Here is a 55,958-nt window from a genome sequence, read left to right as displayed (position 1 = left end):
TGGCGGAGGCCTTCACGTCGTCGGCGAGCGCGACGATGGTCTTGTCGTTCTTGGCGAGCGACTTCGCCTCGTTCAAGAGGCCGTCGACGGTGGCGCCGGCGTCGGCCGAGGCGGTGCCGACCGCATCGGCATTGTCGGGCTTGCGATCGACCACCTTGACGCCGACCTGGGAGCGGATCTGCGCCGCCACGATCAGCGACAGCGGATCCTTGTTGGCGCGGCCATAGGCGGCGAGCTGTTCGGAGAGATGGAGCTGCTCGACCGGCAGCGGCGTCTTCGACGGCGCCGCGTCGCGGGCGACGTTCTCCTTCTGCGAGGGATCGGCGGGCTTGGCCTCCTCCGCCGTCGTCGGCGGAGCGGCGAGCGTGGTGGCGAGAAGCAGGGCGGAAAGGACTGCGAAGCGCTTCGTCATGGGGACCTCCGGAATGTTCGAAGCCGTGAGATGGGCACGGGTCGAGCGGTCGCGATCGCCGGCACGGAGGTTCGAAGGACGATCCGAACGGTGCGGCCGAGACGCTCGACGAGGCGATGGGGAGAGGAGAGATCGATCCGGCCGAGGAGACCGGAACGGCCGCTCGGGGATCAGTTGGTGGCGATCTTGTAGCGGACCGGCCGCGTCCCGAGATTTTCGATCTTGAGATCGTAACGCCCGGTCGTGGTCGGGTTCCAACCGCAGTAGCTGAAGGTCGACGGGCTCGGGTCCTTGCAGACCAGATTGCCCTTGTCGTCCCAGATCGAGATCTTGAGATGGCCTTCGCCGAAGAGTTCGACATAGGCCTCCGCGTAGCGCGTCCCCTCGAAGGCGACGCGCCGATACCAGTCGACGCCGGCGCCCTTGATGGTGGCGACGCTCGCCGCCACCCCGTCGGCGCGTCCCTTGGTGGCCGTGCCGGTGACGTCGCCGGCCAGCGCCACGATGGCCGGATCCTTGCCGGAGAGCGCCACCGCCTCCTCGAGCAGGGCCGCGACGCTCGGTTCGCCCGCCGCCGCCACGTCGCCGGCGGTCCCGGTCTGCTCCGGCGCCCGCGCGACCGGGATCATCGACACCTGCGCGCGGATCGAGGCGGCGACGATCAGAGCCAACGGATCCTTCGCCGTGCGACCGTGCGCCGCCACTTCGGACGAGAGCTTGAGCAACGAGGGCGCGCTGGTCGCCTCGCCCGCCCGCGCCTCGATCGAGAAACCGGCGAGACAGGAAGCGGACACGATCGCCACACCGGCGAGAATGCGAAGAGGAAGGCAGGTCATTGCCGTTGCTCCGGTTTCAGGCTCGCTTCGGACGATCTTCATCGGCCTCGCAGAAAAGATCATACCGGGCCGGGGTCCCACCGCAACCGGGGCGAGATGACGAAGACCGTCATTTTCGAGGCTTCCGCGAAGATGACGGCCTTCGTCATCCCCAAACCTTGCGGAGATCGTCATAAGACGTTTCGTCCTTCCCCCTGCCGAGGTCCGCCCGCGATGTGTCGCAACCGTTCCCGCCTCCTCGATCGTCTCGCCGCCCTCGGCCTCGCCGCCGGCCTCCTCGCGGCGACCGCGCCCGCCCCGGTGCGCGGCGACGCGCCCGCGCCGACGGTCGACTTCACCCGCGCGGCCCAGCGGATCGGCGTCTCGGTGGTCGATCTCGAGGTGACCGGCCGCGACGGCCGCCGTCGCTTCGCCTCCGGTTTCGCCTATCGCCCCGACGGCTGGATCGTCACCGCCGAACATGCCGTCGCCGACGCCCGCCGCATCGTCGCCCGCCTGCCCGACGGACGCCGGGTCGAGGCCCGCGACGTCGCCGCCGACGCCCTCGCCGACGTCGCCGTCGCCCGCCTGCCCGAGGCCGCGACCCTGGTGCCGGTCGCCTTCGCCGACGCCGCCCCGGTGCGCGGCCGGCCCGTGGCGGCGCTCGGCAATCCGCTCGGCTACGGCGGCAGCCTCACCGTCGGCGTGGTCTCGGCGATCGACCGCGACGGCGGCCCCGACACGCCCTACGACATGCTTCAGCACGACGCCTCCCTCAATCCCGGCTCGTCGGGCGGCCCCCTGATCGACGCGACCGGCGCCGTTCTCGGCATGAACGTCGCGATCCCCGACGGCGCCCGCCGCGACGTCGGCATCGGCCTCGCCGTTCCCGTCGACGTCGTCCGCCGCATCGCCGATCGCCTCGTCGCCGGCGGCGATCTCGCCCGCCCGCGTCTGGGCCTGCGCCTGCGCGACGCCTCGGCGCTGCGCGACGCCATCCCCGCGCTGGTCGGCGAGGGCGTGATCGTCGAAAACGTCGAACCCGGCTCCGCCGCCGGCCGCGCCGGCCTCCGCGCCGGTCGCCTCGTCGTCGCCGCCGAGGGACACCCCGTCCGCACCACCCGTGACCTCGCCCGCGCGCTCGAGCCCAAGGCCCCGGGCGATCACTTTCGCCTGGTGGTGCTCGACGGCGACACCGCCCAGACCCTCGAGTTCGCGCTCGACGGCCGTCCTGCCACGGTCGCCCATCCCGCAGCCGACGCCGCCGCCCCGCGCTGGGGCCTGACCTTCGCCGCCGACGAGACCACCATCACCGCCATCGCCGCCGATTCCTCCGCCGACGTCGCCGGCCTGCGCCCCGGCGATCGCCTGCGCGCCGTCGGCCTCACCCGCATCGGCGCCGACCATCCCGGCGGATCGACGCTGGACGCCGCCATTCGCGCCGCCGCCGACGGCTCCGGCGTCGCCCTGCTGGTCGAGCGCGACGGCGCCACCCGCTGGCTCGTCCTCGATTCGACCGGCCGACTGGACACGATGGCGCCCTTCGGCTCCAATTCCGAAGCCGCCGCCAGCGTTCTCTTGTGAACCGGCGTTCTTCTTCCGCGACCGAACCCCACGAGGCACTCATGCAGGTCTTGATCATCGAGGACGACGCCGTCATGGCGGCCCATGTCGCCGATCTCCTCGCCGGTCGCGGTGCCGTCTGTGAGACCGTCGCCGACGGCCGCGCCGGCCTCGCCCGCGCCGCCGCCCACCCCTTCGACCTGATCGTCACCGACCGCATGCTACCCGGTCTCGAGGGGCTCGACGTGGTCGAACGTCTGCGCGCGCTCGAGGTCGAGACCCCGGTCCTCGTCCTCTCCGCCCTCGGTCAGGCGACCGACCGGGTCGAAGGGCTCGAGCGCGGCGCCGACGACTATCTCGCCAAGCCCTTCGCCGACGACGAATTGCTCGCCCGCGTCGGTGCCCTGCTGCGCCGCGCCCGCAAGGAGCCGCATCCCGAGGTTTTGGTGATCGGCTCGATCGAGATCCGCGTGAAGGCGCGCACCGTCCATCGCGCCGGCCGCCACGTCGCGCTGTCGCCGAAGGAATTCGAGCTGCTGCGCTGCCTCGCCGAACATGCCGGCCAATTCGTGCCGCGTTCGCTCCTGCTCGAGCGGGTGTGGAACCTGCGCTTCGACCCCCAGACCAACGTCGTCGACGTCCATGTCTCGCGCCTGCGCGGCAAGATCGACGAGGGGTTCGAGGCGCCGGCGATCCTGACCGCGCGCGGCGAGGGCTATCAGCTCGTGGCGGATCCCACGTGAGGCCGCCCCGCCGGCTCGCCCACTCCGCCCTCGGCCGCTATGCCGCCCTGGTCGCGGCGATCTTCCTCGCCGCCTTCGCCGTGGTCTTCGCGCTGGTCGCGACCACGGTCTCCGCCTACACCGAGCGGCGCATCGTCGAGACCATCCGCACCGATCTCGCCGGCCTCGAGGAGGTCTGGCGGGTCGGCGCCCTGCCCGGCCTCGAGCGCGTCCTCGCCGATCGCCGCGCCGCGCCGTCCGCGTCGACGCCGCCGCGCATCCATCTGGTGATCGCCGCCGACGGCGAGCGCGTCGCCGGTGATTTCGTCGCCTGGCCCAACGACCTCGCCCCGCGCGGCGAGACCCTCGCCTTCACCGACGCCGGCGGCCGCGCCTGGACCGGGCTGCTGCGCGTCGTGCCCGACGGCCCGACCCTCCTCGTCGCCCACGACCGTTCCGAACACGAGGCGCTGATGGCCGGGCTCGCGCGCGAACTGGCCCTGCCCGCCCTCCTCGCCGCGCTGGCCGCGCTGATCGCCGGGATCGTCGTCGGCCGGTGGCTGCTCGCCCGGATCGAGCGGGTCAACGCCACCGCCCGCGCCGTCGAGGCCGGCGACCTCGCCGCCCGCGCGCCCGGCGCGACCCGCGACGACGAATTCGGCGAACTCGCCGCCAATTTCAACGCCGCCCTCGACCGTATCGCCGTGCTGATGCGCTCGGTCCATCACCTCTCCGAACAGATCGCCCACGAGACCCGCACGCCGCTCGCCCGGCTGCGCGCGCGCCTGGAACGGGCCCGCCGCGAGATCGCGACCGACCCGGCCGTCGCGCCGCGCGCCTTCGACGAGGCGATCGAGGAATCCGCGAAACTGATCGCGGTCTTCGCCGCCCTCCTCGACATCGCCCGCGCCGAAGCGGCGGCCGGCGACGCGCGCGGCCTCGCCCCGGTCGATCTCGCCGAGATCGTCGCCGATGTGATCGACCTCTACGAAGCGGTCGCCGAGGATCGCGGCCTCGTCCTCGCCGCCGAGACCCGCCCCGTCGTCGTGCTCGGCGAGCGGATGTTGCTGACGCGGCTCCTCGCCAATCTGGTCGACAACGCGCTGAAGTTCTCGCCGCGCGGCGGTCGCGTCGACGTGACGGTCGCGGTCGAGGGCGACGAGGCGATCCTCGCGGTGCGGGATCGCGGACCGGGCCTGCCCGACGGTTTCGAGGTGGTCGCCTTCGACCGCTTCACCCGCGCCGAGGCGACCGCCACGGTCCCCGGCCACGGCCTCGGCCTCGGCCTCGTCCGCGCGATCGCCCTGCGCCACGGCATGCGGCTCGGCCTCGATCGCGCCGATCCGGGCCTGCGCGTCACCCTGAGGGCGCGTCGCGCCGTCGAGTGACCTGCGACTCGCATGCATGTGACGGCGAGCCCCCCGCTCTCCCGTCGTCCCCGGCGCGCCGCCGGCGCGGGAAGAGGACCCCCGGGAGAGCCGAGGCCCGACGCCTCTCCCATGACGAGGCCGGCGGCCGCCTCAGCGGTTCTCGCCGACGACCACGAACGGCGCCCAGGCGCCGGGATGCGCCAGCGTCGGATCGCGCGGATCGGAGGCGAGCGCCATCATCGAGCGCCGCATCGCCTCCGCCTTGCCGATCGCAGGATCGCGGCCGAGTTCGGCGAAGGCCGCCGTGGTCAGCCGCGCCGCCGCGTCGTCGCGCACCGGCCAGTGCGACACCAGAAGCGTGCGCGCGCCGGCGTAGAAGAAGGCCCGCGCCAGACCCGAGAGACCGTCGGCCCCGGGCGTGCCGTCGCTCGAGGCGGTGTTGCAGGCCGAGAGCACCACCCAATCGGCCGAGAGCTTCAACCGCGCCGCGTCGGTGGCGGTGAAGAGCCCGTCGTCGTCGCGGGTGGCGTGTTCGGGCGGGGTCAGGACCAGCGCCGGCTCGGCGAGCCCTTGGAGTTCGCCGGCGAGAAGGCCGTGGGTGGCGAAGGCGACGACGCGCGCCTGCGAGAGATCGGCCGTCTTCACCGCCGTCTCGGTCGCCGCTGCGCCGGTCGTCACCGCGCCGCGCCCCGCGCCGAGCGCCGCCGCCAGGGTGCGCAACTCCTCCGCCGTCTGCGGCAGCGGCGCGAGTGAGGCGACTGCGCGCGGATCGGCGACCCCGTCGCGGAAATAGCCGGAGACCTGCCCCGGCGAGCGCGTGCCGTCGCCGCTGCCGGCGAGCTTCGGCGCGCCGAACCCTCGGAACGGCTGGGTGCCGTGACCGGGCTTCGCCAGCTCGCGCAAGGCGACGAGCGCCCCGACGCTCGGCAGCGTCGTCACCGCGTGCCGCTGGATCAGCCAGGCGGTGGCGCGCAGCGCATCCGGATCGCCGTCGTCGCCGAGCGGCCGCGCCGTCGGCAACACCGCGAAGGGCAGCGACGTCAGAGCCCCGTCCGGCACGATCAGCAATTGCGACTTGTCGGCGAGCATCCCCTCGAACGGCTCGAGCAGGCGCCGCTCCAGCTCCCACGCCGTGGTGCGGTCGAAGCGTGGCCCGCCGCGTTCCGTCGCCTCGCCGAAGGCCGATTCCGCCGCCCGCACCGACCCGCCGCGCGTCTCCGGATCCCCGGTCGGCGAGAGATCGCGCCGGAGCCGCCGCACCGTCGCCGCCAGAGCATCGGCGCCGAGATCGACCCGGTTCCACGCGTCGCCCTCGCGCGTCACCACGAAGACGAAGGTGCGGTTCGGTTCGACGAGAAAGGTCACCAGCGCCTCGTCGGGGCCGAGCAGCGCCTTGGCGCGGGCGATCGACAGGGGCTTCGGATTGGCGAGATCGGCGAAGGCGGGAAAGCGCTGTCGGAGGCTCGCGTCGGTGGTGGCGATCTTCGACGCGATCGCCTCGCGTTCCATACGCGCCGCGCCGCTCTTGTCCTCGGCCACGCGGCGATCCGCCGCCCGCCACGCCTCGACGAGATCCTGGCGCGCCCGCACGAGCCCGGCGAGCTCGTCGGTGCCGGCGGCGAACCGCGCCCCCAATTGGGCGAGCGCCGCCCCGGCCGAGGAGATCTGCGCCCATTGCGCCGCCTCGAAGGCCGCCGCCCGGAGCGCCCCTCCGGCGGGATCGGATGCGACCGTCGAGATCTCCACCGGCTCGCTCGGCAACGAGTCCGCGCGCCCGGGACCACCGACACAGACGCCCGCCAGCGCCGCGACCAGAAGCGCCGCGCAAGAAACACCCGTCCTCATCGCGCCGCCTCCTCGGGAGCCACCACCATCCAGCCGAAATCGACGATTCCCGCCGTGCCGATCGCCGCCGCCGGCGGCGCCCCGCGCGTCGCCCCGCCGAACGAGGCCGCCTCGAGCAGCCCGCCGAGCGGGCTCGCCCCGGCGCCGCGATTGGCGATGCCGGTCGGCGTCGCCTGGGCGAGATGGCGGAAGTCGGCCGGCAGCGCCTCGCGCCCCTCCACCTCGACCATCACCATCAGCAGATGTTCCCGACCGATCGGCAGCGGGATCTTGCGCTTGCGGCTCCAGGTGACGATGCGCAGCGGAAACGACCGCGTCACCCCGCCGGGATCGAGCCTGAGCCCCTCGGGCGGCCCCATGTAGGCGACGCCGCCGGCGCCGTCGACATAGAGCGGCGTCACGTCGACCGGCTTCGTGCCGCGATTGGTGAGATGGAACCACACCGTGTCGCAATGGCCGAGACGCGGCGAGGCCGTCGGCTCGAACGGAACCGCGCCCATCGGCGGCCGCGAGGGGTCGAGCGCGGGACAGTCGCGATCGTCGGCGGCGACCGCGCCCGGCCCGGCCGTGCCGCCGTCGCGCATCACCGAGGCCTCGATCGCGACCTCCGCCGGCAGTGTGCCGGGACCGATCACGCCGGCGACCCGGACGAGATTGCGCGCCTTGGCCATGGCGATCAGCGGCCGCTCGACCAGCGCTCGCACGGTCTTCGCGTCGGCGCCGGCCGGCAGCGCCACCGAGGGCGATTGACGGCGGCCGCTCTTCAGGAAATCCGCGTCGTCGGCGACGAGCCACACCCGGCCCTCCTCGACGAAGAGCCGAAGCTCCGCCGCCTCGGCCGGATCGACGATCGTCACCGTGCCCGAGGGCGTCGCCGCGATCGCGTCGAGCGCCGCCGCGACGGCGCGCTCCTCCTCGGTCCCGGGCCGACGCGGCGGTCGCGCCACGCGATAGACGAAGTCGGCGCTCTTCTCGACGAGCCGCGCCGTCAGGCTCTCCCCCGCCAGAGCGGCGTCGAAGGCGAGACCCTCCCGTTCGATGGGCTTCGCCATCGCCTTGGCCGCGCCCGCCGCCTCGATCCGCGCGAAGGCGCGCACCGTGTCGGGCGCTTCCAGGGTCGCCAGCGCCACCACCGCGCCGACCCCGAGCCCGTCGACGACACCGGCGCCGACGGAGAGACGATCGCCCTCGACCGTCACCGGCCAGCGCATCACCCCCTCGCTCGCCCCGCCCGGAACGAGCGCGCCGAGATCGCCCTCGAACATCGGCGTCGGCGCCTGACCGAACTGGTCGTAGCCCGCCATCACCCGATGGGCGAGATCGCGGAAGGTTGCCACCCGACCGCCGCGCAGCGCCTGGGCCAGATAGAAGGTGAGCACCCCGTGCGGCCGCCGCTCCTCGGTGCCGTAGCCGCGCGGCAGGTTCTTCTGGAGCGCCAGCTGATCGGGATAGGCCGCGAAGAAGGCGACGTAGCCGCCCGGCGCGCTCGCCTTCGCGACCGCCGCCCCGGATCGGGTCGTCGCGGCGCTCGCGACCGGCTCGTCGAACCAGCCGTGCGCGACCGGCCGCGCCGCCGCCCCGCCGCGCGTCGCCGGAGCGAGCCCTCGCGCCGCCGCCCGCGCCTTCTCGAGCGCCGCCTCGGGGATCTTCAGAACCTCGGGCGCCACCTGCTTGATCTGCCCCTCGCCCGCGGCGCGCGTCATCGTTCCGGAATGGCAGGCGTCGATCACCACCCAGACCTCGGCGCCGGTCGCGCGGATCGCCGCCACCGCCCGGCCCAACTCGTGATCGACCAGCGCGTTCGCCACCGCCCCGACCGAATCCTCCCACGGACCGATGTCGATCGGCAGGAAGATCTCCTCGAGCCCGTCGGGCTTGGGCACCGGCCGCTTGGCCGGATCGGGATCGGGCTGCTGCGAGCCGTGACCGGAGAAATAGAGGAGCACGAAGTCGCCCGGCCCCGACCGCCCGCCGAGATCGGCGAGCGCGGCGAGAATCGCGGCGCGCGTCGGCGGCCCGTCGGCGCGGCGCGTCGATCCGGTCTCCTCGAGAGCATCGGCGAGAACGATCGTGTCGCGGTCGGAAAAGCCCATCCGCGCCACCGTGTCGATCATCAGCGCGACGTCGTTCTTCGGCCCGGCCAATTGCAGGTCGCCGACCGTCTCCTTCGGATAGTTGGAGACGCCGACCAGCAGGGCCCGCCGCGCGCCCGCCGCCGAGGCTACGCTCGTCGCCGCCAGCAAAGTCACGAGGGTCCAGAGGAACGCGGCCCTGAGGCCGGCGAGAAGCGTGAGGACGGGCATCGTCGAGGGGCTCCGCATCTGTTTCGGGTCTCTTTCCGAGATGTCCGAGACTGGCAGAGCCGCCCGCGAACGACAATCGGCGGCGGCGCCGATCCCGCCACATGAACGCATTCTTCATCCGCGCCGGGCGATTTCCGCGGCGTGACCCGCCGCGCCCCCTCGACAAGCCCCCCGCCGATCGGACACGATCGCGATACGTTTCTCGCAGGAAGGCTCGGATGTCGCCGCTCTCCCCGCCGCTTCCCCGTCACGACTCGGCCCTCGGCCGGGCCGGCGCGGCCATGCTCGCCGTCCTCGCGCTCGTCTCCTGCGCCTCGCTCGACACCTCCCCGATCAACACCCCCAGCTCGGCGATCGACGCGGCCCCCGCCCCCGGCCTCTTCGCCGACGACGAGGATGGCGAGACCCTGGTCGGGCTGACCTTTTCCGGCGGCGGCACCCGCGCCGCCGCCTTCTCCTTCGGCGTCCTCCAGGCCTTCGCCGAGACGGAGGTGCCGACCGCCTCGGGTCCGACGCGCTCGCTGCTCGACCGGGTCGACTTCGTCTCGGGCGTCTCCGGCGGGTCCGTCACCGCCGCCTATTTCGGCCTCAAGGGCCGCGCCGCCCTCGACGATTTCCGCGAGCGCTTCCTCCTGAAGAACGCCGAGGAGGACCTCAACACCAATCCGCTCAACCCGGCGACGCTCGCCAAGGTGATGGGCGGCGGCGCCAACGATCGTTCCAACCTGCCGCGTTGGCTCGACCGTCATCTCTTCGACGGCGCCACCTTCCGCTCGATCCTGGCGCGCAGGCACCCGACCGTCTGGATCAACGCCTCCGACATCGCCAACCACACCCCCTTCGTCTTCGAGCCGGGTACGCTCCGGGCGCTCTGCTCCGATCTCGCCGACGTGCCGGTCGCCGACGCGGTCGCCGCTTCCGCCGCCGTGCCGGTGATCTTCGCCCCCGTGACCCTCGAGACCTACCCGGATCGCTGCACCTACGAGATGCCGCGCTGGGTGCGTTGGGCCTCCGAACAGGCCGGCGCGCCGGCGCTCCTGAAGGGCTACGCCCGCGCCCTCCTCGCCTATCGCGACACGAAACAGGTCCGCTACCTGAGGCTCCTCGACGGCGGCCTCACCGACAATTTCGGCCTCGCCGGCCTCACCATCGCCCGCGCCGCCGCCGACACGCCCTATGCGCCGCTCTCCCCGCGTCAGGCGGCGCGGCTGAAACGGGCGCTCTTCCTCGTGGTCAATTCCGGCCGCGCCTCCGACACCGAATGGACCCGCACCCAGACCGGGCCGACCGTGGCGCCGCTGTTGATGGCGGTGGTCGACACCGGCATCGACGCGTCGGTGCGCCAGGGGTTCGACGCCTTCCAGCTGACCCTCGCGCGCTGGCAACAGGACCTGATCGAGTGGCGCTGCCGGCTCTCCCCGGCCGAGGTCGCCCGCTGGGTCGGCTCCACCAAGGGGTGGAACTGTCGCGACGTGAAGTTCCTCTCCGGCGAGGTCGCCTTCGACCAGTTGCCGGAGAAGAAGGAGAAGCTCCAGGCGATCGCCACCCGCTTCGTCCTGCCCGCCGACGAGGTCGATCTGCTGATCCAGGCCGGCCGCGAGGCGACCCGGCGCAACCCCGTCGTCAACGGCTTCCTGCGCACCTCGACGCCCCCCGGCGCCGCCGCCCGCCCGGTCGCCCGGCTGCGCAAGGACGAGGAGCGGCCGAGCGGCGGTCTCGTCAAGTCGAACTGACGCCGCGCCCGCCCCGAGCCTCGCCGGGGTGCCTCGCGCCGCCGGGACGTGTTAGGAGACCGTTCCACGCGCGAACAGGTCCCACGCCGATGTCCGAACCGAGCCGATCCTCCCTCTGGCGAAACGAGATCTTCGCCACTCTGGTGCTCGGCTGGCCGTTGGTCCTGACCCAACTGGCGCAGATGGCGCTGAGCACCATCGACGTGCTGCTGCTCGGCCGCCTCGGGCCCGAGGCGGTCGCCGCCGGCGCGCTCGCGGTCAATCTCTACAATGCCTTCATGCTGTTCGGCGTCGGCGTGATGTCGGCGACCATGCCGATGATCGCCCGCGAGCGCGGCCGCATGGCTCATTCGGTGCGCGACGTGCGCCGCACCTTCCGTCAGACCCTCTGGGTGGCGCTGACCATCGCCATCCCCTCCTGGATGATCCTGTGGCAGGGCAAGGCGATCTTCGCCCTCCTCGGCCAGGACCCCGCGCTCGGCCACGAGGCCGCCCGCCTGTTGCGGGTGTTGATGTGGTCGCTCCTGCCCTTCTTCGCCTTCGTCGGCCTGCGCGGCTTCATGGCGGCGATGCAGCGCCCTTTGTGGACGCTGGTGATCGGCCTCCTCGCCGTTCCGGTCAACGCCGCCGTCGGCTGGGTGCTGATCTTCGGCCGGTTCGGCGCGCCGAAGCTCGGCATCGTCGGCGCCGGCTTCGCCACCCTGTCGGCGACCACCTTCATGTTCGTCGGCCTCGCGACGATCCTGATCCGCGACCGCCGCTTCCGCCGCTACCATCTGTTCGGCCGCTTCTGGCGAGTGGACGGCGCGCGCTGGCGCGACTTCCTGCGGCTCGGCCTGCCGATCGGCGCGATGATCGCCTTCGAGAGCACCGTCTTCAACGCCGCCGCCTTCCTCGCCGGCCTGTTCGGCACGGCGACGCTCGCCGCCCATGCGGTGACCCTGCAGATCGCCGCCACCGCCTTCATGGTCCCGCTCGGCCTCTCGCTCGCGGTGACGGTCCGGGTCGGCACCGCCTTCGGCCGCCGCGACCCGGGCGCGATCTTCCGCGCCGGCTGGGCCGGTTACGGGCTGGTGGTCGCCTGCATGATCACCACGGCGGCGATCATGATCCTCTTCCCGCACCGGCTGATCGGCGCCTTCCTCGACATCGACGCCCCCGACACCGCCGAGACCTTCGCCCTCGCGGCGAGCTTCCTGCAGGTCGCCGCCCTGTTCCAGATCGTCGACGGCATCCAGACCGTCGCCGCCGGCATGCTGCGCGGCCTTCACGACACCCGCGTGCCGATGATCCTGGCCGCCATCGGCTACTGGGGCGTCGGCCTGATCGGCTCGATCGTCTTCGCCTTCCCGCTCGGTTTCGCCGGACGCGGCATCTGGATCGGCCTCGCCCTCGGCCTCGGCGTCGTCTCCGTCATGCTGACCGCCCGGTGGTTGTTCCTCACCGGCTCACGTCGCGGAATAGCAATAATATCGAATTGAAGTTTCATCCGGTCACGGATTCTTCTTTCTTGACGACGCGCAAGAACGGGTCATGCGACCCGTTCTCACACGATACCGCCGTCTTTTGTTCTGATGTTTCACGCTTCGTTAAATGCGATCGTGGATGATTGCTGCGTTGGATACAACTTTTCGTCATCAAGACGTCGGACGGGTCGACGACCCGGCGAACCAAGACAACAAGAAAACCCCTGGACGGTACCCTATGGGATTCTTCGCCTCGAATCGTGACACGACCGCCATGTTGGCCGCCCTCGATCGTTCCCAGGCGGTGATCGAGTTCGCGCTCGACGGGACGATCCTCGGCGCCAACGCCAATTTCCTCGAGGCCCTCGGCTACACGCTCGAGGAGATCAAGGGCCACAATCATTCGATGTTGGTCGAACCGTCGCAGCGCGACGGTGCCGAGTACCGCAAGTTCTGGGACGACCTGCGCGCCGGCCGGTTCCAGCGCGCCGAATACAAGCGCATCGGCAAGGGCGGCCGCGAGATCTGGATCCAGGCCTCCTACAATCCGTTGCTCGGCCGCGACGGCAAACCGTTCAAGGTGGTGAAATACGCCACCGACATCACCGCCGCGAAGCTGAAGGCCGCCGAATATCGCAGCCAGATCGAGGCGATCGGCAAGGCTCAGGCGGTGATCTCCTTCGACCTCGACGGAAAGATCCTCGACGCCAACGCCAATTTCCTCGCCGCGCTCGGCTATACGCTCGACGAGATCAAGGGCCGACATCACTCGATGTTCGTCGAGCCGGCCCATCGCGAGAGCGCCGAATATCGCGCCTTCTGGGACGCGCTGCGTCAGGGCCGCTACCAGCAGGCCGAATACAAGCGCATCGGCAAGGGCGGTCGCGAGGTCTGGATCCAGGCCTCCTACAACCCGATCTTCGACATGAACGGGCGCCCCTTCAAAGTGGTGAAGTTCGCCACCGACGTCACCCCCCAGGTCCGCGAGCGCATGCGCCGCGCCGAGGCCCAGACCGCCATCGACATGGACCTCGGCGCGATCACCGACGCGGTCTCCCGCACCAACGAACAGGCCGCGGCGGCCGCCTCCGCCTCGACCCAGACCTCCGCCAACGTCCAGGCGGTCGCCTCCGGCGCCGAGGAACTCGCTCATTCCGTCGCCGAGATCAGCCGCCAGCTCTCCCACGCGCTGGAGATCACCGGCGAGGCGGTGTCGCAGGCCGACCGGACGAACGCCACCATAACCACCCTGGTCTCCGCCACCCAGAAGATCGGCGAGGTGGTCGATCTGATCAACTCGATCGCCGCCCAGACCAATCTCCTCGCCCTCAACGCCACCATCGAGGCGGCGCGCGCCGGCGAGGCCGGTCGCGGCTTCGCGGTGGTCGCCAGCGAGGTGAAGAACCTCGCCACCCAGACCTCCAAGGCGACCGAGGAGATCGGCGCTCAGATCGCCGAGGTGCAGAACAACACCCGCGACGCGGTCGGCGCCATCTCCGGCATCTCCACCACCATCGGCCGCATCAACGAGATCTCGACCGCCATCGCCACCGCCGTCGAGGAACAGGAAGCGGTCACCCGCGACATGTCCTCCAACATGCAGACCGCCGCCTATGGCGTCGAGACGATCACCCGCGGCATGAACGAGATCGCCATCTCGACCCGCGAGGTCGACGACGCCGCCCGCAAGGTCAAGGAAGCCTCGCGCGCCATCGCCTGAAGCGTCGCGCCCGGCGAGATCGCCATGGAGACCCGCCGCCGGCGGGTCTCGTCGTCTCTGGACGAACCGTCCGACCCGCGACACACTCCCGCGAAACGGATCGATCGCGGGAGCCCGACGTGCCGAAGCTCGAGTTCTGGTATGAATTCGCCTCGAACTATTCCTGGCTCTCGGCGATGCGGATCGAGGATCTCGCCGCCGCCGCCGGGATCGAGGTGGTGTGGCGTCCGTTCCTCCTCGGCCCGATCTTCCGCGACCAGGGCTGGAGCTCCTCCCCCTTCAATCTCTACCCGGCCAAGGGCCGCCACATGCGCCGCGACATGGACCGCATCGCCCGGGCACGCGGCCTGACGCTGACCTGGCCCGAGACCTTCCCCGCCGACGGGCTCGCCGCCGCCCGTCTCGCGCTGGTGGGCGAGGCGCGCGGCTGGGTCGCGCCCTTCACCCGCGCGGTCTACGAGGCGGAGTTCTCGCGCGGACGAGACATCGCCGATCGCGCCGTCCTCGCCGGGATCCTCGCCGATCTCGGCCTCGACGCCGACGCCCTCCTCGCCGAGATCGCCACCCCCGAGGTCAAGGCCGCCCTCGCCGCCCGGACCGACGCGGCGCGCGCCCGCGACCTCTTCGGCGCGCCGAGCTTCCTCACCCCCGACGGCGAACTCTTCTGGGGCGACGACCGCCTCGAACAGGCGATCACCTGGACCCTCGCCCCGCCGAACCCTTCACTCGGCGCCTGACCCCGCCCGCGACGGTTCGAGCGCCGCCCGCCATTCCGCCGCGACCGAAGCCTCGCCCTCCCCGGCGAGCCGCGCCGCCGCCTCGCCCGCCACCCGCTCCGGCGCCAACCGCGACAGCGCCCAGACCGCCGCTCCCCGCACCACCGTGCCCGCGTCGTCGAGCCGCCGCACGACCGCCCGGACGAGCCCGCGATCGCCGGAATTGCCGATCGCGATCAGAACGTTGCGCAGGAAGCGATCGCGCCCGATCCGCTTCACCGGCGAGCCCGCGAAGAGCCCGCGAAAGCCTGCGTCGTCGAGCTCGACGAGATCGGCGAGGCGCGGCCGCACCAGCTCCGGCCGCGCCACCAACTTCGCCTCGCGGGCGGCCGTGGCGAAGCGGTTCCACGGACACACCGCCAGACAGTCGTCACAGCCGTAGATCCGGTCGCCCATGGCGACCCGGAACTCCGCCGGGATCGGCCCGGCGTGCTCGATCGTGAGGTAGGAGAGGCAACGCCGCGCGTCGATCTCGTAAGCGGCCGGAAAGGCCGCCGTCGGACAGACGTCGAGGCAGCGCCGGCACGAGCCGCAATGCGAGGTCTCCGGCGCGTCGGCGGCGAGATCGAGCGTGGTGAAGATCGAGCCGAGGAAGAACCACCCCCCGATCGCCCGCGAGATCGCCAGCGTCGACTTCGCCACCCAGGCGATCCCGGCGGCCTCGGCCAGCGGCTTCTCCATCACCGGGGCGGTGTCGACGAAGACCTTGAGATCGCAGGCGACGCCCGCCCGCTTCGCCTCGGCCGCGAGCTTGGCGGCGATCTCCTTCAGCCGCCCCTTGATCACCTCGTGATAGTCGCGGTGGCGGGCATAGGCCGAGATCTCGCCGCGCGAGGGATCGCGCGTCGCCGCGAGCGGGTTCTGCTCCGGTCCGTAGTCGAAGGCGAACACGGCGATCGAGCGCACCTCGGGCCACAGCACGCGCGGATCGGCGCGCCGCGCGGCGGTCTCCGCCATCCAGGTCATCGACCCGTGATGCCCGGCCTCGAGGAAGCGCGCGAGATCCCGCCCGGCGGCCTCGATCCCGGCCGGGTCGGCGACACCGACGGCGGAAAAGCCGAGCCGCTCCGCCTCCGTGTCGATCAGGCGGCGCAGCGAGGCGCGAATCGCGGCGGCGCGATCCGCCTCGTTCATCAGTTGCGGTCTTCCGGAACGATCGGCAACGGCTGGAACTCGATGCCTTCCTCGGCCAGCGACGTCGCCTCCTCGGCGGTCGCCTCGCCGTAGATGCCCTGATGCTCGATCTCGCCGTAGTGCATCTTGCGGGCTTCCTCGGCGAAACGCTCGCCGACATAGGTGGCGTTCTCGGTCACCTTCTTGCGGATCTCGCGCAGCGCGTCGAGCATCATCTTCTGCGCCCGGTCGGGCATCATCACGGCCTGCCGCTTGGAGGCCTCCTCGCGCTCGTCGCGGGCGCGGCCCGACTGGACGTTCGGCGCCATCAGCCCCCGCGAGATCGCCACCGACCCGCACACCGGACAGGCGACCAGCCCTCCGGCCACCTGCGTGTCGAAATCCTCCGAGGAGCGGAACCACCCCTCGAACACGTGTTCCTGATCGCACACCAGCGTGTAGTGGATCATGACGGGACCTCGTCCGACGGCGAGAGAGTGAACGGCCGGTCGTGCGACAGCGCCGGCACCCGCCCGCGCATCACCAGCGCCAGCTCCGGATCGATGTCGGCGAAGATCACGCCCGGCTCGATCCCGGCTTCGGCCACGACGTGGCCCCAGGGATCGATGATCAGCGAATGACCATAGGTCTCGCGCCCGTTCTCGTGGCGGCCGGCCTGCGCCGCCGCCAGCACCCAGGCGCCGTTCTCGATCGCCCGCGCCCGGAGCAGCGTGTGCCAATGCGCCTCGCCGGTCGGCCGGGTGAAGGCGGCGGGAACCGTCAGCATCGTGGCACCGCCGTCGCGGGTCTGGACGCGGAAGAGATGGGGGAAGCGCAGATCGTAGCAGATCGCGATGCCCATCCGCCCCCACGGCAGATCGACCACCACCGCCCGGTCGCCGGCGACGTAGCGCGCGCTCTCGCGATAGACCTGCCCCTCGCCGAGCTGCACGTCGAAGAGATGGATCTTGTCGTAGGTCGCCGCGATCTCGCCGGTCGGCGCGATCAGGAAGGCGCGGTTGGCGGCCTTCGACCCGTCGCCGACCTTCACCGCCAACGAGCCGACGTGGAGATGGATGCCGAGCTCCTTCGCCAGCGCGCGGGCATGCGCCAGTGTCGGATCGGCGTCCTGGAAGGTCAGTGTGTCGAAGAGCCGCGCCGGATCCTCGTCCATGATGCCGGTGGTCTCCGGCGTCTGGACATAGACCGCGCCGCCCGCCACCGCCTCGCGCACGAGGGCATCCATCGCGGCGATGTTGCCGGGAACCGATCGGGACGAGGTCATCTGTACGAGAGCGGCGCGAAAGGCGGTCATGGTCTCTCCGATCGGCGTGGGGTCTCAGGCTCCGGCGAGCAGCGGATCGAGCCCGCCGCGATCGTCGAGATCATGGAGATCGTCGCAGCCGCCGACATGGGTCGCGCCGACGAAGATCTGCGGGAAGGTCATCCGGCCGGAGGCCTGGATCATCTCGCCGCGAAAGGCCGGATCCTTCGAGGCGTTCTTCTCCTCGAAGGCGACGCCCTTGGCGCGCAGCAACGCCTTCGCGGCGGTGCAATAGCCGCAGCCGTCACGGGTGTAGATCAGGACGTGGGGTGTCGTCATCGGGGGTCTCCCGCTTCGTTTCGCAATTGCGATCGTGCCCCGTTCATATAGCTACCGCCCCACCCGGAGCAACCCGCGCGAAGGTCAGAACATCGACCCGCGCCGCCCCCGCCCGCTTGAGCGCCCGGGTCGCCGCGCTCGCCGTCGCCCCGGTCGTCAGGACGTCGTCGACGAGCACCACCCGCCGCCCGGCGATCGCCGCCTGATGCGAAGCCGGCACCCGAAAGGCGCCGCGCACGTTGGCGATGCGCTCGCTCTCGCCGAGCCCGACCTGCGGCCGCGTCGCGCGAATGCGACGCAACGCGTCCGCGTCGACCGCCACCCCGCTCGCCCGCCCCACCTCGAGCGCGATCAGCGCCGCCTGATTGAACTTCCGCCGCCACAGCCGATGACGATGCAGCGGCAGGGGCACCAGCACGTCGGCGTCGGCGAGGATCTCCGCGCCCGCCCGCGCCGTCATCCGGCCGATCAGCCGCACCGTCTCGGTGCGGTCGTGATATTTGAGCGCATGGACCAGATCGCGCGCCGGCCCCTCGAACAGAACCGCCGCCCGCGCCCGGTCGAACACCGGCGGATCGGCGATCGCCTCGGCCGAGAGCGCGCCCTCGCCGATGTCGTAGCCGAAGGGAATGCCGAGCCGCTCGCAATAGGGCCGCTCGATCGGCTGGAGCCGCGACCAGCACGCCGCGCAGAGCGCATGCGCCGCCGCCACCGGCCGCCGGCAGGCCGAGCAGACCGGCGGCAACAGGAGATCGAGCGCCCCGCCACCGAGCCGCCGCGCGCCGGCGAAGAGCCCGTCGAGGATCCGCCGCGCCGCGCCGCTCGCGCGCGCCCCGGCCGCCGCCTCCGTCCCCGCCTCGTCCATCGCCGTCTCGTCCGGGCCCCGCGTCATGACCTCGCCTCTCGTGGCGTCAGGATACGCCCGCGCGCGCCGTCGCGCGAGGCCGTCCATGTGCCCTGGACGGGTCTCGCGGATCGTGCGAAGGGTCGAGCCATGACCATGCCGCCCCGCCTCTTCGACCGCGCCCTTCTCGCCGCCCGGCGACGCCGCGCCCGCGCGCGTCCCCGCGACGGCGCCGACTTCCTGCTCGCCCGGGTCGTCGAGGATCTCGACGATCGCCTCGCCACGGTGCTGCGCCGTTTCGGCCGCGCGGTCGACCTCGGTCCCTTCGCCGGCCCCGGCGCGGCCGCGCTGTCGCGCTCCGGCAAGGTCGACACGGTGCTCCGCGCCGGTCCCGACGACGAGGCGGTCGATCTGGTCGTCGACGAGGAGGTGCTGCCCTTCGCGCCCGAGAGCCTCGATCTGGTGGTGTCGCTGCTCGCGCTCCATTTCGTCGACGATCTGCCCGGCGCCCTGGTGCAGATCCGCCGCGCGCTCGCCCCCGACGGCCTCTTCCTGGCGAGCCTGCTCGGCGGTCAGACGCTCCATGAATTGCGCGACGCGCTGATGGCGGCCGAACTGGAGATCCACGGCGGCGTCTCGCCGCGCGTCGTCCCCTTCCTCGACGTGCGCGATCTCGGCGGCCTGTTGCAGCGCGCCGGTTTCGCCCTGCCGGTCACCGACACCGACCGCGTCACCGTGCGCTACGGCTCGATGTTCGACCTCGTCGCCGATCTCCGGGCGATGGGCGCGACCAACCCCTTGCGCGAACGCTCGCGCCGGCCCGCCTCGCGCGCGCTCTTCCTGCGCGCCGCCGAGATCTACGCCGAGCGCCACGCCGACGCGGACGGGCGCCTGCGCGCCACCTTCGAGATCGTCTCCGCCTCGGGCTGGGCCCCCCACCCCGACCAGCAGAAGCCGCTCGCGCCCGGCAGCGCGCAGGTGCGCCTCGCCGACGCCCTGAAGACGCACGAATACGCCCTCGGCCGTGCGGACGAGAGCGGTGAAGCGCCGGAACGAGACGTCGAGTGAGAAGCCTCAGTCGGTGGTTTTGAGGTGGTTCGAGGCGGTGTCGGCCATGCCGACCCAGCGCGCGCTGAGGCCGGTGCCGGTCGAGCCGACCGAGACCACGATCGCCAGGAAGATCAGACCGGCGATCAGGGCATATTCGATCGCCGTCGCGCCGCGTTCGTCACGCAGAACGTCTCCCCGCCACCATCGGGCGCATGTCGAGAGCAGGTCTTTGCGATCCGGCATCGGCTCCGACTTCGGTTGTCTCACCCCATCAGATCGATCAGGTGAGGAATCAGCGGCTCGTCGGCGGGCGGCATCGGAAAGTCGCGCAGACTGCGTGGCCGCACCCATTTGAGTGCCTGCCCCTCGCGCCCCACCACGGTCCCGATCCACCGTCGACAGACCCATAGTGGCATCAGCAAATGAAAATTTTCATAACTGTGGCTGGCGAAGGTCAGGGGGGCCAGACAGGCTTCCTTCACTTCGATTCCCAGTTCTTCGTCGAGTTCGCGGATCAGCGTTTCTTCCGGCCGCTCCCCCGCCTCGACCTTGCCTCCGGGAAATTCCCAGAGGCCGGCCATGGACTTGCCTTCCGGACGCTGGGCCAGGAGGATGCGCCCGTCGGCGTCGATCAACGCCACCGCGGCGACCAGGACGATCGGCTTCATGACCCCGCTCAGCTCCGATAGTCGCCGTTGATCGCGACGTACTCCTTGGTGAGGTCGCAGGTGTAGACCGTGTCGCGCCCCTCGCCGAGGCCGATCTCCACCCGGATCGCGATCTCGTCGTTCTTCATGTGCGCCGACGCCGCCGCCTCCGAATAGGCCGGATCGCGCTCGCCCTCGACCGCCACCCGGACGTCGCCGAACCAGATCGCCAGACGATCGCGATCGGCCGGCTCGCCCGCCTTGCCGACCGCCATCACGACGCGACCCCAATTGGCGTCCTCGCCGGCGATGGCCGTCTTCACCAAGGGCGAATTGGCGATCGAAAGCGCGATCCGCCGCGCCGACACCTTGGAGACCGCGCCCTCCACCGTGACCGAGACGAATTTGCGGGCACCCTCGCCGTCGCGTGCCACCAGACGCGCGAGGTCGAGCATCACCGCGTCGAGCGCTTCGGCGACCGCGCCGAGACGCGGATCCCCGTCCGAGGTGATCGGCGCCAGACCACGATCGGCGGCCCGGCCGGTGGCGAAGGCGAGCACGGTGTCGGAGGTCGACGTGTCGCCGTCGATGGTCAGCGCGTTGTAGCTGTCGACGACGCCGCGCGAGACGAGGCCCTGGAGCACCGTCGGGGCGATCGGCAGATCGGTGAAGAGGAAGGAGAGCATCGTCGCCATGTCCGGCGCGATCATGCCGGCGCCCTTGGCGATGCCGTTGATCGCGACCGAGACGCCGTCGAGCGTGATCGTCCGCGTCGCCACCTTGGGGAAGGTGTCGGTGGTCATGATCGCCTTCGCCGCGTCGAGATAGGGCTCGGCCGCGACCCGGGCCGCGGTTTCCTCGAGCACGCCCTGGAACTTCTGCGGATCGAGCGGTTCGCCGATCACCCCGGTCGAGGCGAGGAACACCGCCGAGGGCGCGCAGCCGACCGCCGCCGCCGCGATGTCGGCGGTGACGCGGACCGTCTCGATGCCCTTCTTGCCGGTGAAGGCGTTGGCATTGCCGGAATTGACCACCAGCGCCCGCGCCGAACCGCCCGCGAGATGCGCCCGGCACCAGTCGACCGGCGCCGACGGGCATTTGGAGGTGGTGAAGACGCCGGCCACCGTCGTGCCCTCGTCGAAGACTGCGAGCAGCACGTCGGTGCGGTTCTTGTACTTGATCCCGGCCTCGGCGGTGGCGAAGCGGACACCCGCGATCGCCGGAAGGAGCGGCTGGGTCTTGGGCGCGAGCGGCGAGACGGCGTGCGACATGGATCGGTCATCCTGGGTGAGGAACGGTCGTCGCTCGGTTTATCCGTCCCGCGCCCCCCGTCAAGCGTTCTCGACGCGCGCCGCCCCGGCCGCGATCCATCGTCCGGCCCAGCGCTGGACCAGCGGAATGATCGCGAAGACCATCCCCGAGACCATGATCGGGACGATCACCAGGGTCCTGAGCGCCAGCGGCCAATCGCCGGTGACCGGCGCCGTCGCCGCCAGGAGCAGCGTGATCAGCGGATAGGCGCCGACCATCACGCAGAGCGCGAAACGCAGACGCGAGGAGAGGCGAAAGACGGAGGCGGGCGAGGAACGCATGGCGACACCCTTTCGAGCGCGAGGACGAGAGGAATAGAAACGGTCCGTTTCGTTTCAATAAACTGTACGATCCGTTTCGTTTCGTCAAGAGGGATGCTAGGGTCACGCCGAACGACGCGCGCCGAGGAGAGCGACCATGACCGACGCAGTGACCGATTCCGGGACCGATCGCGCCCCCGACACGGAGACCTCCGCGCCGCATCGCCGCTCCGCCGGCCCCCATCGCAGCGGCGCCGCCCACCGCGCCATTCTCGACGCGGCCGAGGCCCTGCTGACCGAGAAGGGCCCGGCCGGCCTCACCTTCGAGGCGGTCGCCCGCCGCGCCGGCGCCGGCAAGCCGACGATCTATCGCTGGTGGCCGACCCGCACCGCGCTGATGCTCGAGGTCTACGACCGCCGCAAGGTCGACGCGCTGTCGCGCCCCGACACCGGCAGCCTCGCCGAGGATCTGACCATCCTTTTGCGCGACCTCTGGCGCTTCTGGCGCGAGGGGCCGGCCGGTCCCGCCTATGCCGCGATCATCACCGAGGCCCAGAGCGACGACGCCGCCAAGGCGGCGATGGCCGCGCCGCTCGGCGATCCGGATTTCCCGCTGACCCCGATCTTCGACCGCGCCGTCGCCCGTGGCGAGATCGAGACCCCCGCCCGCGCCGCCGCGCTCCGCGAATATGTCGCGGCGCTGAACTGGTTCCGCCTGCTCACCGGGCGCCTCGACGAGGCCGACATCCCCGTCCTGGTCGCGAGCCTCCTCGACCCGCGCGACGCGCCGCGACGCGCCCCCACATGACGAAACGGCCCGGCTCCCGCATGGGAACCGGGCCGAGACGGCGGGGAACCGGGCGAGCGCGACGGCGAACCGTCGCGCGTCGATCACTTCGCCGGGGCGGGCGCGGCCGGAGCCGGGGTCGCCGGGGCGGCCGGCTTCTGCGCGGCGGCGATCGCGGCCTCGTCGACCTCGATCTTGGCGGCCTTCTTCAGCGCCTCGAGCTTCTGGGTGAAGAGCTCGCCGACCACCGCCTGACGGACCTGATCCTTGACCTGGTCGAGGCTCGGGATCGGCTGCTTGCGCTTCTCCTCGAGCTTGATGACGTGCCAGCCGAATTGAGTCTTCACCGGCACCTTGGTGAATTCGCCCGGCTTCAGCGCTTCCGCCGCCTTCTCGAACTCCGGCACCATGTCGCCGGCCGCGAAGAAGCCGAGGTCGCCGCCGTTCTTGGCCGAGCCCGGATCCTGCGACTTCTCCTCGGCGATCTTGGCGAAGTCGCCGCCCTTGGCGAGATCGGCGAGGATCGCCTTGGCCTCGTCCTCGGTCTTCACCAGGATGTGACGGGCGTGCATCTCCTCCGGCGGCTCGTAGCCGGCGGCGTCCTTGTCGTAACGCGCCTTGACCATCTCCGGCGTCACCGCCGCCTCGACCTGGGTCTTGACGAATTCGGAGACGAGCAGCTGGGTACGGATCTGCTCCATGCGGGCCTTGTAGCTCGGGCTCTGCTCGATGCCGTCCTTGGCGGCGGCGGCGGCGATCACACGCATGTCGACGATCCGGTCGACCACCGCCTTCAGACGCGCCGACTCCGGCAGCTGGGCGAGCTGCGGACCGAGCGTCGCGGTCATCGCGGCCACGTCGGTCTGGGTGATCGGCTGGCCGTCGATCCGGGCGTAGACCGTGTCCTCCGCACGCGCCGCCCCGGTGAGGGCGAGACCGGCGAAAAGGGCGAGCGCGAGGGTGCGGTGGCTGCGGTGTCCGTTCATGGGTGACGGGTTCCTGAGTGAGGGCGGCGAAAGGCCGCGAGGACGGGACTTCCAACGGCCGTCGCCGGAACGACCCGGCGAGCGTGGCGATCGAGATGGTGCGGCGGATGTGGCGAACGTATGACGCCTCCCCCGCGTCACGGCTCGACGGCCGGCGATTCGCCGGAAGATTGACGCGCCCGCTCGCCGTTGACAACCGCCGGACCCCCTCTTATCTCAAGCGAACCGCGCGCGCCCGAAAGGCGCGGGCGCGGTTCGGGTCGCCCGCTCGACCCTCTCGCCCCCTCCCCGCGCGGCCCGCGTCATCGCATCGTCGCAATCGGCGGGTTGATCGGGAGGATCGGGCCGTCCGCGCGAACGGCCCGCGGCTCGTCATACGCCTCCCGCTAGGGAAGTCTCCGCCTTTCGAACGTCGCGCCCGCGACGTCCGGCCATAGCCAGCCACGACCTCGAGGAAGGGCCTCCATGATCGGCCTCGGAACTCTCGCCAAGAAGCTCTTCGGCACCGCCAACGATCGCAAGATCAAGGCCTACCGCCCACGCGTCGACGCGATCGCCGCTCTCGAGCCGGAGGTCGCGGCCCTTTCCGACGAGGCCCTGCGCGACCGCACCCGCCAATTCCGCGAGCAGCTGGCGAACGGCACCGATCTCGACGATCTCCTCGTGCCCGCCTTCGCCACCGTCCGCGAGGCGGCCAAACGCGTCATCGGCCAGCGTCACTACGACGTCCAGATGATCGGCGGCATGGTCCTCCACGAGGGCAAGATCTCCGAGATGAAGACCGGCGAAGGCAAGACCCTCGTCGCCACCCTCGCGGTCTATCTGAACGCGCTTCCGGGCAAGGGCGTCCACGTCGTCACCGTCAACGACTACCTCGCCAAGCGCGACGCCGAGTGGATGGCCCAGATCTACGGCTTCCTCGGCCTCACCACCGGCGTCATCGTCCACGGCCTCTCCGACGAGGAACGCAAGGCCGCCTACGCCTGCGACGTGACCTACGGCACCAACAACGAGTTGGGCTTCGATTATCTGCGCGACAACATGAAGTACGACTTCGACCAGATGGTGCAGCGCGGCCATGCCTACGCCATCGTCGACGAAGTGGACAGCATCCTGATCGACGAGGCGCGCACGCCGCTGATCATCTCCGGCCCGCTCGATGATCGCTCGGACCTCTACAACACCATCGACCGCTTCATCCCGGCGATGCAGAACAAGATCGACTACGAGATCGACGAGAAGCAGCGCACCACTTCCTTCACCGAAGTCGGCATGGAGAAGATGGAACAGGCGCTGCGCGCCGCCGGCATGTTGAAGGGCGACAACCTCTACGACATCGAGAACGTGACGGTCGTCCATCACGTCAATCAGGCGCTCCGGGCCCACACCCTGTTCCAGCGCGACAAGGACTACATCGTCAAGAACGGCGAAGTGATCATCATCGACGAGTTCACCGGCCGCATGATGCCCGGTCGTCGCTATTCGGAAGGTCTCCATCAGGCGCTCGAGGCCAAGGAGAAGGTCCAGATCCAGCCGGAGAACCAGACTCTCGCCTCGATCACCTTCCAGAACTATTTCCGCATGTACGAGAAGCTGGCCGGCATGACCGGCACGGCGCTGACCGAGGCCGACGAGTTCCTCGACATCTACGGCCTCGAGGTGCTCGAGATCCCGACCAACATGCCGATCTCCCGCCTCGACGAGGACGACGAGGTCTATCGCACCGAGGCCGAGAAGATCCGCGCCATCATCCGTCTGATCCGCGACTGCCACGAACGCGGCCAGCCGATCCTGGTCGGCACCACCTCGATCGAGAAGTCCGAGCACCTCGCCGACGAGTTGAAGAAGGAAGGCTATCACCAGATCGACCTGACCGACCCGTCGGCGCTCGCCACCCTCTACAAGGGGGCCGACGGCGCCAAGGTCTTCACCGTTCTGAACGCCCGTTATCACGAGCAGGAAGCGGTGATCGTCTCCCAGGCCGGTCTGCCCAGCGCCATCACCATCGCCACCAACATGGCCGGTCGCGGCACCGACATTCAGCTCGGCGGCAACGCCGACATGCGCATCCGCTACGAACTCGGCGACGATCTCGACAGCCCCGATCGCGCCGCCCTCGCCCAGGGCATCCGGGCCTCGGTCGCGGAGTTGAAGGCCAAGGCGCTCGCCGCCGGCGGCCTCTACGTGCTCGGCACCGAACGCCACGAGAGCCGCCGCATCGACAACCAGCTGCGTGGCCGCTCCGGCCGCCAGGGCGACCCGGGCCACTCCAAGTTCTTCCTGTCGCTGCAGGACGACCTGATGCGCATCTTCGGCACCGACCGCATGGACGGCATGCTGCAGAAACTCGGCCTCAAGGAGGACGAGGCGATCGTCCATCCCTGGATCAACAAGGCGCTCGAGAAGGCGCAGCAGAAGGTCGAGGCCCGCAACTTCGACATCCGCAAGAACATCCTCAAGTTCGACAACGTCATGAACGACCAGCGCAAGGTGGTGTTCGAGCAGCGCGTCGACCTGATGACCGGCGAGGACGTCGGCGAGACCGTCCAGGCGATGCGCCACGACGTCATCCACGACCTCGTCAAGAAGCACATCCCCGAGAACGCCTATCCCGAGCAGTGGGACGTCGAGGGCCTCCACACCGAGATCGCCGACGTCCTCGGCATCGAACTGGCCGTCACCGACTGGGCCAAGGAGGAGGGCATCGCCGAGGAGGAGGTGATCCACCGCGTCACCGCCGCCGCCGACGCCATCATGGCCGACAAGGCCGACCGCTTCGGCCCGGAGACCATGACCTATGTCGAGAAGGCGGTCCTGCTCCAGACCCTCGATCATCTCTGGCGCGAGCATCTCGTCACCCTCGACCATCTCCGTCAGGTGATCGGCTTCCGCGGCTACGCCCAGCGCGACCCGCTGAACGAGTACAAGACCGAGGCCTTCACCCTCTTCGAGGCGCTGCTGACCGGCCTGCGCCGCGCCGTCACCTCGCAGATGATGCGGGTCGAGCTGGTGCCGCCCGAGGAACAGGCGGTCTCCGCCCTCGAGACCCATCACCTCGACGCCTCCTCGGGCCGCGATCAGATCACCGGCGACGCCCCCCTCGGCCGCGCCGTCGACCCGAACGATCCCACCACCTGGGGTCAGGTCGCCCGCAACGCGCCCTGCCCCTGCGGCTCGGGCAAGAAGTACAAGCACTGCCACGGCGCCTTCGTCTGAGGACGCCGCACCATCGCAGGCGCCGAAACGGGCCGCTCTTTCCGACGAAAGAGCGGCCTTTTCGCAAGACGACGACGGCGAAACCCGGAGAGCCCCGATGGCGCCGCCCGACCTCGATCTGCGCGTCCGATCCGTCGAGACCCCGCTCCTGCGGCGTGAGCTCGCCCGTCTGATCCGCGACGAATTCGAGATCGACGTCACCCCCCTCGACCGCCTCGGTCACGATCCGAGCCTCGTCTCCTTCGGCTGGTGGTCCGGCGACGCGCTCGTCGCCAATGTGAGCCTCGCGCGCGAGACGCCGTGGCTGGCGGGCGAGCGGTGCGAGGCCTTCCATCTCCAGTTCGTGGTGGTCCGTCCCGAATGGCGCGGTCGCGGCCTCTTCCGCGCCCTGATGATCCGCGCCCTCGCCCATGCCGACACCCGCGCCGACCTCGTCCTTCTCGCCACCGAGACGCCCGAGCTCTACGGGCCCTTCGGCTTTCGCCCCTTCGTCGAGACCGCCTTCCTCGGCCCGCTCGCCCCCGGCGGGGCGCGGCCGAACCGGCGCCGCCTCTCGCTCGCCACCGCCGACGACGTCGCCCTGATCCGCGACCTCTTCGCCCGCCGCACCCCCGTCTCGAGGATCTGCGCGGCCGGCACCCATTCCGCGGCCTTCTTCCTGAAGGCGCTCGAGAGTCCGGAGATCGCGTTGATCCATCTCCCCGATCTCGACGCCGTCGTCGCGGTCGAGGAGGACGACCCGGAGGTCTTGTGCCTTCTCGACGTGGTCGCCCCGGCGATCCCGCCGCTCGACACGATCGCCGCCGCCCTCGGTGGCCGCGCGACCCGCGCCCGTGTCCTCGTCACCCCGGACCGGCTCGACTGGCGCCCACAGACGCACGAACCCGAGGAGGCCGGCACCATGACGCGCGGTCCGGTCCCGATCGGCGACACCCCCGTCGTCCTTTCGCCGATGCGGATCTGACGAACGCCCCCCCCCGGAAACGAAAGAGGCCGCCACGGTGTCCCGTGACGGCCTCGTTTCATGTCTTCCTTGCGGCGACCTCAGCCACCGAACGGATTGATCTTCTTCCACAGCGGCTTGTCGTCGCCCGACGTGGGCTGGACGGCGGCGGCCGCCGGATCGGCGGGGGCGCGGCGGGCGCCGAAGGAGAACAGCGAGCCGGTGATCCCGCCGGGCGAGGCCGGAGCGGCCGGCGAGGCTTCCGCCGCCGCCACCTGGGTCGCGGTGAAGCTCTTCGGCGAGGGCTTGGGCAGCGGCGCGGCGATCGGCAGACCGGCGACCGAGAAGTCGGCGACCTCGCTCTGCGACGCCGGCGGCGCGCCGAGCCAGGCGGCGATCTCCGTGCCCGGCTGCGGCTTGGCCTTCTCGCGCGCGTCGGCGACGGCCCGTTCCTCCATCCGGCGCGCCTTGTCCTGATCGTGCCGGGCCTGATCCTCGAGATCGGCGACGGCGACCTTGAAGGCCTTTTCGTCGGAGGCTTCCTTCTCGGCGACCGCGACCTTGATCTCGCTCGGCACGTCGTAGGTCGGGCAGGCGCCGGTCGCATTGAAGGTGGTGGAATTGGGATCGGTGGCGCGCGCGTCGAAGACGTAGTGCTTGTCGCAGACGTCGACCTTCGGCTCGAGCTTCGTCACCTCGAAATGGTCGTAGCCCTTCTTGATCTGCTTCCAGAAGGCGAGATTGGGGTTCTTGCGGTTCTTGGCCAGGTTCTCCGCCGTCATGTGGAACGGGAACGACTGGACCTGGAACGACTTCTGGCCGCCGTTGAAGGCCTCCCGGGCGAGCCCGTAGATCTCCTCGACCTGGGCGTCGGTCATCACGAAACAACCGGCCGAGCCGGTGCAGTTGCCGTGCACCATCACCGCCGCGCCGGTCCGCCCCCAGGCGCGATCGAAGGCGTTGGGATAGCCGACGTCATAGGCGAGGAAGAACTGCGAATTGGGATTCATGCGCGCCGGGGTCACCGTGTAGAAGCCCTCCGGCGACTGCTTGTCGCCTTCGCGAATCTTCGGCCCGAGCGTGCCGCCCCACGAACACATCGGATAGCTCTTGAGCAGGGCGAAGCGGCCGCTCTTGTCGCGCTTCCAGATCTCGAGCGTGTTCTCCTGCTTGAAGGTGCGCACGAGGATCGGATCCTCCTTGCGCATGCCCTTCGAGTCCATCAGCGCGATGGTCTCGGGCTTGAGCGGCCGCAGGTGCTTGGTCCCGCTGCCCAGTCCCGACTGCATGTCGTCCTGGCACGAGGCCACGAGTAAACCGATCGACATGGCCGTGAACAGCCGCAACATCGTCTTGATCGCCATCGAACCACCCGAATGCAGACGCCGTCCCCCTCCGAGCGCCGCGCTCGACGAGGCGCGCCCGCGGGATCGAACCCCGACTCTCCCGCGCTCGGCGACAGATCCGAGCGACGGCCCTTTCGTTCGTCACATTAGGTCTTCGACCTTGCGACTTGGTTACCGAGACGGAAACCTCGTCGGCGCGGCCGGCTTCCCGACATGGACGATAAAGTCTATCTCAAAACCGACTTTACGGCAAAACCGCGTTCCTACCGACGGCGTCCCGTCGCGAAGGTGAACGCCTGCTTTCATCTTCGTACCGAAACGGGACGATCACAACCCCCGGCCGATCGCCAGGAACTTGTCGTGGCGGGCGTCGCGCAGCTGGTCGGACGTCATCTCGCCGAGATCCGCCAGCGCCTGGGCGACCACGTCGCCCGCCGCCGCGATCACCTTCTCGCTCTCGCGATGGGCGCCGCCGACCGGCTCGCCGACGATGCCGTCGATCACCTTGAACTTGAGGAGATCCTGGGCGGTGATCTTCATGCCCGTCGCCGCGTCCTGCGCCCGCGCGCTGTCGCGCCACAGGATCGAGGCCGCGCCCTCCGGCGAGATCACCGAATAGATCGAATGCTCGAGCATGTAGACCCGGTTGGTCGCGGCGATGGCGATCGCCCCGCCCGAACCGCCCTCGCCGATGATCACCGAGACGTTGGGTACGCCGAGACCGAGGCAGGCGTCGGTCGAGCGCGCGATCGCCTCGGCCTGCCCGCGCTCCTCCGCGCCGATGCCCGGATAGGCGCCGGCGGTGTCGACCAGGCTGATCACCGGCAGGCCGAAGCGCTCCGCCGTCTCCATCAGCCGCACCGCCTTGCGGTAGCCCTCGGGCTTGGCCATGCCGAAATTGTGCTTGAGGCGCGAGGCCGTGTCCGAGCCCTTCTCGTGGCCCATGACGCAGACCGGCTGCCCCCGGAACCGCCCGAACCCGCCGACGATCGCCGCGTCCTCGCCGAAGGCGCGATCACCCGCGAGCGGCGTGAAGTCCTCGATCAGCGCCGCGACGTAGTCGGTGAAGTGGGGCCGGTCGGGATGACGCGCCACCTGCGTCTTCTGCCAGGGCGTCAGCTTCTGGTAGAGGTCGTTGAGCGCCTGCGCCGCCTTGGCCTCGAGCTTGGCGATCTCGTCCTGGACGTCGACCGCCTCACCCTTCTCGGCCAGCGTGCGAAGCTCTTGGATCTGCCCCTCGAGATCGGCGACCGGCTTTTCGAATTCGAGATAGCTGCGCATGTCCGAGATGTCCGCTGGGAGAAGGGGGGGACCGTCGAGGAGACGGGCGAGCCGAAGAGCGACCCGGGAGGGCGATCCGTCGAGCCCCTCGCATCCGGGCGCATGAGGGCACGCGCGCCTTCGCGCCGGCTCCCACCGGCGTCGTTCCACGGGCGCAAATCGCCACGCCCGCCCGGCAATGTCAAGCCGAACCCCCGCCGGCCGGCTCTGCGTCCGGCGCCGCCAGCGGGTGATGCGCCTCGACGAGATCGCGCAGACGCTGGTCGAGAACATGGGTGTAGATCTGCGTCGTCGAGATGTCGGCATGCCCGAGCAACTGCTGAACGACGCGCAGATCCGCCCCATGCGCGAGGATGTGGCTGGCGAAGGCGTGACGCAGCACATGCGGCGAGACCGAAGCCGGCGCGAGCCCGATCCGCTCCGCCAGGGCCTTGAGGTCGCGCGCGAAGGCCTGCCGCGTCGTGTGCCCGCTCTCGCTCCACGACGGGAACAGCCACTTCGAGGCCCCGCGTCCGGCCGCGCGGCAGACCTCGAGATACGCCACCATCGCCGTCCGCGCCCGTTCCGACAGCGGCACCAGCCGCTCCTTGTCGCCCTTGCCGCGCACCATCAGGAACGGCGCGTCGCCGCGCGCCGCGCTCGCCGGCAGCGAGACCAGTTCGGAGACGCGCAGGCCCGTCGCGTAGGCGGTCTCGAGCAGCACGTAGAGCCGCAGCGCCCGCCCCCGCTCGGCCGGGCTCGGCTCGGGGTCGCGCGCCTCGAAGGCGTCCGCCCGCGCGGTCTCGATCAGCCGCTCGACGTCGTCCTCGCTCAAGACCTTGGGCAGCGCCTGCCGCTTCTTGGGCGCGTCGATCGTCCCGGTCGGATCGTCGGGCCGCAGTCCCTCGGCGTAGAGAAACCCGTGGAACCTGCGCAGCGCCGAGAGATGGCGCGCCTGGGTCGAGGCGGCGAAGCCCCGGCCCGCCAGATCGCCCATGTGCGCGGCGACGTCCTCGGCCGTCGCCGCGAGCACCCCGCGCCCGCGCCGCGCCAGATGGCCGAGCCAATCGCCGAGATCACGGCCGTAGGCGTCGAGCGTCGCCGCCGCGGCGCCGCGCTCCACCGCCATCATTTCCAGAAAACTCTCGAGGAGATGCGCGTCGCTCATCGTCGCCCTCTCCGCCTCACTTGGCCTCGAGGCGTTCCTGCGGCACCTTGATGACCATCTCGCGCGGATGCGGCTCGACGAAGGTGGCGAGCGACCACACCGCCGCCCCGCTCAGGCCGGCCAGGATCACCAGCCCGACGAAAACCCGGGTCAGGGTCGGCATGACGTTCGATCCTCCTTCGCGAATCGCGGCCGACCTCGGTCGGCCGATCGCCGGCAGAGTTCCCGAACCCGCCCCGCCGCGCAACCCTTCGAGCGTCTCCGCGCTTGACGGGAGGCCATGCTTCGGCCCAAAGCTCCCGAGAGGAAACGCGAGCCCCGGGCGCGTGGGCTCGAGACCCGCGCGGGAGAACCATGAGCCACGAGATTCGGCGCGTCGACGCCGCCACCATCGCCCGGATTCGCGCCGAACTCGGCACCCGTTCGCTCGTCTTCGTCGGCATGATGGGCGCCGGCAAGACCACGCTCGGCCGCCGCGTCGCCGCCCGCCTCGAACTGCCCTTCGCCGATCTCGACCACGAGATCGAGAAGGCGGCCGCCCTCACCGTCGCCGAGATCTTCACCCGCCACGGCGAGGCCCATTTCCGCGACGGCGAACGCCGGGTCGTCGCCCGCCTGCTCGGCCAGGGCCCCCAGGTGCTCGCCACCGGCGGCGGCGCCTTCATGAACGCCGAGACCCGCGCCGCCATCGCCGCCGCCGCGGTCTCCGTGTGGATCGAGGCCGACCCCGCCGTCCTGTTCCAGCGCATCCGCCACAAGCCGACCCGCCCCCTCCTCGCCACGCCCGATCCGGAAGGCACGCTGCGCCGCCTCGTCGCCGAGCGCTATCCGGTCTACGCCCTGGCCGACGTCACCGTTCGTTCGCGCGAAGCCTCCAAGGACGTGATGACCGAGGAGATCCTCGCCGCTCTCGCCGAGCATTTCGCGGGCACGACCGCAGCCGGAGACCCGTCATGACCGCGACCGCCACCGCACCCACCGTGGTGCCCGTCGACCTCGCCGACCGCTCCTACGAGATCCTGATCGGCCCGGCCCTGCTGGCGAACGCCGGCGCCGAACTGGCGCGCCGCTTCCCCGGCGCCCGCTATGCGGTGATCACCGACGAGACCGTCGCCGAGCGCCACCTCGAGACGCTCGCCGCCTCGCTCACCGACGCCGACCTCGCCTTCTCCTCGATCGTCGTCACGCCCGGCGAGGGCTCCAAGAGCTTCGAGATCCTGGAGAGCGTCGTCGACGGCGTGCTCTCCGCCCGCCTCGAGCGCGGCGATCTCCTGATCGCGCTCGGCGGCGGCGTCATCGGCGACCTCGTCGGCTTCGCCGCCGGCATCGTCCGGCGCGGCATGCGCTTCGTGCAGATGCCGACCACGCTGCTCGCCCAGGTCGACAGCTCGGTCGGCGGCAAGACCGGCATCAACACCCGCCACGGCAAGAATCTCGTCGGCCTGTTCCATCAACCCGCGCTGGTCCTCGCCGACACCTCCGCCCTCGACACCCTCGATCCGCGCCATCTGCGCGCCGGCTACGCCGAGGTGGTGAAATACGGCCTGATCGACGACGCCGCCTTCTTCGATTGGCTGGAGGCGAACCGCGCCGAGATCTTCGCCGGCGGCCCCGCCCGCATCGGCGCCATCGCCAGCGCCTGCCGCGCCAAGGCCGGCGTGGTGCGCGTCGACGAGAAGGAGGCCGGCGTCCGCGCGCTCCTCAATCTCGGCCACACCTTCGGCCATGCGCTCGAGACCGCCTGCGGCTACGACGCCGAGCGCCTCGTCCACGGCGAGGCGGTGGCGATCGGCATGGTCCTGGCGCACGAATTCTCCGCCCGGCTGAACCTCGCCTCGCTCGACGACGCCGAGCGGGTCCGCGCCCATCTCGCGAGCGCCGGCCTTCCGACCGCGATCTCCGACGTCCCCGGCGACATCGGCACCGCCGACGATCTGATGCGCTCGATCTTCCAGGACAAGAAGGTCAAGCGCGGCCGGCTGACCTTCATTCTGACGCGCGGCATCGGCGAGGCCTTCGTCGCCGACGACGTCGTGCCCGATCAGGTCCGCGCCTTCCTCGAGGAGAAGCTCGAGGGCTGACCTCGAGGGCCGATGGGGACGCCCCGCCCTCAGGCGGACGACGCGGCGAGCGTCGGCCCGCCGACCGCCTCGACCCGGTCGCGCCCGGCCCGCTTGGCCGCGTAGACGCCGGCATCGGCGCAGGCGATCAGATGATCGAGATCCGGCCCGGTGAGGGCCGGCGCCGCCAGCCCGACGCTGACGGTCACCCCGAGCGGCCGCTCGTCCTCGCCGACCGCGAGGCGAGCGAAGGCCCGGCGGATCTCCTCGGCCACCCGCCGGCCGGCGACGAAATCCCGATCGGCCAGGAACAGCACGAATTCCTCGCCGCCCCAGCGCGCGAAGAGATCCTCTGGACCCAGCCCCTCCTCGACCAGCCGGGCGAAGGCGATCAGCACCTCGTCGCCGAGCGCGTGACCATGGGTGTCGTTGATCGCCTTGAAATGATCGATGTCGAAGAACATCAGCGTGCCCGCGTCGGGCGCCCGCTCCAACCGCTCGCGCGCCCGGGTCACGAAGGCCCGCCGCGACAGAGCGCCGGTGAGATCGTCGCGTTCCGCCGCCCGCCGATGGTGCATGTTGGAACGCTCCGACGACATCGCCAGGAGGAAATGGGCGCAGATCAGCCCGACCACCAGCACGCCCAGCCCGAGCCAGGTGACCCAACTCGATTCGATCGAAGCGAGGCCGCGCAACTCGACCGGCGCGATCATCATGAGAACGCCGCGCAGCGACAGGATCGTCCCGACGGTGGCGAAGGCGGCGATCGCCCGGCCCCGCGACGGCAGCCGCTCGCCGCCCGCGTCCCGTTGCAGCGTCCGCGCGACCATCGCGCAATAGACCGCGCAGAGCACCGAGGCGGCGATCACCCGCAGGTCGAACCGCTCCATGAACGTCGGCCACCGGCACAGGAACAGCCAGAGCCCCGCCCCGCACAACGCGACGCCCCAGCCCGGCGTGCGGCCGCAGAACCGCCGCGCGCCGGTATGGAGGAGCCCGTAGCTCGCCAGGATGATCGCGTTCGCGATCGCGATCGACCACACGTCGCCGATCCGATCGCGCAGCGACAGCAGCACCACGCCGGGGACCAGGATCAGAAAACCGAGACCCCAATCGAGCCGCTCGCGCGCGGTCCGGTCGTCCCACCAGCTGACGAGGAACAACAGCCCCATCGATCCGAGGATCAGGGTCGACACCAGAAGCAACGTGTGGATGTCGATCGCGAGCATCGATGAGGCCGGGGGTTGCGGGACCATCTTGAATCTCTCACGATCACCAGGATCGAGGAGCCCTCAGTATTCTCCGGGATCCCCGAACAGAGAATTAACGCCCCGGAAGAACACGGTTGCAACAACAATTTTCACGCGCATTCCCTTAGGATATCACACCGGATCGGCTTCGATCGAGAGCGCGTGGACCCGCTCCGCCAGCTCGTCCTTGACCACCTCGTGGATCATCCGATGGCGCTGCACCCGCGACACGCCGGCGAAGGCCGGGGCGACGATCCGGACCAGAAAATGCGTCTCGCCGTCGTGATGGTGGCCGCCGTGACCGTGATGGCTCTCCGATTCGTCCACGACGTCGAGAAAGGTCGGGGAGAAGGCGGCGGTGAGCTTGTCGATCATGCGCTGGCGATAGGTCATGGCGAAATCCGATTTCGGTGGCGTCGACCTCATGTTAACCCTGTGGCGCTCTGATCGGAACCGATCCGTGCGCCCCGTCCCTTCACGTCGTCGCGTTCGATCTTGAAGCCGTCCGCCCGAAACCCCATGATCGCTCGATGACCCTGGACTTCGACCTCTTCGAACACATCCGCATCCGGCCCGACCCCGAGCGTGTGGCGCGTCGGTCCCTGCCGCCGTGCGAATGGGAAGGCTGCGACGCCGCCGCCACCCATCGCGCGCCGAAGGGCCGCGACCGCGAGGGGCAGTATCACCGTTTCTGCCTCGACCACGTCCGCCTCTACAACAAGTCCTACAACTACTTCTCCGGCATGCCCGAGGAGGCCGTCGCCGATTTCCAGAAGGACGCCGGCATCGGCCACCGTCCCACCTGGAACATGGGGGTCAATCCCGATTCGCAGGCCGGTCGCGCCCGCGCGCGGAGCGACGACTTCGAGATCCCGAAGAACTGGTCGCGCCGCTCCGGCGATCCGCGCCTGCAGTTCGGCCGTGGCCGCCCGCACATGGCTCGGCCGCAGCCGACCCGACGCGCCAAACCCCTGGAGAAGAAGGCGCTCGAGACCCTCGGCCTGCCCGAGACCGCCGCCGCGGAGGAAATTCGCGCCCGCTACAAGGATCTGGTCAAGCGTCACCACCCCGACGCCAACGGCGGCGACCGCTCCCAGGAGGCCCGCCTCCAGGAGATCATTCAGGCCCACAAGCTGTTGCGGACCGCCGGCCTGTGCTGACCACCCCCCGGCCTTGCCGCGGAACGCGTTTCACGCATGGGTGCCATTCGTCTTCCGCCACGCGCGGACGATGACGACGGCATGACTGGTGCGCGCGCGTCCACCCGGCTAGAGTGCCGACCGACCGCAACGACGACCCCCCGGTGGCGACCGCGACCAGACCTCTCCGCCCGAGGCGCAGGGATGACCGCCGGGACGGAGGAATGATGAGCGACCCCGAGAAGACCGCCGGCCTGCCCGACACCACCGTTTCCGTTCGCGACACTTTCGGTTTCGAAAGCGATCTGAGGGTTCCCGCCTACAAAGAGCCGAACGAATACGTCCCCGATCTCGATCCGGACTATCTGTTCGATCGCGACACGACCCTCGCCATTCTCGCCGGCTTCGCCCGCAACCGCCGCGTGATGGTCACCGGCTTCCACGGCACCGGCAAGTCGACCCACATCGAGCAAGTCGCCGCCCGCCTCAACTGGCCCTGCGTGCGCGTCAACCTCGACAGCCACATCTCCCGCATCGACCTGATCGGCAAGGACGCCATCGTCGTGCGTGACGGCATGCAGGTGACCGAATTCCGCGACGGCATCCTGCCCTGGGCCTATCAGAACAACGTCGCCCTGGTCTTCGACGAATACGACGCCGGCCGCCCGGACGTGATGTTCGTCATCCAGCGCGTGCTGGAGAGCTCCGGCCGCCTGACGCTGCTCGACCAGAACCGCGTGATCAAGCCGCACCCCGCCTTCCGCCTCTTCGCCACCGCGAACACGATCGGCCTCGGCGACACCTCCGGCCTCTATCACGGCACGCAGCAGATCAATCAGGCGCAGATGGACCGCTGGTCGATCGTCACCACGCTGAACTATCTGCCGCACGACGAGGAGGTCGGCATCGTCCTCTCCAAGGCGCGGCACTATCGCAACGACGCCGGCCGCGACATCGTCTCCAAGATGGTCCGCGTCGCCGACATGACCCGCAACGCCTTCGTCTCCGGCGAACTCTCCACCGTGATGAGCCCGCGCACGGTCATCACCTGGGCGGAGAACGCCGAGATCTTCGGCGACGTCGGTTTCGCGCTGCGCGTCACCTTCCTCAACAAGTGCGACGAGACCGAACGCCCGAAGGTCGCCGAGTTCTACCAGCGCTGCTTCGGCAAGGATCTGCCGGAGAGCGCGATCAACGTCGTGCTGAGCTGAGGAACGAGGCCGCGAACCGCCGATGGCGCCCAAAGACAAGTCCCCTTCGCCGAACGAGCCCTTCAAACAGGCGCTGACCGCCTGTATGCGGGCGATTTCGCGCGTGCCGGATCTCGAGGTCGCCTTCGGCACCGATCGCCCGGCCATCACCGGCCACACCGCCCGCCTGCCCGAGCCGACGCGCAAGCTCTCGCGCGAGGAGGCCCGCGTGTTGCGCGGTCAGGCCGATTCGATGGCGCTGCGCCTCGCCGCCCACGACGCCTCCGTCCACCGTCACTACATGCCGGAGGGCGCGGATGCCCGCGCGGTCTGGGAGGCGGTCGAGCAGGCGCGCTGCGAGGCGATCGGCGCCCGCCGCATGGAGGGCGTCAAGGCGAACCTCTCGGCGATGCTCGAGGCGCGTTACGCCAAGATGCAGGCCGCCGACGTCACCGACCGCGCCGACGCGCCGCTCGCCGACGCGCTCGCCCTGATGGTGCGCGAGCGCCTGACCCGTCAGGCCCCGCCGCTCGCCGCCGCCCGCATCGTCGACCTCTGGCGTCCGCAGATCGAACAAAAGGCGATGGCCGCCCTCGATCGGCTCGAGGGCACGATCGAGGATCAGAAGGCCTTCGCCCACGTCGTCCGCGACATTCTCTCCGCCCTCGACATGGCCGAGGACCTCGGCGACGAGCCGGAGGAGAGCGAGGAGGCCGAAGGCGCCGACGAGAACCAGGGCGACGACCAGGAACAGTCGGGCGAGCCGGAGAACCAGGACGGATCCGACCGTTCCGAGGCCACCGCCTCCGAGAGCGCCGGCGACGAGCAGGAGGAGGGCGACGCCGAGGCCGCCGACGGCTACGCCGACGAGACCGCCGAGGAGGACGGCACCGAGAGCGAGGCCGCCTCCGAGGCGCGCCGCCCGGAGCAGCCGCAGAACAGCCGCCCGATCGACGACTACAAGGTCTTCACCACCCGCTTCGACGAGGTGATTCACGCCGACGAGCTCTGCGAGGTGCCCGAGCTCGAGCGCCTGCGCGCCTATCTCGACAAGCAGCTGGCGCCGCTCCAGGGCGCCGTCGCCCGCCTCGCCAACCGCCTCCAGCGCAAGCTGATGGCGCAGCAGAACCGCTCGTGGATGTTCGACCTCGAGGAGGGCGTGCTCGACACCTCCCGCCTCGTGCGCGTCGTCATCGATCCGATGGCGCCGCTCTCGTTCAAGCGCGAGAAGGACACCGACTTCCGCGACACCATCGTCACGCTGCTCATCGACAATTCCGGCTCGATGCGCGGCCGTCCGATCACCGTGGCGGCGACCTGCGTCGACATTCTCGCCCGCACGCTGGAGCGCTGCGGCGTCAAGGTCGAGATCCTCGGCTTCACCACCAAGGCGTGGAAGGGCGGACAGTCGCGCGAGGCCTGGCTCCAGGCCGGCAAGCCCGCGACCCCCGGCCGCCTCAACGACCTGCGCCACATCGTCTACAAGGCCGCCGACGCGCCCTGGCGCCGCTCGCGCCGCAATCTCGGCCTGATGATGCGCGAGGGGCTCCTCAAGGAGAACATCGACGGCGAGGCTCTGGATTGGGCCCATCAGCGCCTGCTCGGTCGGTCGGAGAGTCGCCGCATTCTGATGATGATCTCCGACGGCGCGCCGGTCGACGACTCGACCCTCTCGGTCAACCCCGGCAACTATCTCGAGCGCCACCTGCGCCGGGTCATCGAGGACATCGAGACGCGGTCGCCGGTGGAACTGATCGCCATCGGCATCGGCCACGACGTCACCCGCTACTACAAGCGCGCCGTGACGATCGTCGACGCCGAGGAACTGGCAGGGGCCATGACCGACCAACTCGCCTCCCTCTTCGACGAGAACGCCCGCGGCGAACCCGCCGCCGGCCGTCGGCCGGCTCCGCGTCGTCGATGGGCCTGATCCGCTGGGGCCTCGCCTCCGCCGCCGTGTGTGTCGCGCTGGTCGTCGGCGTGGCGCCGAGCCTCATGCCCGGCACCACCGAGGTCGAGGCCGCCTTCACCGCGCCGCGCGGACTGACCGTCGAGGCGCGCCCGATCGTGGCCTTTCGCCCGTCCGAACCCGAGCGGCGGCGCTTCGGCGGGCTCGACTTCGTCGGCGGTCTGGTGCTGAAGAGCCGCGATCGCGCCTTCGGCGGCCTCTCCGGCCTGCGCACCCTCGATCACGGCCGCCGCCTCCTCGCCATCTCCGACGAGGGCTCGTGGTTCACCGCCCGCCTCGCCACCGACGCGGCCGGCCGCCCGACCGCCGTGACCGACGCGGTCGTCGCCCCCCTTCTCGACGAGGCCCGCCGCCCCTTTCGCGGCAAATATTCCCGCGACGCCGAGAGCCTGTCGCTGCGCCCCGTCGGCGACGGCTGGGAGGCCCGGGTCGGCTTCGAGCGGCGCCACCGCGTCGTCGCCTATCGCGCCACCGGCCCGGTCGAGGACCTCGTCCGCGCACCCGGCCGCGCGATCACCATTCCCGTCGAGATCGGCGCCCTGCCCACCAACGAGGGACTCGAGGCGATCGCCGACACGCCCGCCGGCGCCCCCCTGGTGCTGATCGCCGAGACGCCCGAGCCCGGCGCCGAGACCGATCCCGGCTGGATCCTCGGCGGCCCCGCGCCCGGCCGCTTCCGCCTCGCCACCAGCGACGGCTTCGCGGTCACCGATGCCGCCGTCCTGCCCTCCGGCGATCTCCTCGTCCTTCAGCGCCGGCTCGCCTGGTACGGCGCCTTCGCCATGCGCCTCGTCCGGATCGCGCGGACCGATCTCGTCCCCGGACGGGTCGTCACCGGCGACCTCGTCTACGAAAGCGGCGGCGGCGACGAGATCGACAACATGGAGGGCCTCGCCGTCGACGTCGACACCGACGGCGCGACCCTGATCACGCTCGTCTCCGACGACAACTTCTTCTGGCTGCAGCGCACGCTGCTCCTGCGCTTCCGGCTCGTCGACTCCTCGGCGAAAACGTGATCCGATTAACGCTTCGATAAGGTTACCCCGCCACAAATGGGGGCGGACGCGATCCCCGTCGGGCCGCGTCGATCGATCAGCGTGAAGTACGTTTCCCCGCTCGGGAACCGGAGGTGTTTAGGATGTTTTCCCGTCGTGAGACCCTCGCCGGGACGGCCGCGGCCGGCGCGACCCTGTTTCTCGCCTGCGCCACCGCCCTGCCCGCCGCGGCCGAGACCACGGTCGAGGCGACCTACGCGGCGACGCTCGCCGGCTTTCCGGTCGGTTCGGGAACCCTGACCTTCGACGCCGCCTCGAACGGCGACTGGCGCGCCGCCGTCGACGCCCAGGTGCGCGGCCTCGCCACCATCGTCGCCAATCGCACCGCCTCGGCCAGCGCCTCCGGCCGCGCCGGCCCCAAGGCCATGCTCTCCAAGGACTACGCGCTGCGGATCGAAGGCGGCGCCGAACCCAATCGGGTCGACATCGACTTCGCCGGCGCCAACGTCAAGGCGGTCTCGGCGACCGAGCTGCACTTCCCCGGCTGGGATCGCCGCATTCCGCTCCTGCCCGAGCACAAGAAGGGGGTGATCGATCCGCTCGCCGCCTTCGTTCTGCCGCTCGCCCCCGGTCAGGACGCGATGGCCCAGGCCAATTGCGACCACACCGCCAAGGTCTTCGACGGCCGCGTCCGCTACGACCTGCGCATGACCTACGGCGCGCGCATGGAGGTCCAGGGCAAGCAGGGTTATTCCGGCCCGGCACTCGTCTGCGCCGTCGCCTATCGCCCGATCGCCGGCTATCGCCCGCTGTCGCCGGCCGAGGAGAAGTTCGAGCGCAATCTCGAATTCTCGATCTGGTTCGTGCCCGCCGGCGACGCCCGCATGATGATCCCCTACAAGGTCGTGGTCGGCACGCCCGTCGGCCTGCTCCAGGTCTATGCCCATTCCTTCACCGTGAAGGGCACCCAGACCGCCGAGGACACCACCGCCTCGATCCCCACCAAGAAGCGCTGAGGGACCGCGCCGCGCGGGCCCGGCCACGAAGCTCGACGAACGAAAGAGGCCCCGGATCGCTCCGGGGCCTCTTTCGTTTCACGTCGTCGGGATCCGATCGCCTCAGGCGGCGGTCGCCATCCGATCCGGGATCGGCCACAGGAGGTTCATCACCAGCCGGTAGGGCACCAGGAACAGCGCGGCGAAGGCGAGCTTCACCGAAAAGTCGGCGAGCGCCCAGGAGACCCAGCGCGCCGCCTCGACACCGGCGGTGCCGAGCAGGGTCGCGCTCTCCGCCGAGAACGGATCGGCGGCGCCGAGGAAGCCGAAGAGCCCGGCGAAGGCGAGCGAGAAGAACACCGTCGTATCGGTCGCCGAGCCGAGCAGCGAGCCGACGAACGGCGCCTTCCACCACCCCGAGCGGCGCAGCCGGTCGAACACCGTCACGTCCAGCAGCTGCCCGACCAGGAAGGCGGTCGCCGAGGCGATCGCGATGCGCGGGGTCGCCAGCGCCACCGACAGCACCACCGCCATCAGGAATCCGACCACGATCACCCGACGCGCCACCGCGACGCCGAAGCGGCGATTGGTGAGATCGGTGACCAGGAAGGCGGCCGGATAGGTGAAGGCGCCCCAGGTGAGGAGATCCGCCAGATCGAGCCCGCCGATCGTCGCCTGGACCGGATATTGGACCAGGATGTTCGACGAGACGACCACGGCCACCATCGCGGCGATCGCGGTGACCCAGGCCGAACGCGGAACGCCGCCCGCCGGGATCCCGGGGGCGGCGCCTGCGGTCACGAGGACCGAGGTGTCGCGATCGTTCACGCGGCCGCCTTCGCGGCCTGCGCCTTGGCGATCTCGCGCTTCAGCACGCGGGCGCGCGGGCTCAGCTCGAGCTCGGCCGCCTTGGCGAGGAACGCGTCGATACCGCCGCGATGCTCGACCGAACGCAGCGCGTGGGCCGAGATGCGGAGGCGCACGCCTTCGCCCAGAGCCTCGGAGAGCAGCGTCACCGAGACGAGGTTGGGCAGAAAGCGCCGACGGGTACGGTTGTTGGCGTGGCTGACGTTGTTGCCGGTCAGCACGGCCTTGCCGGTCAATTCACAGCGACGAGCCATGATGTCATATCCTTCTCGAGGCCGGTTCCGAAGAGAGGAGCCGGGTTCCACGTCTCACGAGGTGTCGGAAAAAGTTGCTCTCCTATAGTGACGGGAGGCGGGGGCGTCAAGTCTCGTCGCCGGCTTCTTCGCCACCACACCCGCGCTCGCCGCGAAATCGCCGCTTCCCCCGGTCATGGAAGGGCACTCCCCCGTTTCGAAGGTTCGCGATGTCCCGCTTCCCCCTCGCCGCCGCGGCGCTCGCCGCGCCCCTCGCCCTGGCTCTCCTCACCCCCGCCGGTCCAGCCTCGGCCGCGGAGGCGGCGCTGCCCCCGGCGGCCCTCCATTACGGCCTCACCGTGGCCGGCCTGCCGATCGCCCGCGCCGACCTCTCCCTCGACGATCGCGGCGGCCGCTACGACGCCGACGTCGAATGGCGCACCGTCGGCATCGCCGGGATCTTCGCCGCCGCCTCCGGCAAGGTCGCGGCCCAGGGCCGGCTCGTCGGCGGGCGGCCCCACCCGCGCGCCTATCGCCTGATCGAACGCAACGGCGACACCCCCTTCGACGTCGCCATGGCGCTCTCCGGCGGCCGCGTCGGCCGGCTCGTGGTCGAGCCCCCCGCCAAGATCGGCGAGGACATCGTGCCCGTCGAGGCCGAACACCTGCGCGGCGTGATCGACCCACTCTCCGCCGCCCTGATCCCCGGCTCCACGCCGGCCTCGGCGGTCTGCGACCGCACCCTGCCGATCTTCGACGGCTGGAGCCGCTGGGACGTCCGCCTCACCGCGAAGACCACCCTGGAGACAGCCCCGACCGGCATGCGCGGCCCCACCGTGGTCTGTTCCGCCCGCTGGGTGCCGATCGCCGGCCATCGCGAGGGGCACCGCTCGGTGCGCTACATGGCCGAGAACCGCGACCTCGAGGTGCGCCTCGCCCGTCTGCCCGATCGCGACCTGTGGCTCCCGGTCGAGGCCTCCGTCGGCACCATGATCGGCACCGCCCGCGCCACCCTCGAGACCGTGACGACCGGCGGCCGCTGACGCCGGCGCCGGCGCCCGCCCCGGCTGCGTTCCGTCCCGTCGTGGCACGAAATCGTATACGGCGGCGGACCCTCCTCGGCCGCGTCCGACGGCGGCGTCCCTCGATCTCGTGGCGAGCCCCATCGGCCCCACCAGATCTCGAGAAAACAAGACGAGAACATCGACGAGTCCGTGATTCGTCGCCCCTGCGTTCCCGGTTTCTCGGCTTCTCGAGCGCGGCCACGGGTGCGACCAGGCCGCGTCTTCATCCTTTGCTCGAGACCGCGCCGCGTTCCGCCTCTCTCGCGCCGAACCGACATCCGGCACCGCCCCCCGCCACGACGACGCGCGCCGTCCCAATGCGGCACGCAAGGATGAACGGCACCGCCGGACGGTACGCGCCCGCGCGCCTCGGCCGATCCAGATCTCGTGGGTCGCGGCACGGTACCCCCCATATGGACCGGGGATGAAACCGGAACATCGCCCGGTCCGTGATTCGTCGATGCTCCGTTCCGGCTTCCTTCGAAATCTCCATCGCCGCCGTCCTTGTCCCTCGATCGGCCGCGCCAGCGGAGCCGCGACGGTCGCCGCGACCGTCTCCTTTCGGCACGCTCGCCTTACCGGCATCGCGCGCGGCGTCCGTCCCGGCCGCCGCCCCGCGCCGACCCACCCCCAGATACGGGACCGACCGTTCCTCCAGAGACCACATCTCGAGGAAACACAGCCGGAACATCGCGGAAGCAGTGATTCGTCGCCGTCCCGTTCCCGCTTTCGGCGGATCGTGAACGGCGACGCCGTTCGGCAGGGATCGCGTCGCCGAGATCGGGATCGGGCTTGCGTCCGGCCGCCGCGTCGGACCATGGTCGCGCGGAACCGCAGGCGGGAGACGACGATGACGACGAGGGACAATCCGATCGAGCGGATCGGCTGGGCGCGGCTGGGCCTCGTCGTCGGGCTCGTTCTCTTCGTCGGTCTCGGCGTCCAGGCGATCGTCAAGCACGACGCCGAATGGGCGCAGGTCTTCGTCGTGGCCGGCCGTCAACTCTGGCGCGGCGAGGATTTCTACGCCGCCGGCACGCTCTATCTCTATCCGCCCTTCGGTGCCCTGGTCGGCCTTCTCTTCGCGCCGCTGCCGGAATGGGCGGTGCGTCTCTCCTGGTATCTGGTCGACGTCGCCGCCGTGATCGCCCTCGCCGTCGCCGCCTGGCGGCTCTCCGGCGGCGGCGCGCTCGAGGCGCCGTCGCGCCGGACCCGCGACGACTGGACGATCGTCGCCCTCGGCGCCGTCGTCGCCGTGCCCTTCGCCTGGAACACGCTGCTGCACCAACAGGCCGATCTCGTCATCGACGCCCTGGTGGCCCTCGGCGCGCTCATGGCCCTGCGGCGCCGGCCGATCCTCGCCGGCGTGCTGATCGGCCTCGGCGCCGCCTTCAAGGGCCCGCCGCTCCTCTTCGTCGTCTATTTCCTGTGGCGCCGCGAGTGGCTCGCCGCGCTCGCCCTGGTCGCGACCGCCGTCGGCGTCAATCTCCTGCCCGATCTCGTCGCCCGCGCCCCCGAGGGCGGCACCTGGGTCGGCCTGTGGCTCGGCCGCTGGGTCCTGCCGGCGACCGGCGTCGACACCGCGCTCGGCAGTTGGGGCACTGCGCTGATCTTCAATCAGTCGCTCTCCGGCACCGTCCAGCGCCTCGCCAACACCATGCTCGTCGCCGGCGACGGCGGCCTCGTCGTCGCCGCCAAGGCGACGTTGATCGAGACCCGTCCCCTGAAGGCGATCACCTACGGCCTGATGGGCCTCCTCGGGCTCGCGACCTTCGTCGCCTCGATCCTCGGCGACATCGGCCGCAAGGGCACCACCCCCTCCGCCGAGACCACGGCGCGGGCGACCGAACTGGCGATCGTGCCGCTCCTGATGCTGTTGTTCTCGCCGATGTCGGGCCTCGCCCATTTCCCCATCGTCGCGCTCGCGGCGCTGATCCTGGCGCGCCGCGCCGTGATCGCCCGCGACCACCGCGCCGCCCTCCCCCTCGGCGTCGCCGTGGTGATGGCGGTCCTCGTCAACAAGGATCTGGTCGGCGCGACGATCTACGACGCGGTCCTGTGGTCCGGCGCGGCGACGATCGCCGCGCTGGCGCTGTGGTTCGGCTGCGTGCTGGTGCTGGCGCGGGGCGAGGACTGCCCCGCCTGAGACGCGCTCAGATCGACCAGTCCTCACCACCGCCGAGGATCGCCGCGACCACCGCCTCGGCCGCAGCCTCGAGGCTCGTCGCGGCGGTGTCGAGGCGCAGATCCGGATCCTCGGGCGGCTCGTAGGGCGAGGAGATCCCGGTGAAGTTCGGGATCGCCCCGGCCCGCGCCTTGGCATAGAGCCCCTTGACGTCGCGCGTCTCGCAGACCTCGAGCGGTGTGTCGACGAAGATCTCGAGGAACTCGCCCGCCCCGATCGTCTCCCGCGCCATCGCCCGCTCCGCCCGGAACGGCGAGATGAAGGAGACGAGCACGATCAGCCCGGCATCCGCCATCAGCCGGGCGACCTCGCCGACCCGGCGGATGTTCTCGACCCGATCGGCGTCGGAGAAGCCGAGATCCTTGTTGAGCCCGTGCCGGATGTTGTCGCCGTCGAGGAGGAAGGTATGCCGCCCCTGAGCGTGCAGCGCCGCCTCGACGCGATTGGCGATGGTCGACTTGCCCGAGCCGGAAAGTCCGGTGAACCACACGACCTTCGCCCGCTGCCCCTTCTGCGCCGCCCGCGCCTCGCGCGTGACGTCGAGCGCCTGGGCGTGCACGTTGGTCGCCCGCCGGAGCGCATGGTCGATCATCCCCGCCGCCACCGTGGCGTTGGTCAGACGATCGATCAGGATGAAGGCGCCGGTCTCGCGGTTCTCGGCGTAAGGATCGAAGGCGATCGCCTCGCCGAGCGCCACTTCGACCCGCGCCACCGCGTTGAGCGCCAGCGTGTCGGCCGGCCGTTCGACGAAGGAATTGACGTCGATCTCGGCGCGAATGGTCATGACCGACCCCGCCACCGTCCGGGTTCCGCACTTGATCAGATAGGACCGCCCCGGCAGCAAGGGCTCCTCGGCCATCCACACGAGCCGCGCCGCGAAACGATCGGCGACCGCCGGCCGCGCGCGCGGATCGGCGAGCACGTCGCCGCGCGAGACGTCGATCTCCCGGTCGAGCGTGATCGTCACCGCCTCGCCGGCTTCCGCCTCGTCGAGATCGCCGTCCCAGGTGACGATCCGCGCCACCCTGGCCGACGTGCCCGACTTCGCCACCACCACCGCGTCGCCCGGCCGGATCCGGCCCGAGGCGATCGTGCCGGAGAAGCCGCGAAAATCGAGATCGGGCCGGTTGACCCACTGGACGCTCATCCGGAACGGGGCCGCGGCGGCGTGCGTCCGCACCTCGACCGCCTCGAGATGCTCGAGCAGCGTCGGCCCGTCGTACCACGGGGTCCGCGTCGAGCGGCTGCAGACGTTGTCGCCGAACCGCGCCGAGACCGGCACCGCCTCGACGCTCTCGAAACCGAAATCCTTCGTGAAGGCACGGAATTCGCCGGCGATCCGCTCGAACACCTCGGCCGAGAAATCGACCAGATCGATCTTGTTGACCGCGAGCACCACGTGACGGATGCCGAGCAGCGACACCAGGAAGGCATGTCGCCGCGTCTGGGTGACGAGCCCGACGCGGGCGTCGACCAGGATCACCGCGAGGTCCGAGGTCGAGGCCCCGGTCGCCATGTTGCGGGTGTACTGCTCGTGGCCGGGCGTGTCGGCGACGATGAATTTGCGCCGCTCCGTGGTGAAGAAGCGATAGGCGACGTCGATGGTGATGCCCTGCTCGCGCTCCGCCTCGAGCCCGTCCAGCAACAGCGCCAGATCCACCTCCTCGCCGGTGGTGCCGAACTTGCGGCTGTCGCGGGCGACGGCGGCGAGCTGATCCTCGAACACCAGCTTGGTGTCGTAGAGGAGCCGCCCGATCAGCGTCGACTTGCCGTCGTCGACCGAGCCGCAGGTGAGAAAGCGCAGGAGCGACTTCGTCTCCTGCGCGACCAGAGGATCGGCGACGGGGCGCGCCGCGACGGCCTGGGAAACGGCGTTCATCAGAAATAGCCCTCGCGCTTCTTCTTTTCCATCGAGCCGCTGTCGTCGTGGTCGATCAGGCGGCCCTGGCGTTCGGAGGTCCGCGCGATCAGCATCTCGCGCAGGATGTCGGGAAGCGTCGTCGCCTCGCTCTCGATCGCCCCGGTCAAGGGCCAACAGCCGAGCGTGCGGAACCGCACCAGTCGGGTCTCGATCCGCTCGTCCGGTCGCAGCTCGAGACGGTCGTCGTCGGCCATGATCAACATGCCGCCGCGCTCGACCACCGGCCGCTCCGCCGCGAAATAGAGCGGCACGATCGGGATCTCCTCGGCGGCGATGTATTGCCAGATGTCGAGCTCGGTCCAATTGGAGAGCGGAAAGGCGCGGATCGATTCTCCCGGCGCCACCCGCGCGTTCCACAAGTTCCACAGCTCCGGCCGCTGGGTCTTCGGATCCCAGCCGTGCGAGGCGGTGCGGAACGAGAAGATGCGCTCCTTGGCGCGGCTCTTCTCCTCGTCGCGGCGCGCCCCACCGAAGGCCGCGTCGAACCCGTATTTCGTCAGCGCCTGCTTCAACCCTTCCGTCTTCATGACGTGGGTATGGGTCGCCGAGCCGTGCGTGAACGGCGAGATCCCCGCCTTCACCCCGTCCTCGTTGACGTGGACCAGAAGCTCGAGCCCGAGCCGCCGCGCGGTCGCGTCCCGAAAGGCGATCATCTCGCGAAACTTCCAGCCGGTGTCGACGTGGAGGAGCGGGAACGGCGGCTTCGACGGATGAAAGGCCTTCATCGCCAGATGCAGCATCACCGCCGAATCCTTGCCCACCGAATAGAGCATCACCGGATTGCGGAACTCGGCGGCGACCTCGCGCAGAATGCGGATGCTCTCCGCCTCGAGCGCCTTCAGATGCGTGTGACGTGCGACCGGCATGGAAACCCTCGGGGTGACGCGCGCCGGGCGAACCCGACCGTGCGAAGAGGGTTCACGATCTAGACGGCGTCTCCCGTCGATCCAAGCAATGGAGGCGCCTCGACCCGGCCCTTTCGGGCTTCGCGGGCGGATCGGCTTTGCCCGAGGGTGGAGGCGCGCGGGACTGCGTTTTGCCGCGACGCGGGATCGGGGCACCCGGTTCGTCGTCCGGGCGCCGTCGGGCAATCGAAATCTTATTCTGCGTCGCGGCGCGATCGCGCGCCCGCCATGCTCCGCCGCCTCACGCCGCCGAGCCCTTCCAGCCGTCGATGGCGCCGAGCGCCGCCGAGAGATCGGTGCCGAGACGATCGATCTCGCCGTCCTCCACCACGCGCGCCTCGAGCCGCGCCGCCCGCTCGAGCTCGGCCGCCCGCTCCGCCACCCGCCGCGCCCCGACGTTGAAGCTCATCGACTTCAACGCATGGGCCGCCGCGCCGAGCCGCTCGAGATCCCCCGAACGCGCCGCCTCGTGCAGATCGCGCAGCTTCTCCGCCGACTGCGTCTCGTAGAGGCGGGTCACCCGGTCGACCACCGCGCTCGCCCCGCCGGCCATCGCCCGGAGATCGGCGAGAACGCTGCCGTCGAGCACCGGCGTCTCCTCCGCCGCGCCGTCCGCCGCACGCGCGTCGGCGGCCGTCGTCTCGGCCTCGCTCTCCTCGACCCCGACGGTCTCGACCAGATGGAGCGCATGAGCCCGGATCACCGCCTCGAGCTGGGCCAGGGTAAAGGGCTTGTGCAGCACCCCGTCCATCCCCGCCGCGCGCCAGGCGTCCGCCACCGTGCCGACGACATGGGCGGTGAGCGCGACGATCGGCGTGCGCGGCGCTCCCTCGGCCGCCTCGCGCGCCCGGATCTCGCGGGTCGCGTCGAACCCGTCGAGCACCGGCATCGAGCCGTCCATCAACACCAGATCCCACGCCGAGGCCGCGACCGCCGCGACCGCCTCGCGGTCGTCGACGGCGAAGGTCGCGGTGATGCCGAGCCGCGACAGCGCCGCCGCCGCGACCTCGCGATTGACCTCCGCATCGTCGGCGACGAGGACGCGCAGGCCTTCGAACCGCACCGAGGCCACCGCCCCGTGCCGCCCCCGCTCCTCGAGCGAGGCGAGGGGCCGCCCCTCGGCGAGACGGGCGACCACCGCGTCGAGATCGCTCCGGCTCGCCGGCCAACCGATCGAGGTCGCGGCCGCGCCCGAGGCGACCAGCCCCTCGACGTCCTCCGCCGGCGGCGCCAGCACCACCACGCCCCCCCCGGCGAGCGACTCGAGCCTCGGCCGGTCGCGCAGGGCGGCGGGATCGGCGACGACGAGACGCGCGCCGGGGGCGAGATCGGCGAGGTCGTCGACCGACGCCGGGATCGCCCTGAAGCCGGCGAGCCGCAGATGATGCATCACCATCGCCGCGCTCTGGCGCCCCGCGAGCGCCACCACCGCGATCGCCCGCTCGCCCTCCGCGAGCCGATGCCAGGGCGCGACCTCCGCCGTCGCCACCGTCGTCGGCAGGGTGAAGAAGAAACAGGTGCCGCGCCCCTCGACGCTGGTCACCGCGATCTCGCCACCCATCGCGTCGACCAGACGTCGGGCGATGGCGAGACCCAGCCCGGTGCCGCCGAACTTGCGGGTGGTCGACTGGTCGGCCTGGGTGAAGGCGTCGAAGAGGGTCCCGAGCTTGTCCTCGGCGATACCGATGCCGGTGTCGACCACCGCGAAGAGGACGCGGTCGTCGCCGGTCGCCTCCACTTCGATCGAGACGCCGCCGCTCTCGGTGAACTTCAGCGCGTTGTTGACGAGATTGGCGAGAACCTGCCCTAGTCGGGTCGGATCGGCGTCGATCCGCGCCTCGCGCGGCAGATCGATCCGCGCGGCGAGATCGAGCCCCTTCGATCGCGCGCGGTCGGCGAAGAGCTTCAGCACGGTGTCGACCGCCTCGTGCGGATCGACGGCGAGATGCTCGACCTCGAGCTTGCCCGCCTCGATCTTCGAGAGATCGAGAATGTCGTTGATGATGGCGAGAAGGCTCGCCCCCGACCGCGCGATCACCTCCGCCTGCCGTCGCGCGCGATTGGGCAGATCACCGACCGCGAGCAGTTCCGCCATCACCAGGATGCCGTTCATCGGCGTGCGGATCTCGTGGCTCATGGTGGCGAGGAAGTCGGATTTGGCGCGATTGGCCTCCTCCGCCTCGCGCGCGGCGCGCGCGTAATCGGCGGTGCGGTCGGCGACGTCCTGTTCCAGACGCTCGCGATGACGGGCGAGCCGGTCGTCGCGCTCGCGGATGTCGCCGAGCATGGTGTTGAAGCCCTCGACCAGCACGCCGGCCTCGTCGCGGCTCTCCACCGCCAGTGTCACGCCGTAGTCGTGGCCGGCGCCGACCCGCGCCATGGTCTCGGTGAGGGACCGGAGCGGCCGCGTGATCCGCCCTTCGAGGCGGAACGTGACCAGGAGCGCCAGCGCCAGCGCGGCGAACCCGCCCGAAAGGCCGACGCCGGCCGCCGCCGCCACGCGCCCCGGAAGATCGCGCGTGTCGGCGATCAACCGCAGCCGGCCGACCTCCTCGCCGCCGAGAACCACCGGCACGCGAACCTCGATCGTGCGATTGGCGATGAGCGTCGGCACCGAGATGGGGGTCGCGGGGTCGTCGAGCACGAGATCGCGCATCAACTGCTCGGTCGCGCCGACGTCGGCGATCACACGGCCGTCGCGGCGTTCGATCGCGGCGAAGACGATGCCGTCGATGCGGCCGATCGCCCGAATGACCTGATGCGCCCCGGTCGGATCGCCCTCCGCGGTCGCCCGCGCGCCGGCCGCCGCCAGCACCGTGGCGGTGGCGAAGAGCCCGTCCCGCTTGGCGACCGCGTAACGCGCCGCCTCGAACCACACCCCGAGACCGACGATCGCGACGAGCGCGACCGAGATGGCCGAGACCACCAAGAGGAGGAGGCGTGCGCGGATCGTCATCGTCGGGCGTTTCATGACCGAACCATGCCGCGACGTCGTTAAGGCATCGCCAACGGGACCGTGAAAATGCCCCGCCACCTCACACGGAAATTTAGGGGGTGAATATTAGAATGCCCCATGGTCAACCACACGAGTCGGGCTTCGAAGGGCAGGAAGTTGACGAGAATCGCCGATACCAGCGCCAGATACGATTGGGTTTTCGAGTCCGCGACCGAAATTCTCGCGGTCGACGACGATCCCATTCAGCGCGAGTTCTGCTCGGTCTATCTCTCCGCGCCCGGCGTCACGGTGACCACCGCCGAGGACGCCGAGGAGGCCCTGGCGATCCTCGCCGAGCGCCGGTTCGACGCCGCCCTCTTCGACGTCGACATGCCCGGCATGAACGGGATCGATCTCGTCGCCCACCTGCGCGCCCGGCCCGGCTTCGACGATCTGCCGATCATGGTGGTGACCGGCCGCGAGGACATGGTCTCGATCGATCGCGCCTACGAGGCCGGTGCCACCGGCTTCATGTGCAAGCCGGTCAATTGGCGCCTTCTCGCCCATCAGATCAAATTCATGATCCGCGCCCACCGGGCGATCCGGCGGACCGAGGAGACGTGATCATGCCCCTGTGGACTGGACTGCGCGCCCTCCTCTCTCGTCTCTCCCGCGATCGTCGCGGCGGGACTGCCGTGACCTTCGGCCTGCTCGCCACCAGCCTCGTCGGCGCGTCCGGACTGGCGGTCGACTACGCCAATCTCTCGAACAGCCGCAGTGATCTCCAGCGGATCGCCGACACCGCCGCGCTGAGCGCGGCGCGCGAATTCCGCCTCGGCAACGCCGACGCCACCACCATCGGCCGCGTCGCCACCACCTATGCCCAGACCGCCCTCGACCAGCGCGGCCTCGTCGCCGAGATCACGCCCGTCGTCGACACCGTCGCCAAGACCGTGACCGTCCAACTGGTCGGCACCATACCGACCTATATGATCCATCTCGCCGACAAGTCGTCCGCCCGCGCCTCCGTCCAGGCCACCGCCAAGGTCGTCGGTGGAGCCCCGATCTGCGTCATCGGCCTCAACCCCAATCAGCAGCAGACGGTCCATCTCGCCCAGTCGGCCCGGCTCAAGGCTCCCGGTTGCTCGGTCTATTCCGACAGCACCAACGGCAAGGGCCTCTACATCCAGGACGACGCGACCCTCGACGCCGCCTTCATCTGTTCCTCCGGCGGCAAGGAGAAACTCGGCGCCGGCACCTTCAACCCGACGCCCCAGACCGATTGCCCGGTCATCCCCGACCCGCTCGCAGCGCGCCCCGCGCCGCCCGTCCCCTCGACCTGCTCGCGGACGAACTACGTGATCTCCTTCGGCACGGCGATCCTCAAGCCCGGCCTCTATTGCGGCGGCCTGACCGTCAGGGGCGCCGCCCATGTCCGGCTCGAACCGGGCATCTACGTGATCAAGGACGGCGACTTCCTGGTCACCGACTTCGCCTCCTTCACCGGCACCAACGTCGGCTTCTACCTGACCGGCTCCGACCCGCGCCTGCGTTTCGAGCGCGCGGCGACGGTGTCCCTCACCGCGCCCAAGACCGGCCCGCTCGCCGGCATTCTCGTCTTCGAGGATCGTTCGGTGAGCCACGTCGTCAAGCACGAGATCAGCGCCGACCACGCCAACACCCTGCTCGGCACCTTCTACATCCCGAGGGGGCGGCTCGACATCTCCGCCAATCGGCCGGTCGCCGACAAGTCGGCCTACACCATCGTCGTCGCCGACCGCTTCACCCTCGCCGCCGGTCCGACCATGGTGCTCAACACCGACTACAACTCGACCGACGTGCCGGTCCCCGAGGGTGTCGGCCCGAACGGCACCAAGACCTTCCTGACCCAGTGAGGCGACGCCGGCCGCGTCGAAGCCTCGCGACCGTGCGCGGCGTGAGGCCGGCGCGCCGGGCGACGTCGAGAACGGGTTTCGGCGAGATGGGATCAGGCGGCCGCGCGCGGGACGACGCGGGTCTCGAGGAGACGGGTGATCTCGTCCGCCTCCACCGCCTTGGAAAAGTACCAGCCCTGGATCAGGTGACAGCCGGCGATCTTGAGGAAGCGCCACTGTTCCTCGGTCTCGACCCCCTCCGCCGTGATCTTCAGCCCGAGCGCGCGCGCCAGCGCCACCACCGCCTGGACGATCACCGTCGATTGGATCGTGCCGATCCCGTCGACGAAGGACTTGTCGATCTTGAGCTTGTCGATCGGCAACTTGAGCAGATAGGTCAGGCTCGAATAGCCGGTGCCGAAATCGTCGAGCGCCACCCGGAAACCATGGGCGCGCAGCCGCTCGATGTTGGCGACCGCCGTCTCGAAATCCTGGATGAACGAGCTTTCGACCAGCTCGATCTCCAGCCGCTTCGGATCGGCTCCGACCTCCTGCGCCAGAGCGAACGCCTCGTCGGCGAACTCGGGATCGCGGAACCGCGCCGCCGACATGTTGATGCCGACCGAGAGCTGCGGCCAGCGCAGTGAATCGGTGGCGGCGGTGCGGAACACCCACCAGTCGAGCGCCTCCTCGTCCTCCGGCGCCTCGAAGAAGGCGAGAACGTCGGCCGGGCTCATCAGACGCGGTTCGGGATTGAGGACGCGCAGCAGCGCTTCGACCGAGACGATGCGCGACGCATCGGCGGCGACCTGCGGCTGATAATGCAGGGTGAGTTCGTCGAAGGAGACGCCGTGGCGCCCGGGCGACCGATCCATTCCGTCCTCGAGTTCGTCGCGTGGTCTGGACAGGAAACCACCAAAGCCTTGATCATTGATTGACCCGACCGTGATTTCCCGAGGGAACCGCAAGAATGGTGATCGGTTACCACGATCCGCGCGCCACCGGCCTCCAGATCCTCGACCTCGAACTTCTGGGAGAGGCCGCCTCCGCGCTCGGCAACGCCGGCCGTCGCGTCGAGGAGACGCTCGACGCCCTCGCCGCCGCCGGCGACGAGGACCGCGAGGCCTGCCTGCGCGAAGCCGCCCGGGCGGTCCATCACTATTTCATTCAGCGCGAGATGAGCGGCTTTCGCCGCCACGACGACGCCGTCGCCGAATATCGCATCCCCCGCGCGGTGATCGCCCGTCTCGGCGCCACCTGAGCTCGGGGGCTCTTCACCAAATGCATGCCGACGTCATACGACGGGTGCCCCGAGGCCATAGGAATAGGGCACCGGGCCGGAGAAGGCGAGCACGTCGCCGCTCTCGAGCCCGGCCTCGCGATTGGCGCGGCCGCCGCCGTAGAGCCCCGGCGAGACGTCGCGACCGTTGCGCAGCACCAGGAAGATGTCGGCCGGCGGCAACCGCAGACGGTCGATCACGTCGCCGACCGTCGCCCCCGCCGGCAACGTCAGCCGCCGCACCGGCCCGTCGCGGCCGGCATGCCGGGTCAGCGAATTGAAGAGCCGGACCTCGACCGCGATGGTCGCCCCGTCCGCGTTGTGACCGATCCCCGGCGCCTCGGCCGGCTCGTTCGCGCTCCTGTTCATCCGCTCGTCCTCCTCGCGCCGCCCCTCCGGCGCCTCCCGCCATCCTGCCGCGCCCGCGCCGACGCCCCTTGACCGGGGTCAATCCGCGCGCCGGCACCCCGCCGCGCCGCCTCGTTCTTTGGTACGAAATCCCCCGTCGTGTTCCACCGCGCACGACGCGGGACTGGAACCCGGCCCGTCCTCGTGCGAGACCGGGGCGAAAGACGAGACGTGCGTCCCGCCCCGGTCCCGACGGACCGCGCCGGAAACGCCGCGACGGGAGATCGATCATGGGCGCATCGCCCCGCCATGCCGGCCGGCTGACGCCGCTGTCCGAGGCCCGCGACCGGCTCGCCGCACGCCTCCACCCGGGCGGCGTCGAGACCGTGCCGCTCGCCGAGAGCCTCGGCCGCATCGCCGCCGTCGATCTCGTCGCCGTCGCCGATCGCCCCGCCGCCGACCTCGCCCTCGACGACGGTTGGGCGGTCGCCGCCGCCGACACCGTCGGCGCCTCGCCCTATGCCCCCGCCTTCCTCGCCGAGGTCCGGCCGGTCGCCCATGGCGCCGCGCTGCCGGCCGGCGCCGATGCGGTCCTGCCGAGCGTCGGCGGCCGTGCCGAGGGCGGGTTTCTCGTCGTCGAGACCGCGCTCGCCCCCGGCGAGAACACCCGCAGGCGCGGCGCCGACCTGCCCGCCGGAACCGTTCTCGTCGCCGCCGGCCGGTCGATCGACCCTTTCGCGGCGGCCACCGCCGCCCTCGCCGGGATCGAGACCGCCGCCGTCGTCACACGAACCGTCGCCCTGCGTGCCGACCCCACCTCGCCCTCGGCCGACCTCCTCGCCGCCGTCCTCCTCGCGAGCGGATGCCGGGTCGATCGCCGCCCGCTCGACGCCGCCCTTCCAGGAGACGCCACACCGGCGATCATCGTCGGCGGAGCGCGTCCCGACGATGGCGACGTCGAAATCGCCGGCCTCGCCGTGACCGGGCTCGAGCGGCTCGAGATCGCGCTCGGCGACGGCGCGCCGGTGATCGGCCTCTCCGATCGCCTCGAGACCGTCGCCCTGGCCCTCGAGACCCTGATCGGGCCGGTGCTCCGCCCCGAACCTCCCCTTCCCGACGACGACGCCACCCGCCCGCTCGCCCGCAAACTCGCCTCGCGCGTCGGCTTCACCGAGGTCGCCCTGCTCGACGTCGATCCGCAAGGGCGCTGGGTTCCCCTCGCCGTCGGCGATCTGCCGTGGGCGGCCTGGATCCGCGCCCGCGCCCTGGTGGTCCTGCCGCCCGAGAGCGAGGGCCTGCCCGAGGGCACCCTGCTCGCCGCCCGCCACCCCGTCGTCCGCATCCGATCCGACCGGAGGGATCGCCCATGAGACAAGATCAGTTCCTGACCGTGCTCTCCCGCGACGAGGCGCTCGCCCGTTTCGAGACCGCGCTCGCAGCCGGCCCCGTCGGGGTCGAGACGGTGCCGCTCGCCGAGAGCCTTGGCCGCGTCG

At 70.6% G+C, this 55,958-nt stretch carries 52 protein-coding genes (2 of these 52 running past the window's edge); 25 read left to right on the top strand and 27 right to left on the bottom strand.

Annotated features, from left to right (window positions below):
• On the bottom strand, positions 1-412 hold the 5' portion of the coding sequence (locus J3S89_RS01935) for a hypothetical protein (protein WP_217925789.1). It extends 287 nt beyond the left edge of the window; the window shows 412 of its 699 coding nt (coding positions 1-412); it begins with the start codon at positions 410-412; the stop codon falls past the left edge of the window.
• A gap of 170 nt (positions 413-582) precedes the next feature.
• Entirely contained in the window at positions 583-1,248 is a 666-nt protein-coding gene (locus J3S89_RS01930; RefSeq protein ID WP_217925788.1) for a hypothetical protein, read from the bottom strand.
• Positions 1,249-1,461: 213 nt separating this feature from the next.
• Between J3S89_RS01930 and J3S89_RS01925 the strand changes: the two genes are divergently transcribed.
• The 3 genes from J3S89_RS01925 to J3S89_RS01915 are packed head-to-tail and all read left to right on the top strand — an operon-like array spanning position 1,462 to position 4,900.
• Positions 1,462-2,811 carry a S1C family serine protease gene (locus J3S89_RS01925; protein ID WP_217925787.1) on the top strand — a complete coding sequence of 450 codons (1,350 nt, stop codon included), beginning with the start codon at positions 1,462-1,464 and terminating at the stop codon, positions 2,809-2,811.
• Positions 2,812-2,852: 41 nt separating this feature from the next.
• Positions 2,853-3,533, top strand: a complete 681-nt coding sequence (locus tag J3S89_RS01920; RefSeq protein WP_217925786.1) for a response regulator transcription factor — start codon at positions 2,853-2,855, stop codon at positions 3,531-3,533.
• On the top strand, positions 3,530-4,900 hold the full coding sequence (locus tag J3S89_RS01915) for a sensor histidine kinase (protein ID WP_217925785.1): 1,371 nt from the start codon (positions 3,530-3,532) through the stop codon (positions 4,898-4,900). Before J3S89_RS01920 ends, J3S89_RS01915 begins: the two co-directional genes overlap by 4 nt.
• 132 nt (positions 4,901-5,032) lie before the next feature.
• Here J3S89_RS01915 and J3S89_RS01910 read toward each other — a convergent pair whose 3' ends face one another.
• Entirely contained in the window at positions 5,033-6,727 is a 1,695-nt protein-coding gene (locus tag J3S89_RS01910; RefSeq protein WP_217925784.1) for a CHAT domain-containing protein, read from the bottom strand.
• Entirely contained in the window at positions 6,724-9,030 is a 2,307-nt protein-coding gene (locus J3S89_RS01905) for a caspase family protein (RefSeq protein WP_217925783.1), read from the bottom strand. The genes J3S89_RS01910 and J3S89_RS01905 overlap by 4 nt, the downstream gene beginning before the upstream one ends.
• 218 nt (positions 9,031-9,248) lie before the next feature.
• Between J3S89_RS01905 and J3S89_RS01900 the strand changes: the two genes are divergently transcribed.
• The 4 genes from J3S89_RS01900 (at position 9,249) to J3S89_RS01885 (ending at position 14,686) form a co-directional block, all read left to right on the top strand.
• Entirely contained in the window at positions 9,249-10,763 is a 1,515-nt protein-coding gene (locus J3S89_RS01900; RefSeq protein ID WP_217925782.1) for a patatin-like phospholipase family protein, read from the top strand.
• 89 nt (positions 10,764-10,852) lie between these two features.
• Complete coding sequence (locus J3S89_RS01895) at positions 10,853-12,244, top strand: MATE family efflux transporter (protein ID WP_217925781.1); 1,392 nt, start codon at positions 10,853-10,855, stop codon at positions 12,242-12,244.
• 223 nt (positions 12,245-12,467) lie between these two features.
• Positions 12,468-13,949 carry a methyl-accepting chemotaxis protein gene (locus J3S89_RS01890; RefSeq protein WP_217925780.1) on the top strand — a complete coding sequence of 494 codons (1,482 nt, stop codon included), beginning with the start codon at positions 12,468-12,470 and terminating at the stop codon, positions 13,947-13,949.
• Positions 13,950-14,068: 119 nt separating this feature from the next.
• Positions 14,069-14,686 (top strand): 2-hydroxychromene-2-carboxylate isomerase, encoded by a 618-nt coding sequence (locus J3S89_RS01885; protein WP_217925779.1) that lies wholly within the window; start codon positions 14,069-14,071, stop codon positions 14,684-14,686.
• Here the strand turns inward: J3S89_RS01885 and queG are convergent.
• Genes queG through J3S89_RS01860 form a run of 5 tightly spaced genes read right to left on the bottom strand, consistent with a single transcriptional unit; the run spans position 14,672 to position 18,333 of the window.
• Positions 14,672-15,859, bottom strand: coding sequence for a tRNA epoxyqueuosine(34) reductase QueG (queG, locus tag J3S89_RS01880; protein WP_217925778.1), 1,188 nt, complete (start codon positions 15,857-15,859; stop codon positions 14,672-14,674). The genes J3S89_RS01885 and queG overlap by 15 nt on opposite strands.
• The gene (locus tag J3S89_RS01875) at positions 15,859-16,308 is read right to left on the bottom strand and encodes a DUF1178 family protein (RefSeq protein ID WP_217925777.1); all 450 of its coding nucleotides are present in this window, start codon (positions 16,306-16,308) and stop codon (positions 15,859-15,861) included. Before J3S89_RS01875 ends, queG begins: the two co-directional genes overlap by 1 nt.
• Positions 16,305-17,153, bottom strand: a complete 849-nt coding sequence (locus J3S89_RS01870) for a carbon-nitrogen hydrolase family protein (protein ID WP_217925776.1) — start codon at positions 17,151-17,153, stop codon at positions 16,305-16,307. Before J3S89_RS01870 ends, J3S89_RS01875 begins: the two co-directional genes overlap by 4 nt.
• A gap of 24 nt (positions 17,154-17,177) precedes the next feature.
• Positions 17,178-17,441 carry a glutaredoxin 3 gene (gene grxC / locus J3S89_RS01865; RefSeq protein WP_217925775.1) on the bottom strand — a complete coding sequence of 88 codons (264 nt, stop codon included), beginning with the start codon at positions 17,439-17,441 and terminating at the stop codon, positions 17,178-17,180.
• 43 nt (positions 17,442-17,484) lie between these two features.
• Positions 17,485-18,333 carry a ComF family protein gene (locus J3S89_RS01860; protein ID WP_230488876.1) on the bottom strand — a complete coding sequence of 283 codons (849 nt, stop codon included), beginning with the start codon at positions 18,331-18,333 and terminating at the stop codon, positions 17,485-17,487.
• A gap of 102 nt (positions 18,334-18,435) precedes the next feature.
• Here J3S89_RS01860 and J3S89_RS01855 point away from each other — a divergent pair, with 102 nt between their 5' ends.
• A complete protein-coding gene (locus J3S89_RS01855) occupies positions 18,436-19,353 on the top strand; it encodes a class I SAM-dependent methyltransferase (protein ID WP_217925774.1) in 918 nt (305 codons plus the stop codon).
• Positions 19,354-19,359: 6 nt separating this feature from the next.
• Here J3S89_RS01855 and J3S89_RS01850 read toward each other — a convergent pair whose 3' ends face one another.
• The 4 genes from J3S89_RS01850 to J3S89_RS01835 are packed head-to-tail and all read right to left on the bottom strand — an operon-like array spanning position 19,360 to position 21,574.
• Complete coding sequence (locus tag J3S89_RS01850) at positions 19,360-19,578, bottom strand: Flp family type IVb pilin (protein WP_217925773.1); 219 nt, start codon at positions 19,576-19,578, stop codon at positions 19,360-19,362.
• A gap of 20 nt (positions 19,579-19,598) precedes the next feature.
• Entirely contained in the window at positions 19,599-20,003 is a 405-nt protein-coding gene (mutT, locus tag J3S89_RS01845) for an 8-oxo-dGTP diphosphatase MutT (RefSeq protein ID WP_217925772.1), read from the bottom strand.
• A gap of 8 nt (positions 20,004-20,011) precedes the next feature.
• Positions 20,012-21,253: a bifunctional glutamate N-acetyltransferase/amino-acid acetyltransferase ArgJ gene (gene argJ, locus J3S89_RS01840; protein ID WP_217925771.1), complete on the bottom strand. Its 1,242-nt coding sequence runs from the start codon at positions 21,251-21,253 to the stop codon at positions 20,012-20,014.
• A gap of 60 nt (positions 21,254-21,313) precedes the next feature.
• Positions 21,314-21,574, bottom strand: a complete 261-nt coding sequence (locus J3S89_RS01835; protein ID WP_217925770.1) for a putative antibiotic biosynthesis monooxygenase — start codon at positions 21,572-21,574, stop codon at positions 21,314-21,316.
• A gap of 136 nt (positions 21,575-21,710) precedes the next feature.
• On the opposite strand from J3S89_RS01835, the gene J3S89_RS23320 reads away from it, so the two are divergent.
• The gene (locus tag J3S89_RS23320; protein WP_217925769.1) at positions 21,711-22,361 is read left to right on the top strand and encodes a TetR/AcrR family transcriptional regulator; all 651 of its coding nucleotides are present in this window, start codon (positions 21,711-21,713) and stop codon (positions 22,359-22,361) included.
• 83 nt (positions 22,362-22,444) lie between these two features.
• Here the strand turns inward: J3S89_RS23320 and J3S89_RS01825 are convergent, their stop codons facing one another.
• Positions 22,445-23,326, bottom strand: a complete 882-nt coding sequence (locus tag J3S89_RS01825) for a peptidylprolyl isomerase (RefSeq protein WP_217925768.1) — start codon at positions 23,324-23,326, stop codon at positions 22,445-22,447.
• 465 nt (positions 23,327-23,791) lie between these two features.
• On the opposite strand from J3S89_RS01825, the gene secA reads away from it, so the two are divergent.
• Positions 23,792-26,542: a preprotein translocase subunit SecA gene (gene secA, locus J3S89_RS01820; RefSeq protein ID WP_217925767.1), complete on the top strand. Its 2,751-nt coding sequence runs from the start codon at positions 23,792-23,794 to the stop codon at positions 26,540-26,542.
• Between the two features lie 97 nt (positions 26,543-26,639).
• On the top strand, positions 26,640-27,506 hold the full coding sequence (locus tag J3S89_RS01815) for a GNAT family N-acetyltransferase (protein ID WP_217925766.1): 867 nt from the start codon (positions 26,640-26,642) through the stop codon (positions 27,504-27,506).
• 80 nt (positions 27,507-27,586) lie between these two features.
• Here the strand turns inward: J3S89_RS01815 and J3S89_RS01810 are convergent, their stop codons facing one another.
• The 4 genes from J3S89_RS01810 to J3S89_RS01795 all read right to left on the bottom strand — a co-directional run bounded on the left by J3S89_RS01810 (position 27,587) and on the right by J3S89_RS01795 (position 31,422).
• Entirely contained in the window at positions 27,587-28,849 is a 1,263-nt protein-coding gene (locus J3S89_RS01810; protein ID WP_217925765.1) for a L,D-transpeptidase family protein, read from the bottom strand.
• 309 nt (positions 28,850-29,158) lie between these two features.
• A complete protein-coding gene (locus tag J3S89_RS01805) occupies positions 29,159-30,112 on the bottom strand; it encodes an acetyl-CoA carboxylase carboxyltransferase subunit alpha (protein WP_217925764.1) in 954 nt (317 codons plus the stop codon).
• 181 nt (positions 30,113-30,293) lie between these two features.
• On the bottom strand, positions 30,294-31,259 hold the full coding sequence (locus J3S89_RS01800) for a site-specific tyrosine recombinase XerD (RefSeq protein WP_217925763.1): 966 nt from the start codon (positions 31,257-31,259) through the stop codon (positions 30,294-30,296).
• Positions 31,260-31,275: 16 nt separating this feature from the next.
• Positions 31,276-31,422 (bottom strand): histidine kinase, encoded by a 147-nt coding sequence (locus tag J3S89_RS01795; protein WP_217925762.1) that lies wholly within the window; start codon positions 31,420-31,422, stop codon positions 31,276-31,278.
• A gap of 191 nt (positions 31,423-31,613) precedes the next feature.
• On the opposite strand from J3S89_RS01795, the gene J3S89_RS01790 reads away from it, so the two are divergent.
• Entirely contained in the window at positions 31,614-32,216 is a 603-nt protein-coding gene (locus J3S89_RS01790; protein WP_217925761.1) for a shikimate kinase, read from the top strand.
• On the top strand, positions 32,213-33,340 hold the full coding sequence (gene aroB, locus J3S89_RS01785; RefSeq protein WP_217925760.1) for a 3-dehydroquinate synthase: 1,128 nt from the start codon (positions 32,213-32,215) through the stop codon (positions 33,338-33,340). Before J3S89_RS01790 ends, aroB begins: the two co-directional genes overlap by 4 nt.
• 29 nt (positions 33,341-33,369) lie before the next feature.
• Here aroB and J3S89_RS01780 read toward each other — a convergent pair whose 3' ends face one another.
• Positions 33,370-34,575 carry a GGDEF domain-containing protein gene (locus tag J3S89_RS01780; protein ID WP_217925759.1) on the bottom strand — a complete coding sequence of 402 codons (1,206 nt, stop codon included), beginning with the start codon at positions 34,573-34,575 and terminating at the stop codon, positions 33,370-33,372.
• A 126-nt stretch (positions 34,576-34,701) separates the two neighbouring features.
• Positions 34,702-34,962, bottom strand: a complete 261-nt coding sequence (locus tag J3S89_RS01775) for a BolA family protein (protein ID WP_217925758.1) — start codon at positions 34,960-34,962, stop codon at positions 34,702-34,704.
• A gap of 137 nt (positions 34,963-35,099) precedes the next feature.
• On the opposite strand from J3S89_RS01775, the gene J3S89_RS01770 reads away from it, so the two are divergent.
• The 5 genes from J3S89_RS01770 to J3S89_RS01750 all read left to right on the top strand — a co-directional run bounded on the left by J3S89_RS01770 (position 35,100) and on the right by J3S89_RS01750 (position 40,878).
• Positions 35,100-35,729, top strand: coding sequence for a J domain-containing protein (locus J3S89_RS01770; protein ID WP_217925757.1), 630 nt, complete (start codon positions 35,100-35,102; stop codon positions 35,727-35,729).
• Positions 35,730-35,932: 203 nt separating this feature from the next.
• Positions 35,933-36,919 (top strand): cobaltochelatase subunit CobS, encoded by a 987-nt coding sequence (cobS, locus tag J3S89_RS01765; protein WP_420801285.1) that lies wholly within the window; start codon positions 35,933-35,935, stop codon positions 36,917-36,919.
• Positions 36,920-36,941: 22 nt separating this feature from the next.
• Positions 36,942-38,828 carry a cobaltochelatase subunit CobT gene (gene cobT / locus J3S89_RS01760; protein WP_217925755.1) on the top strand — a complete coding sequence of 629 codons (1,887 nt, stop codon included), beginning with the start codon at positions 36,942-36,944 and terminating at the stop codon, positions 38,826-38,828.
• The gene (locus J3S89_RS01755; protein ID WP_217925754.1) at positions 38,819-39,883 is read left to right on the top strand and encodes an esterase-like activity of phytase family protein; all 1,065 of its coding nucleotides are present in this window, start codon (positions 38,819-38,821) and stop codon (positions 39,881-39,883) included. Before cobT ends, J3S89_RS01755 begins: the two co-directional genes overlap by 10 nt.
• 122 nt (positions 39,884-40,005) lie before the next feature.
• Positions 40,006-40,878 carry a DUF3108 domain-containing protein gene (locus J3S89_RS01750; RefSeq protein ID WP_217925753.1) on the top strand — a complete coding sequence of 291 codons (873 nt, stop codon included), beginning with the start codon at positions 40,006-40,008 and terminating at the stop codon, positions 40,876-40,878.
• 102 nt (positions 40,879-40,980) lie between these two features.
• Here the strand turns inward: J3S89_RS01750 and J3S89_RS01745 are convergent, their stop codons facing one another.
• A complete protein-coding gene (locus J3S89_RS01745; protein ID WP_217925803.1) occupies positions 40,981-41,583 on the bottom strand; it encodes a queuosine precursor transporter in 603 nt (200 codons plus the stop codon).
• Between the two features lie 98 nt (positions 41,584-41,681).
• Positions 41,682-41,978 (bottom strand): 50S ribosomal protein L28, encoded by a 297-nt coding sequence (gene rpmB, locus J3S89_RS01740; protein ID WP_217925752.1) that lies wholly within the window; start codon positions 41,976-41,978, stop codon positions 41,682-41,684.
• A 209-nt stretch (positions 41,979-42,187) separates the two neighbouring features.
• On the opposite strand from rpmB, the gene J3S89_RS01735 reads away from it, so the two are divergent.
• Positions 42,188-43,000, top strand: coding sequence for a DUF3108 domain-containing protein (locus tag J3S89_RS01735; protein WP_217925751.1), 813 nt, complete (start codon positions 42,188-42,190; stop codon positions 42,998-43,000).
• Positions 43,001-43,871: 871 nt separating this feature from the next.
• Positions 43,872-45,164, top strand: coding sequence for a glycosyltransferase family 87 protein (locus J3S89_RS01730; RefSeq protein ID WP_217925750.1), 1,293 nt, complete (start codon positions 43,872-43,874; stop codon positions 45,162-45,164).
• Positions 45,165-45,171: 7 nt separating this feature from the next.
• On the opposite strand, the gene cysN is transcribed toward J3S89_RS01730, so the two are convergent.
• The 3 genes from cysN to J3S89_RS01715 form a co-directional block, all read right to left on the bottom strand.
• Complete coding sequence (gene cysN / locus J3S89_RS01725; protein WP_217925749.1) at positions 45,172-47,082, bottom strand: sulfate adenylyltransferase subunit CysN; 1,911 nt, start codon at positions 47,080-47,082, stop codon at positions 45,172-45,174.
• Positions 47,082-47,990: a sulfate adenylyltransferase subunit CysD gene (gene cysD, locus J3S89_RS01720; RefSeq protein WP_217925748.1), complete on the bottom strand. Its 909-nt coding sequence runs from the start codon at positions 47,988-47,990 to the stop codon at positions 47,082-47,084. The genes cysN and cysD overlap by 1 nt, the downstream gene beginning before the upstream one ends.
• A 280-nt stretch (positions 47,991-48,270) precedes the next feature.
• On the bottom strand, positions 48,271-50,985 hold the full coding sequence (locus J3S89_RS01715) for an ATP-binding protein (protein ID WP_217925747.1): 2,715 nt from the start codon (positions 50,983-50,985) through the stop codon (positions 48,271-48,273).
• A 156-nt stretch (positions 50,986-51,141) separates the two neighbouring features.
• Here J3S89_RS01715 and J3S89_RS01710 point away from each other — a divergent pair, with 156 nt between their 5' ends.
• On the top strand, positions 51,142-51,588 hold the full coding sequence (locus J3S89_RS01710; protein WP_217925746.1) for a response regulator: 447 nt from the start codon (positions 51,142-51,144) through the stop codon (positions 51,586-51,588).
• A 2-nt stretch (positions 51,589-51,590) separates the two neighbouring features.
• Positions 51,591-52,859, top strand: coding sequence for a pilus assembly protein TadG-related protein (locus J3S89_RS01705; RefSeq protein WP_217925745.1), 1,269 nt, complete (start codon positions 51,591-51,593; stop codon positions 52,857-52,859).
• A gap of 92 nt (positions 52,860-52,951) precedes the next feature.
• Here the strand turns inward: J3S89_RS01705 and J3S89_RS01700 are convergent, their stop codons facing one another.
• Positions 52,952-53,713, bottom strand: coding sequence for an EAL domain-containing protein (locus J3S89_RS01700; RefSeq protein WP_217925744.1), 762 nt, complete (start codon positions 53,711-53,713; stop codon positions 52,952-52,954).
• 95 nt (positions 53,714-53,808) lie between these two features.
• On the opposite strand from J3S89_RS01700, the gene J3S89_RS01695 reads away from it, so the two are divergent.
• A complete protein-coding gene (locus tag J3S89_RS01695) occupies positions 53,809-54,099 on the top strand; it encodes a DUF6665 family protein (RefSeq protein ID WP_217925743.1) in 291 nt (96 codons plus the stop codon).
• Positions 54,100-54,132: 33 nt separating this feature from the next.
• Here J3S89_RS01695 and J3S89_RS01690 read toward each other — a convergent pair whose 3' ends face one another.
• Positions 54,133-54,486, bottom strand: coding sequence for a MoaD/ThiS family protein (locus tag J3S89_RS01690; protein WP_217925742.1), 354 nt, complete (start codon positions 54,484-54,486; stop codon positions 54,133-54,135).
• A gap of 269 nt (positions 54,487-54,755) precedes the next feature.
• Between J3S89_RS01690 and J3S89_RS01685 the strand changes: the two genes are divergently transcribed.
• Complete coding sequence (locus J3S89_RS01685; protein ID WP_217925741.1) at positions 54,756-55,835, top strand: MoeA family protein; 1,080 nt, start codon at positions 54,756-54,758, stop codon at positions 55,833-55,835.
• A protein-coding gene (locus J3S89_RS01680) for a molybdopterin biosynthesis protein (protein ID WP_217925740.1) crosses the window boundary here: on the top strand, positions 55,832-55,958 show its start. It continues 1,790 nt past the right edge of the window; only the first 127 of its 1,917 coding nucleotides appear in the window; it begins with the start codon at positions 55,832-55,834; its stop codon lies beyond the right edge, outside the window. The genes J3S89_RS01685 and J3S89_RS01680 overlap by 4 nt, the downstream gene beginning before the upstream one ends.

The sequence above is a fragment of the Pinisolibacter aquiterrae genome, assembly GCF_019160155.1.
In the GTDB taxonomy this organism is placed as follows: Bacteria; Pseudomonadota; Alphaproteobacteria; order Rhizobiales; family Ancalomicrobiaceae; genus Pinisolibacter; species Pinisolibacter aquiterrae.
The sequence above is the reverse complement of the archived record's forward strand: the minus strand, read 5'-3'. Positions and strand labels throughout refer to the sequence as shown.

Coding starts and splice junctions, on each gene's coding strand:
- J3S89_RS01930 (WP_217925788.1), bottom strand. CDS start 1,248: ATGACCTGCCTTCCTCTTCGCATTCTCGCCGGTGTGGCGATCGTGTCC.
- J3S89_RS01925 (WP_217925787.1), top strand. CDS start 1,462: ATGTGTCGCAACCGTTCCCGCCTCCTCGATCGTCTCGCCGCCCTCGGC.
- J3S89_RS01920 (WP_217925786.1), top strand. CDS start 2,853: ATGCAGGTCTTGATCATCGAGGACGACGCCGTCATGGCGGCCCATGTC.
- J3S89_RS01910 (WP_217925784.1), bottom strand. CDS start 6,727: ATGAGGACGGGTGTTTCTTGCGCGGCGCTTCTGGTCGCGGCGCTGGCG.
- J3S89_RS01905 (WP_217925783.1), bottom strand. CDS start 9,030: ATGCCCGTCCTCACGCTTCTCGCCGGCCTCAGGGCCGCGTTCCTCTGG.
- J3S89_RS01900 (WP_217925782.1), top strand. CDS start 9,249: ATGTCGCCGCTCTCCCCGCCGCTTCCCCGTCACGACTCGGCCCTCGGC.
- J3S89_RS01895 (WP_217925781.1), top strand. CDS start 10,853: ATGTCCGAACCGAGCCGATCCTCCCTCTGGCGAAACGAGATCTTCGCC.
- J3S89_RS01890 (WP_217925780.1), top strand. CDS start 12,468: ATGGGATTCTTCGCCTCGAATCGTGACACGACCGCCATGTTGGCCGCC.
- queG (WP_217925778.1), bottom strand. CDS start 15,859: ATGAACGAGGCGGATCGCGCCGCCGCGATTCGCGCCTCGCTGCGCCGC.
- J3S89_RS01875 (WP_217925777.1), bottom strand. CDS start 16,308: ATGATCCACTACACGCTGGTGTGCGATCAGGAACACGTGTTCGAGGGG.
- J3S89_RS01870 (WP_217925776.1), bottom strand. CDS start 17,153: ATGACCGCCTTTCGCGCCGCTCTCGTACAGATGACCTCGTCCCGATCG.
- grxC (WP_217925775.1), bottom strand. CDS start 17,441: ATGACGACACCCCACGTCCTGATCTACACCCGTGACGGCTGCGGCTAT.
- J3S89_RS01860 (WP_230488876.1), bottom strand. CDS start 18,333: ATGACGCGGGGCCCGGACGAGACGGCGATGGACGAGGCGGGGACGGAG.
- J3S89_RS01855 (WP_217925774.1), top strand. CDS start 18,436: ATGACCATGCCGCCCCGCCTCTTCGACCGCGCCCTTCTCGCCGCCCGG.
- J3S89_RS01850 (WP_217925773.1), bottom strand. CDS start 19,578: ATGCCGGATCGCAAAGACCTGCTCTCGACATGCGCCCGATGGTGGCGG.
- mutT (WP_217925772.1), bottom strand. CDS start 20,003: ATGAAGCCGATCGTCCTGGTCGCCGCGGTGGCGTTGATCGACGCCGAC.
- argJ (WP_217925771.1), bottom strand. CDS start 21,253: ATGTCGCACGCCGTCTCGCCGCTCGCGCCCAAGACCCAGCCGCTCCTT.
- J3S89_RS01835 (WP_217925770.1), bottom strand. CDS start 21,574: ATGCGTTCCTCGCCCGCCTCCGTCTTTCGCCTCTCCTCGCGTCTGCGT.
- J3S89_RS23320 (WP_217925769.1), top strand. CDS start 21,711: ATGACCGACGCAGTGACCGATTCCGGGACCGATCGCGCCCCCGACACG.
- J3S89_RS01825 (WP_217925768.1), bottom strand. CDS start 23,326: ATGAACGGACACCGCAGCCACCGCACCCTCGCGCTCGCCCTTTTCGCC.
- secA (WP_217925767.1), top strand. CDS start 23,792: ATGATCGGCCTCGGAACTCTCGCCAAGAAGCTCTTCGGCACCGCCAAC.
- J3S89_RS01815 (WP_217925766.1), top strand. CDS start 26,640: ATGGCGCCGCCCGACCTCGATCTGCGCGTCCGATCCGTCGAGACCCCG.
- J3S89_RS01810 (WP_217925765.1), bottom strand. CDS start 28,849: ATGGCGATCAAGACGATGTTGCGGCTGTTCACGGCCATGTCGATCGGT.
- J3S89_RS01805 (WP_217925764.1), bottom strand. CDS start 30,112: ATGCGCAGCTATCTCGAATTCGAAAAGCCGGTCGCCGATCTCGAGGGG.
- J3S89_RS01800 (WP_217925763.1), bottom strand. CDS start 31,259: ATGAGCGACGCGCATCTCCTCGAGAGTTTTCTGGAAATGATGGCGGTG.
- J3S89_RS01795 (WP_217925762.1), bottom strand. CDS start 31,422: ATGCCGACCCTGACCCGGGTTTTCGTCGGGCTGGTGATCCTGGCCGGC.
- J3S89_RS01790 (WP_217925761.1), top strand. CDS start 31,614: ATGAGCCACGAGATTCGGCGCGTCGACGCCGCCACCATCGCCCGGATT.
- aroB (WP_217925760.1), top strand. CDS start 32,213: ATGACCGCGACCGCCACCGCACCCACCGTGGTGCCCGTCGACCTCGCC.
- J3S89_RS01780 (WP_217925759.1), bottom strand. CDS start 34,575: ATGGTCCCGCAACCCCCGGCCTCATCGATGCTCGCGATCGACATCCAC.
- J3S89_RS01775 (WP_217925758.1), bottom strand. CDS start 34,962: ATGACCTATCGCCAGCGCATGATCGACAAGCTCACCGCCGCCTTCTCC.
- J3S89_RS01770 (WP_217925757.1), top strand. CDS start 35,100: ATGACCCTGGACTTCGACCTCTTCGAACACATCCGCATCCGGCCCGAC.
- cobS (WP_420801285.1), top strand. CDS start 35,933: ATGATGAGCGACCCCGAGAAGACCGCCGGCCTGCCCGACACCACCGTT.
- cobT (WP_217925755.1), top strand. CDS start 36,942: ATGGCGCCCAAAGACAAGTCCCCTTCGCCGAACGAGCCCTTCAAACAG.
- J3S89_RS01755 (WP_217925754.1), top strand. CDS start 38,819: ATGGGCCTGATCCGCTGGGGCCTCGCCTCCGCCGCCGTGTGTGTCGCG.
- J3S89_RS01750 (WP_217925753.1), top strand. CDS start 40,006: ATGTTTTCCCGTCGTGAGACCCTCGCCGGGACGGCCGCGGCCGGCGCG.
- J3S89_RS01745 (WP_217925803.1), bottom strand. CDS start 41,583: ATGGTGGCCGTGGTCGTCTCGTCGAACATCCTGGTCCAATATCCGGTC.
- rpmB (WP_217925752.1), bottom strand. CDS start 41,978: ATGGCTCGTCGCTGTGAATTGACCGGCAAGGCCGTGCTGACCGGCAAC.
- J3S89_RS01735 (WP_217925751.1), top strand. CDS start 42,188: ATGTCCCGCTTCCCCCTCGCCGCCGCGGCGCTCGCCGCGCCCCTCGCC.
- J3S89_RS01730 (WP_217925750.1), top strand. CDS start 43,872: ATGACGACGAGGGACAATCCGATCGAGCGGATCGGCTGGGCGCGGCTG.
- cysN (WP_217925749.1), bottom strand. CDS start 47,082: ATGAACGCCGTTTCCCAGGCCGTCGCGGCGCGCCCCGTCGCCGATCCT.
- cysD (WP_217925748.1), bottom strand. CDS start 47,990: ATGCCGGTCGCACGTCACACGCATCTGAAGGCGCTCGAGGCGGAGAGC.
- J3S89_RS01715 (WP_217925747.1), bottom strand. CDS start 50,985: ATGACGATCCGCGCACGCCTCCTCCTCTTGGTGGTCTCGGCCATCTCG.
- J3S89_RS01705 (WP_217925745.1), top strand. CDS start 51,591: ATGCCCCTGTGGACTGGACTGCGCGCCCTCCTCTCTCGTCTCTCCCGC.
- J3S89_RS01700 (WP_217925744.1), bottom strand. CDS start 53,713: ATGGATCGGTCGCCCGGGCGCCACGGCGTCTCCTTCGACGAACTCACC.
- J3S89_RS01695 (WP_217925743.1), top strand. CDS start 53,809: ATGGTGATCGGTTACCACGATCCGCGCGCCACCGGCCTCCAGATCCTC.
- J3S89_RS01690 (WP_217925742.1), bottom strand. CDS start 54,486: ATGAACAGGAGCGCGAACGAGCCGGCCGAGGCGCCGGGGATCGGTCAC.
- J3S89_RS01685 (WP_217925741.1), top strand. CDS start 54,756: ATGGGCGCATCGCCCCGCCATGCCGGCCGGCTGACGCCGCTGTCCGAG.